This is a genomic window from Arthrobacter sp. 05T420, assembly GCF_056396305.1.
Genome location: NZ_JBFTLG010000027.1, coordinates 1 through 57,218, shown reverse-complemented (window position 1 = coordinate 57,218; position 57,218 = coordinate 1). Strand labels below are relative to the sequence as shown.

Genomic DNA, 57,218 nt, shown 5'->3' with positions numbered 1-57,218 from the left:
CCGGCCGGTGTCCAGGCGGAGCCGTGTTTGAGGCGGTGGTGTTTGGGGCAGGGCTGGCCGAGGTTGGAGATGCCGGTGGTGCCGCCGTCGGCCCAGGCCAGCAGGTGGTCTGCGTCGTTGTCCAGGGAGTGGTTGCTGCAGCCGGGGAAGGGGCATCTGCCGTCGCGGAGCCGGAGCCAGTGCCGCTGGGCTCTCGTGAGACGGTAGCTGGTCCGGCCGATTTCCAGCGGGGCACCGTCCCGGGGGTCGGTCAGGACCCGGTAGAAGGACCCGGCGCCGTCGGTGACCAGGCGGCGGGCCATGGACGGCGGGATCGGCCCGTGGCCGTCCAGGACGGCGGGTTCGTCGGTGGCGCCCAGCAGGGACAGGACCGGGACGGTGATCAGGACCTGCGCCCGCGGCGACGGGACACCCCCGGCCACACCGCCGCAGGCCGTTCCGCAGCCGGCCATGCTGCCATCGGCCGCTCCTCCGGTGCCCCCGTCGGCCATACCGCCATCGGCCGTTCCGCAGGCCGTTCCGCAGCCGGCCATTCCGCCGTCGGCGGTGCCGCCACTGCCGGTGCCGGGGCTGTGGCCGGTGAGCAGCCAGGTGGCGGCGACGTCGGCGCGGAGCTGGGTCAGGGTCCGGGCCTCCTCCGGGCCCTGGAGGGCGCGGGCGGCGGCGGTGGTCCGGTCCCAGATCCCCGCGGCGGTGTCGGCCGGGAGGTGGGCGGAGAGCCAGGCCATGCCGTCCCGGTCCGGGGCGTAGTCGACCCGCCGGTCTGCGGCGCTTTTGCTGTGGCGTTCTTCGATGCTGACCGGGTGGTGGCGTTCGCGCCAGGCGCGGGCCTTGGCCCGGAACCGGGCCGCCACGAGGTCCCCGGCTCCGCAGCCGCGGGCCGGGTTGGGCGCGCCGGGGTCCAGGAAATGCGCTTCCAGGCCGGCCGCTCCGGCGGGATCCAATTCGCTGGTTTCGTCGATGATGATCCGGGCGTGCTGCCAGGAGATCGTCCCGGCCTGCAGGGCGGCCAGGGTCAGCGGCAGCGCCGTGGTCAGTGCCCGGGAATCAGACAGCAGGGCGCCGGCGGTGCGTTCGCTGACAGTCAGCACACACCCGACCTCGGCGACCAGCGCCATCGCCTGCACGGTGCGGTCCTGCGGGGACGGCGCCGGCGGCGCCAGGGCCACGGTCGCCCGCGCGTAGTCGGCGGCCAGCCGCACCTTCAGCGCCGCGGTCCGGGCCTCGAGCCGGGCGACCTCGGCGAGCCCGTCCAGGCACCCATCCGCCATGCTCCCCAACGGATCCGCATTACACAGCGGATCGGCGCCGGGCGCATCGGACCTGCCAACGCCGCCGCCCATTAAAGCAACAAGCTCGGCAGCGGACGCGGCGACGGCCTCCACGGCCTCCCTGCATTCCGCACTCCAGGTTTCCGCACTCCACCCCGCCCGGCTTTCCATACCCCCAGCAAATCACGAGGCACCGACAATAATGATGACTGTGGTGCCGGGTAAGCCATATTTACGGCCTGAGTGTTTTTCTAAAAATGATGCGTCCAACCCGCTCGGCCGAGCATGACAGGGGACGGAAGGCCGCGCTCCAGGTGTTCGCCGAAAACCGGTTCCCTCGGGCCATCTCCCGCCCGCTGAAAAATCGCGCTTCTTCTCGTCCAGCGTCGCTGCCGGCCGCCGTCGTACCGCATACGTCAGGAGGTCAAGAGCGGGACCCCACCGGAGGCTTGACGGCAGTGACGGGGCAGCCCGCTTCGAGGATGACCCTCTGGGCTGTGCTGCCCAGGAACAGTTTGCCCACCGGGGAACGACGCCGGACGCCGATGACGACGAGCTCGACGTCGTCCTCGAACGAGGCGTCAATGAGGACGTCGGCAGGATCGTCGCCGTTACCTGATGGCCGGATTCGCGCTGATACGCCGTTCACGGAAGCCAGTGCCAAGGCCGCCGATTCCTCAGCCGGGGAGATGTCGCTCTGGGCGTCGGCCGCAGGCCACAGTATGTCCAGGCCGGTCCGCCGTCGTGCTGCTTCCGCGATGGCTGCGTGGAGTGCCGCAAGGCCCTCCTTCGTTGAAAGGTACCAAACCGCTACGCTCATTGCCCGTTCTCCCAGCTTCCTTGAGGCTTCCTCATGTGTCTGGACTCATGTGCGTCCGGCCGGGCGCTCAACATACCGGCGTCACCAGCTTCCCGGTGGTCACATACTGCAACAGGTTCGCCAGGGTCAGCTCGGCCATCGCGGCCCGGGTCTCGTGCGTTCCGCTGCCCACGTGGGGGAGAAGGACCACGTTGTTCAGGGCCAGCAGGTCGTGGGGCACCTTGGGTTCGTCGTCGAAGACGTCGAGCCCCGCGCCGGCAAGCTGACCCGTCAGAAGCGCCGCCACCAGTGCCTCTTCGTCCACGACGGAACCCCGCGCCACGTTAATGAGGTAGCCGGAAGGGCCCAGTGCCTCAATCACGGCCGGACCGACCAGCTTGAGTGAATCTGGGCCGCCCGCCGCCGCGATGATCAGGACATCGGACTGCAGGGCCAGATCCACCGGTGAGGCGCAGTACTCGTAGGGCACCTCCGCCACCGGCCGACGGTTGTGGTAGCTGATGGTGCAATCGAAGCCTTCAAGCCTGCGGGCTATCACCTTGCCGATGCGACCCAAGCCGAGGATGCCGACACGCTTGCCGCTGGCTTTCGTGGTCAGGGGAAAGTTCCCGGCGGTGGCCCACTGGCCGGCGCGTACGTACCGGTCCGCCGCGCTGATCCGCCGCAGCACATCCAAGTACAACGCCAGGGCGGTGTCGGCCACGCAGTCGTTGAGGACCTCCGGGGTGTTGCTGACGGCGATGCCCCGTTCCCTGGCTTGGCTGATGTCGGTGGCGTCGTAGCCCACACCGAAGTTCACGACGGCGCGCAAGGCCGGGAGCGCGCGCATGAGTTCCGTGCCCACGCCGACTTTGCCCGAGGTGACGGCCACATCGAAGTCGCCACCTCGACGTTGCAGGAATGCGTCTCGCTCCGCTTGGTCATCCGGAAGCCGTACGGCGCCGTAGTCAAGAACCACGGCGTCCTGTACAGAGGGCATCAGGGGTCCTACTTGAAGGACAGCTACGTTGTTCATACCTGCACCCTAGGTTTCGCAATCGATACGCGTCCAACTTGTAAGTTGCATCGATCAATGCGCCGCGAGCATTGATCCGGGCTATTCCCAGCAATCACGCGGGTCGCGTACCCCCGTGGCGCTCGTCACAGGGCAGATGTTGAGCGGGTTGGAAGGCTACGCAAACAGACGGAGGACCGCTGTCTCTTGTCCGCCTCTTCCGCCGCCACTACTTTGAGTTCGACCCCGGACCTCAGCTCCCAAAGCAGACCTGCATTGATGGCCTGAGGCCGCCCACCCCCGAATTCCGAGGAATCCAATGACGCCTTCTTCTCGTGTACTTTCCCAGGCTGCGGTCCTGAAATGGCCGGCCCTCGCCGCTGGCGCTCTGCTCGTGCTGAGCGGGTGCTCGGTTGCGAACTCCGCTTCCGGCCCTGCTACGGCTGGCGGCAATCTCCGGGTTGTGCTGGCGCAGGAGCCCCCCACGCTGGAGGCCTGCGAATCCAACCTCACCTCCATCGGCGTGGTGGTGCGCTCGAACGTCACGGAACCGCTGATTGAGCGAAATCCCACCACGGGCGCGCTGGAGCCCCTGCTGGCAACGGAGTGGAAAGCAACCTCTGACACTGAATGGACGTTCAAGCTTCGCGAGGGCGTGAAATTCCAGGACGGCACGCCCTTCAACGCGGAAGCTGCCGCCTTCACGATCGACCGGGCCGTCAACTCCAAGCTGGGCTGCAACGTCGAGGGCTACGTATTTGGCGATGCCGACCTGAAGGTCAAGGCAGTGGACGCTACGACGCTGACGGTGGCCTCGCCCAAGCCTGACCCGATTCTGCCGCTCCGCCTTTCGTTCCTGGAAATAGTGCCGACGACGACGAGCACCACCGCGAAGGTCCGGGAACCTGTCGGTACCGGTCCGTACAAGATCGAAAAATGGGACGCCGGCCAGAAGATTACCCTCAGCAGCTGGGACGGGTACTGGGGCAAGAAGCCCGCGTACGCCAAGGCCGAGTACCAGTGGCGTTCTGAAAGTTCAGTGCGGGCCGCCATGGTCACCAGCGGTGAAACGGACGTGGCTCTGGGCCTCAGCCCGGATGACAACGTCGGGGACCTGGCTGTTGACTACCCGAACAACGAAACCGTGGCCCTCCGGCTCGAGGCCACCAAGGCGCCCCTGACTGATATCCGCGTCCGTCAGGCGGTGAACTACGCCATCGACAAGGAAGGAATCGTGAATTCCCTCTACCAGGGCAAGCACAAGGTGGCGGCGCAGCTGGTGCCCGAAGGCATCGTGGGACACAACTCGGCCCTTAAAGCCTGGCCCTTCGATCTGGACAAGGCCAAGTCGCTGGTGGCCGCGGCGAAAGCCGACGGCGTGGACACTTCGGCTCAGATCTCCCTCGTGGTCCGTAACGCACAGTTCCCGAAGGTCACCGAACTCGCGCAGGTCCTGCAGGAGCAGTTGAGCCAGGCAGGCCTGAATGTGAAGCTGAAGATGCTTGAAACCAGCCAGCAGCTGACCTACCAGGTCCGCCCGTTCGCCGAGGACGAGGGCGCCGTCGCGCTCCTGATCCAGCATGGCAACCAGGCCGGCGACGCCGCCTTCACCGTTGACCAGTACATGCTCTCCACTGGTGCGCAGAGCTACTTCGGCACCCCGGAATTTGACGGAAAGATCAAGGCTGCGGACGCGGCGTCGGGGGAGGCGCGCAAGAAGGCGTTCGAAGAGGTCTTTGCGTACCAGAACGACAAACTGGTCCAGTTCGCCCACATCTTCCACCAGACCGGCATTTTGGGCAAGTCAAAATCGGTGAATTACACGCCCAACTCGTCCAGCGGGGACGAACTCCGCGTCTCGGAAATGACCCCGGCGAACTAGTCCGGACGTCAAGGAAAGAGGGACAGCCCATGCTGATCTACTTGAGAAAGCGGATCGTTTCCAGCGCGCTTCCGCTGGTGGTGGTAATCGTTGGTGTTTTCGCGCTCGCCAGGATGACCGGTAACCCGGCGGCACTGTATCTTCCGCTGAACGCCACGCAACAGATGCGGGACGAGTTCACTGCACGCAACGGCCTTGACCAGCCGCTGTTGGTGCAGATGGCGGACTACTTCGGCGGGGTGCTGAGGCTCGACTTCGGGCAATCGCTCAGGACCGGCCAAGATGCCGCCGCCATGGCCCTGCGTGCCTTCCCGGCCACGTTGCAGCTGGCGGCCACCACTATGGTGCTGGCTGTTCTTCTGGCGCTGGTGGTGGGTTGCTGGGCGGCCCTGAAGCCGAGCGGCGTCGCCGACCGCATCTCAAGTTTTGTCTCCATGGCCGCTGCCTCGATACCCGACTTCTGGCTCGCAATCGTTGGCATCTGGGTATTCGCCATCACCCTGGGCTGGCTCCCGACATCCGGTGTGTCGGGGGCCGGCGCCTGGGTTCTGCCCATCGCCACCCTCCTACTCCGGCCCTTCGGAGTCCTGGTCCAGATCGTCCGGGGTTCCATGGTTTCCGCGCTGTCCGAGCCCTACATCAAGCTGGCCCGGAGCCGCGGCGCAGGTGAACTGCGGGTGGTTACGCATCACGCACTGCGCAACGCCGCGGCTCCGGCTTTGACCGTGGCCGGTGACCTGACAGTGGGTTTGGTCAACGGAGCCGTGGTGGTGGAAACCATCTTCGGGTGGCCCGGGATAGGCAAACTCATGATCGATTCCATCCTGCAACGCGACTTCGCTGTCCTGCAGGCAGCCGTGCTGCTGACCGCCGTGGCCATCTTTGCGTTGAACATCCTGATCGACATGGGATACGCGTTGCTGGATGCACGCGTCCGCCCCGTGACGGCAAAAGCTTAGGAGTAGACCATGACGAGTTCATTGACTGAGCCGGCCGCACAGGATCAGCTGCCAGGGACCGAGAATCGGCCCTCCGGAAAGGGGAACGGAAGCCAGGATGGGAACCCCAACCTGTTCCGGCTCCTGCTGAAGGACCGCTTCGCCACGGTGTCTGCCCTGCTTTTGGTCCTCATCGGCCTGACAGCCGTGATCGGCCCCGCCTTGATGGGCGACCTGGCCACCAAGCAGAACCTCCTCTTCGCCAACAAGGCGCCGTTCTCACTGGCCCACGGCTGGGAATACGTTCTGGGGAGCGACTCCCTGGGAAGAAGCATGCTGGCCCGCCTCGTGGTGGCCAGCCGCACCACCTTCTCGGTCGCGGTACCGGCGGTGGCCGTGGCCCTCGTGGTTGGTTCGCTGTGGGGTGTCTGGGCCGGATACCACCGTGGTTGGCGGGAAAACGTGTCGATGCGGATTGCCGACGTCATCATGAGCTTCCCGTCCCTGCTGCTCGCCGTCGTGGTGCTTTACGTGTTCAGTCCCAGCGCCGGGAACATCGTGCTTATCCTCGCCCTGACGCGGATCCCGATCTACCTGCGCACGGCACGGGCCGAGTCCGCGGAGCTTCAAAGCCGGACGTTTGTGGACGCGGCCCGGACCTTTGGGGCCGCGCCAAACGCGATCATTGGACGCCATGTCATTCCCGTGGTTCTGCCGACGCTCCTGACGCTGGCCACACTCGAATTCTGCTATGTGATGCTGGCCGAGTCTTCCCTGAGCTTCCTCGGCATTGGCATCCAGCCGCCGGACGTCAGCTGGGGGCTCATGGTTGCGCAGGGCAGGCAGTACCTGCAGACCGCCTGGTGGCTTTCCATCTTTCCCGGCGTCGCGATTGTGGTCACCACCATTGCCGCGAACGTCCTGGCGGCCTGGCTCCGGATCGCCACAGACCCCGCCCAGCGCTGGCGCCTGGCACTTCCCCGCAAGCGGCTGATTGCCCGCATCCCAGTCAAGGAGGCAAAGCCGTGAAAACTGCTGCCCAAAGCGTGTTCCCCGGCCAGTCCAAGGCGCATGAAGTTGTTCTTAGTGTCAGGGGCCTGGCTGTGGACATCCGCACGCATCGCGGAACCGTCCGGGCCGTCGATGACGTAAGCTTCGAGGCACGCGCGGGGGAGACCCTCGCACTGCTTGGAGAATCCGGGTGCGGGAAGTCCATGACGGCCAAGGCGCTCGCCGGAATCATGGACCCCGTCTGCGACCTTGCCGGCGGGGAGGTGGTCCTCAACGGGACAGACCTGGCGGCCCTGACAGCCAAGGAACGACTGAAATTTGCCGGTCCCGAGCTCGGAATTGTCTTCCAGGACGCGCTGACAGCCCTCAACCCTGTTTATACCGTGGGAACACAGCTCGGTGAGGCTTTCCGGATCCATCGTGGACTGAGTGCCAAGGAAGCCAAGGTCCAGGCAATTGAGTTGATGGAGCGGGTGGGGATTCCCGAACCCGAGTCCCGGGTGAATTCGTATCCGCACCAGTTCTCCGGCGGCATGCGCCAGCGCATCCTGATCGCCATGGCCGTGGCACTGAACCCGCGCCTGCTGATAGCAGACGAGCCCACCACTGCCCTGGACGTCACGGTCCAGGCCCAGATCATGCAGCTTCTGCGCAAGCTCCGCGAAGAGAGCCAGATGGCCGTCGTGCTGATCACCCACGATCTTGCGGTTGTTGCTGAGGAGTCCGACTCGGTGGCGGTGATGTACGCGGGCAACGTGGTGGAGAGGGGACCGGTGTCCGAGGTCTTCAGCGATCCGCGGCACCCCTACACCAAGGGGCTACTCGAGTCGGTGCCCGTCCATGTTGGCCGCGGCGCCCACCTAAAGTCCATCGCCGGAAGCCCACCGGAGCTCCATGACATACCGGCGGGCTGCGTGTACCAGTCACGCTGCCCGTTGGTTCAGGACATCTGCCGGTCCGAGCGCCCGCAGCTGCTGCCCGTGACGGAAAGCCCCGTGAACGGTCGCCCCGTGACCGAAAGCCCCGTTGACCTGCAGGACGACGCCGACGATTACGCCGGCGCCCTGCTGTCAAGGCCCGGCCGGGCTGCGGCCTGCCACTTCAGCAAGGAGATAAACAATGTCTGAGCCGCTTTTGCAGGTTGATGGCTTGTGCAAAACCTTCCACGTCGCCAAGAGCGCCCGCGGCAATACCCGCCTTAAGGCCCTGGATGGCATTAACCTCACGGTCGGGCGAGGGGAAACCCTGGGCCTGGTGGGGGAGTCGGGCTGCGGAAAATCCACGCTTGCCCGGACCCTCATGATGCTGGAGACACCGGACGAAGGGACGGTGACCTTTGAAGGTACGAACCCGTTCGGGCTCCGCGGAAAGGAGCTGCTGAGCTGGCGGCGCAGGGTCCAAATGGTGTTCCAGGACCCTTTTGCCTCGCTGAATGCACGGATGAACGCCGGCGACATTGTTTCCGAGCCCTGGGCGACCCACCGGAGCCTTTACCCGTCCTCGCGGGAGCGTGAAGCCCGCGTACGGGAGCTGCTGCACATGGTCGGGCTGCGGCCCTCGGACGCGCGCAAATCCCCGCAGGAGTTTTCCGGCGGCCAGCGGCAACGGCTCGGCATCGCCCGTGCCCTGGCTCTGAACCCCGACGTCATCATCCTCGATGAGCCGGTTTCCGCGCTGGATCTGTCCGTCCAGGCCCAAATCCTCAACCTGCTCAATGACCTGCAGCAGGAACTCGGGGTCTCCTATATTTTCATCTCCCATGACCTGACCGTCGTCCGGCATGTGGCCGACCGCGTGGCCGTGATGTACCTGGGCAGGATCATCGAGACCGGCGCCACGGAGGAAGTCTTCGACCATCCACGGCACCCCTACACGGCGGCGCTGATGTCCGCCTCGCCGAAGCTCGACGTTACCGGGGCGAAGCGGGACCGAATCGTCCTCCAGGGCGAGCTGCCCTCCCCGCTGGATCCGCCGTCGGGCTGCCGTTTCCGCACCAGATGCTGGAAAGCGCAGGACGTCTGCGCCGAGGTGGCGCCCGAGCCGCGGGTGACGGCCGCCCCCGATGGAGGGCTGCGCCTGGCCGAATGCCACTTTCCACTTGAAACCGTCAAAGGTCTCACAGGCGCCACCGCAACCGTCGGGTGACGGCCACGGAGTATGCGCTCATCGCCGGCGTGGTTTTCCTCGCCGCCTGCCTGCAGGCCTCAACAGGCTTCGGCATGGGGATGCTGGCCGCGCCGGTGGTGGCCATGGTGGATCCGGCCCTGCTGCCGGCCACACTCATTCTTCTTGCACTCCTCGTGACAGTCCTCGTAACCGTCCGTGAACGGCAGCACCTGGATCTCCGCGGCACGGGCTGGGCTCTGGTGGGCCGGATCCCCGGAAGCTTCCTGGGGGCATGGCTGGTGGCCCTGCTGTCCAAGGAGGGCCTGGCCTGGGTGGTGGTCATCGTGGTGGTCACCGGCCTGGTCCTGGCAATCCGGGGGTGGGCGCCCGAACCGGTCAGGATGAACCTGATCGCGGCCGGTGCCGCCTCAGGCATCATGGGCACCGCGACGTCCATCGGCGGACCGCCCATGGCCCTGGTCTGGCAACGCCACCAGGGATCACGGCTGCGAGGCACCATGAGCGCGTTCTTTATGGTGGGCTCGGCAATTTCCCTGGTGGCGCTGGGGGTCGCAGGCGCCGTGACAGGTCAAATATTGACGCTCGCGCTGTGGTTGGTGCCGGCCGTGCTTGGAGGGTATGCGGCCTCCCGGTTCGTGAACCGTTTCCTGAACACCGCCCGGCTGAGGATGCTGGCGCTGGGCTCGTCCGCGCTGGGAAGCCTGCTGTTGATGGGGCAACTCGCCGTCGCTGCCTTGCAGCCCTGACCTCCGCGGTCACTGCAACGAAGTCCCTGCAGCCCGGTGATCTACCTGGCCCTAACCCTCGGTACGAGGTTGACCAGTTCCCGTCCGTGCGCCAGCCGGCCAATATTTGCCGCGATGTCCGCCGCCCGGCGTTCGAACGTGATCCGCGCGTGCCCGGAGTGGTGCGGCGTGAGGACGGTATTGTCGAGCGATCCGAACGGCAGTTCGGCGGGCGGCAGCACGCCGTCGGCGGGGGATCCCCACCACACATCAATGCCTGCTCCTGCGATACGCCGGGACTGGAGGGCGTCGAACAGCGCCTGCTGGTCCACCACGGGACCCCGCGCAACGTTGATCAGGAGCGCGGACGGCTTCATGGTCGCGAACTCCGCTGCCCCGATCATCCCTCGTGTCGAAGAGTCCAGGGGTGCGGTAACAACAACGACGTCTGAACCTGCCAGTAGCTCCGGAAGCTGGTGGTTGCCGCCGATCCAACTCAGAGTGACCCCGTCGGGGGCGCCGGCGGCCGGATTCTTGCGGACGGCGCGAACATCCATGCCTAGCAGGCCGGCCATGCGCGCCGTTTCCGCTCCGATGGAGCCCAGCCCGACCAGTCCCATCGTCATTCCACGCAAGGTCGGGTGGAACGGCACTTCGGGGTCGGTGGCAATGGTCCGCCATCGGCCTTCACGCACCGCGCGGTCGGCCGCGATGACATTGCGGGACAGCATCAGCGTGACCATCAGGATGTGTTCCGCAATGGGCCGCGCGTGATGGAACGTGTTGGCAACAAGGGTTGCTGGCAGCAGTCCCGGAACGAAGATCTTGTCGTACCCAGCGCCGGTGACGTGCACCAGCTTCAGTCTGCTAGCGGCGGCCACCTGCGCGGGACCCAGCGAGGAACAGACGACGACGTCGGCAGTGGCCAGTGCTTCCAGCTGGCGTTCAGGAGACCAAGCCGCCGCCATGGTCCAGTGGTGAGCGCCGCCGTCGTGCCTTAGCTGATCCTCAAAGCGGCTGATGATGGGATCGGTGACCACGATCGACAGGACCTTTTGTGAAGGCACCAAAACGCTCACCAGCGGGGGCTCTGCAGCTCGTAGGAAGGGTGCAGCCGCTGCATGTACCCGGTGTCGTCCCGGCTCCTGAGCCCGCACTCCAGATACTGGCGGTGGAGGCGTTCCAAGGCGTCGCGGTCCAGTTCGATCCCCAGCCCGGGTCCTGCGGGGACGTTGACAGCTCCGTTCTCAAACAAGAAAGTGTCGGCCGCAATGACGTCCTCTTCCGGGTCCTTCCATGGCCAGTGGGTGTCACACGCATAGTCGAGTTTCGGCGTGGCCGCGGCGAGATGGACCATTGCGGCAAGGCTGATCCCCAGATGGGAGTTCGAGTGCATCGACAGCCCCAGCCCGAAGGTCTCGGTGATGCCTGCCAGCGACTGGGAGCAGCGGAGGCCTCCCCAAAAATGATGATCCGAGAGGATCACGTCAACGGCCCCGGCGGCCACTGCCGGCGCAATATCAGCGAAGCTGACGACGCACATGTTCGTGGCCAGCGGCATGCCGACCTCGCGGCGGACTGCCGCCATTCCTTCGATGCCCGGGGTGGGGTCCTCCAGATACTCCAGAATGCCGTCCAGTTCCTTGCCGACGCGGATGGAGGTCTCAACCGTCCAGGCGCCGTTGGGATCTATCCGGAGCGGCATCGCCGGAAACTCCGCGCGGAGGGCCTTGATCGCGGCGACCTCCTCCTCCGGGGGGAAGACGCCTGCTTTCAGCTTGAGGGCGGAGAAACCATACTCTTCCACCATTTTCCGCGCCTGGCTGACGATCCCGACGGGATCCAAGGCTGCGCCCCAGGCGTCGTCCGCCTGGCCGGGATGCCCGGCCCACTTGTAGAACAGGTACCCGCTGAACGGGACGGCGCTGCGGACCGCTCCGCCAAGGAGGTCGCTCACGGGGCGGCCAAGGAGCTTCCCTTGGATATCCAGGGCAGCAACGTCAAACGGCGAGAGGACGCGGTCCGTGGTGCTTGACACGGTAACCATTCCGCTCATTCCGTGGCCACCCCGGATCGTGTCCTTTTGCAGGGCAGCGGCAACGCAGCTGCGGAGTTCGTTGATGTTGAACACGTCTGTGCCGGGAACGGCCTCGGCCGCGAGGTGCAGACGGGCCAAATGGCCGGCGTCACCGTATGTCTCACCCCATCCGCTGACGCCCGCGTCGGTATGGAATTCCACTATCGCCCGGAGCGCAAACGGCTCGTGGACACCGACGGTGTTCAGCAGCGGCGGGTCCTTGAACGCCACCGGCGTGATCGTGACGCCGGTAATCCTCACCTGGTGGAGGTGCTGTGCGTGCTGGCTTTCCTGGTTCACTCCGGTGTGCTCCTTAGGCGTGGGTCAGGCGACCGGCCGATTGACGCTCTGCCTGGCTGACGGTTTCCGCATCTGCTGCTGAACTGAACATAATGGGTGCAAACGATCCAAGTCCAAGCCATAATGAGCACTCATGCATCCATGAAAGGTATTGATGTTCTCCCTGCCGCAGCTTGAATCATTTGTCGCTGTTGCTGAGGAACTGCACTTCGGTGCGGCCGCAGCTCGGCTGAACATGACACAACCACCCTTGAGTCGGCAGATTCAGATGCTCGAGAAACAACTCGGTACCCAGCTCTTTGGCCGGACCAGCAGAAGGGTTGAGCTGACGGCGGCCGGCTTGATGCTGCTGCCCAGGGCCCGGCAAATACTGGACATGTGCATCAAGACCGATTTGGATGTCCGCCGGGTTTCATCCGGCGACGCCGGCGCGATAACCGTCGCGTACACCGCCATCGCTGGTCAGAGTGCGTTGCCCCAGCTGCTGAGGCGTGCCGCCGACATCATGCCCGGTGTCTCGTTTGTCTTGCGGGAACTGGTCTCCACGGATCAGATGGACGGGCTGGTGAAGGGCAGCGTGGACATCGGGTTGCTCCGGCCGATTGTGGCCCGGCCGGGCATTGTGTCAAGGCCCATCATGACCGACCGTCTCGTCGTGGCCATCCCCTCGGGCAGTGCCATTCTGGGCAACCTGCCGGATATGGATGCGCCGCTTCCGCTGGGCTGCCTGGATCGATTGCCGCTGCTGATGTATTCAACCAAGGAGGCGCGCTACTTTCATGACCTCGTCCTGCGGCTGTTTGCCAGCGCAGGTGCCCACGCGAACATCACGCAGTACGCAAGCCAGGTCCCGGCCCTCCTCGCCTTTGTTCAAGCCGGCCTGGGCGTGACGCTGGTGCCCGCCTCGGCTATGGCGTCGTCGCCCCCGGGCGTGGAGTTCCACGAGATCAGCGGCAGCCATGGAATCCGCGAACTCAACCGTGTGGACCTGGAACTCGCGTGGAACGAGCAAACCGCCAATCCGGCCGTGCGGAGGCTGCTGGAGCTTATTGACTCCACGGGCCTGAATCCCGGCGAACGTTTGGACATGCCGCCGGGAGACCTCGCGTAGGCGCCCGCGCAGCTGCCGTTGGGCTGCGAGCTGCTGGATTGAGCCTTACGAGGCCAACCGCTCACGTGCGTTGTGATCAGAACTGCTGGGTTCGAGGCCATGTTTGGGCTGGGTGATCTCTGCCCACACCGCATCGAGGGAGAGGCCGAGGACGTCGGCGATCGCAGCGATGGTCGGGAAGGCAGGAGTCGCTACGCGGCCCGTCTCGATCTTCCGGAGGGTCTCCGGTGAGACGCGCGCATCGAGCGCGATTTCGAGCATCGAACGCTCTGCCCTGGCGCGTCGCAACAGGGCACCGAGGCGCTGTCCGCGCTCGACCTCTGCGGATGTGAGTGGCAACCTAACCATGGCTCCGATTATAGTACCGGGATAATATGGCCGGGATAGTTATTGGATGCGTGAGAAAGGCGCCGCATGATCGAGATCCTGAACCCCACCGAACTGGCCCGAGCAAAAGTGACCGGCACCCTCGTCGCGGACATCTTGCAGACGCTGAAGATCCGTAGCACAGTCGGCACGAACCTCCTGGACATTGACCGGTGGGCCCAGACCATGATTGTCGAGGCTGGCGCGCTGTCCTGTTACGTCGACTACGAGCCATCCTTCGGACGCGGGCCGTTCGGACACTACATCTGCACGGCAGTCAACGACGCCGTGCTTCACGGACTGCCCTACAACTACGCGCTTGCCGACGGCGACCTGCTGACTCTCGACCTCGCCGTCTCCAAGGGAGGAGTTGCCGCAGACTCTGCCATCAGCTTCATCGTGGGCGGCTCCAAGCCCCCGGAGAGCGTCGCGCTGATCAGCGCGACCGAGCGCGCATTGAACGCAGGGATAGCCGCTGCCGGACCCGGGGCTCGTATCGGCGACATCTCCCATGCCATCGGCTCTGTCCTCAGCGAGGCCGGGTACCCGATCAATACCGAGTTCGGGGGTCATGGCATCGGGTCAACGATGCACCAGGACCCGCACATCGCGAACACCGGACGGCCGGGCCGTGGATACAAACTGCGCCCCGGGCTGCTGCTCGCGTTGGAGCCATGGGTCATGGCCGACACCGCTGACCTCATCACCGACGCCGACGGGTGGACACTCCGAAGCGCGACCGGCTGCCGGACAGCCCACAGTGAGCACACGATCGCCATCACCGACGACGGAGCCGAAATCCTCACTTTGCCGACGCAGGCGCACCCGTGAGATTGGAGCCCCACCTGCGCCTATGCTCCCGGCGTCTCATCACGAATCACCGGTGACGAGGACTGTTCCCGATGTCCCCGCCTGCCGCGCGACCCGTCATCGCTTGGAGAGGTACGACAGTGCGGCCACGACATGGGTTTGGACGCCCATGGACAGGGTCGGATCGATCACGGGGGCGAAGAAGGGGGAGTGGTTGGCCGGGATGTCCTGATTCACTGTCCCCTTCGCGGCCGCGGCCGCGTAGGCGTTGGGGTCCGCGCCGCCGAGGAGCCAGAATGTGTAAGGCACGCCGAACGCATCCGGAATGCGGCTGAAATCCTCCGAAGCCGTCTGCCTCTCGGCACTGTGCACGGCGTCGGCCCCAAAATGGGCGGAGAACGCGGCCCGGACCCGCTCTGTCACGGCCGCGTCGTTGCTGGTGAGCGGGAACTGGTCGTAATACTCGAAATCAGGCTCCCGGGGCGACCCGGCGGCAGCGCACTCGCCGTTGACAATCCGCTCAATCGCGGCGAGCACCGTGGCCCGGACCTGGTTGTCGTAAGTGCGGATATTCAGCAGCAGCGTGGCTCGGTCCGGGATGATGTTCGATGTCGCGCCGGCGTTGAGCGCCCCGACGGTGACGACGGCGAAGTCCCCGGGCTTCGTCTCCCGCGAGACGATTGACTGCAACCTGAGCACGATCGAGGAGGCCAGCACCACCGGGTCCACGGACATGTGAGGCATCGAGCCGTGCGCGCCTTTCCCGTACACGGTGATCCTGAGTGAATCTCCGGCCGAAAGGACTGGCCCGGCCGTGGTGGCGACCGTCCCCGCCGGGATCGGCATCACGTGCTGGGCGAGGGCGACGTCGGGCCGTGGCACTTTGGTGACCAGTCCGTCGTCGACCATTGCCTTCGACCCTGCTCCGATTTCTTCGGCAGGTTGGAACAGGGCGATGTAGGTGCCGGACCAGGCTCCCCGGCCGTCCGCCATGAGCTTGGCGGCGCCGAGCAGCGCACTGACGTGCAGGTCGTGACCGCACGCATGCATGATCCCGTCCATTGCCGACGCATAGGACAGCCCCGTGGCCTCGGTGACGGGTAAGGCATCCATGTCGGCGCGCGCAAGAACGGTTGGGCCAGCTCCGTTCGCGAGGACGCCGACGACGCCGGTCCCTCCAATGCGGGTCACTGCAAAGCCGAAGGCAGTGAGTTTGTCTTCGACAATCTTCGAAGTCTCATGCTCCTCAAGGCTCAGTTCGGGATGCCGGTGCAGCTGGGTGTACGTTTCCCGGAGCCAGGCGAGCTCGGTATCGAGCCCCGCCAGGACTGTCTCGGAATTGTTCATGCACATCACGCTTTCGGAGTCCGGGCGCCTCCACGGGCCAGGCGCAACTGACAGTCAGCTTAGTCCTGCTGAGGCATGTTCTGGGTGCCCCTGCGAGTAAGGCGAAGGCTTTAACGAGTATGAACCGTTGTTAAACGGGTAGCCGCCACCGGGGTTGTCGCGGCTAGGGACTCGTTACGATGGGGTCTCCCGGGCCGGTGAATCCGGCCGGATGAATTCGGCGGCACTGCTCAATCACGCCGCAGTCAGGGCTTTTGTCCCGGATGTTTACGACGAATGGCCGCCGCCCTCAAATCCCTCGGCGCACCGACGTCGCTGCCATGGTGGTGACGGCTTGTTTCACTTCAATGATGACTTTGCGAGGAATTCATGTGGCGACCGATATTTCCACGTCTAGTCCTTATCGCCACAATTGTGTGCCTCAGTTTGGTGCCCCTGCCCGCCAAGGCAGCTGGGGGAGTGGCAACGGACAAAGTGGTCAGTGCGCACCAGACGACGCTTTCCCGCACCGTCATTTCGCCAGCCTTTACAACCAGCCAAACCAAGGAACTCCTGGTTGCGTTTGTGACCTCTGATGGAAGTGCCCAAGCCGGTGCCCAGCAGTTCACCTCAGTCACCGGTGGCGGGCTCACCTGGCGCCTGCGTAAGCGGACCAACGTTCAGTTCGGGACAGCAGAAATCTGGCAGGCGGTGTCCATCGGCATCCTCACGAACGCAAGGGTGACCGCAACGCACAGCGGTTCATACCGGGGTTCCATAACGGTCGCCACATTCACGGGCGCGGACACGGCCACCGATGGAGCGGTCGGGGGTGCCAGCGGGCCCACGGGAGCGCCCACCGCTTCGCTTAGCACCACACGCAGCGGCTCCTGGGTCTGGGGTGTGGGAAATGACTGGAGTGCGTCCACACCCCGCACAGTGGGAAGCGGCCAAACCAAGGTCGACGAGTACCTTGCCGGCAGCGGCGGCACCTTCTGGACGCAACGCCAGACTGTGCCCGGCACAACGACGGCGCCATCTACCGTCAGAATCAATGACACCGCTCCCACTACGGACAGGTGGAATATGTCTCTGATCGAGATTCGGCCGGCTCCGGCGGCGCCGGTGTTCACGGCGTCCTCGCCTCCGGCGACGGCCACGGTCGGTACTGCCTACACTTACACCTTTGCCGCAAACGGTAACCCGAGGCCGACCTTCAGGGTGGCCTCCGGTGCCCTGCCGGGCGGGCTGGGCCTGAACACCACCTCCGGGGTCCTGTCCGGGACCCCGACGACGGCCGGGCCGGCGACGTTCACGGTGGCCGCGGCCAACGGGGTCAGCCCGGACGCGGTCACGCCCTCCCGCACGATCACGGTGAACCCGGCCCCGTCGCCCGACGGTACTCAGGCCGCCGTCGTCTTCGGGTGGGGTCCGGTGGTTGCCGGGGACGAGTTTTCCTACACGGGCGCGCCGAATCCGTTGAAGTGGGGCGTCTACAACAGTCCGGGACATGCGGGCAACGGGATCCGGAGTCCGAACGCGTGGTCTGTGGACGGCAGCGTGGTTACGGTCAGCGGCGACTCGGCGGGCACCACCGGCGGCATGTCAGCCAAGTTCGCCCAGCAGCAATACGGACGCTGGGAAGTCCGGATGAAGACCAGCGCCCGGGATCCGAAATACCACCCAGTCCTGATCCTCTGGCCGAACAACAACACGTCCCCCAACTGTGCGGAGATCGATTACGCCGAAGGAACTTCCGATACGTCCAGGATCAAGTTCTTCCTGCACTACGCGTGCAGCGGCTCGAACTTCCAGACCCAGACAGCGCAGCCGATCGATACCACTCAATGGCACAACTACGCGGTCCAGTGGACCCCATCCGGGATCACCGGTTACATCGACGGCGTGCAATGGTTCACCGACACAGACCCGGCCCACCAGCCCACGGTCGGGATGCACCAAACAATCCAGCTGGACTGGTTCCCGGACGGGACCGCTACCCTGCCAAGCCAGATGCAGGTCGACTGGATCCGCGTCTACGGATAGCGCCGGCGGCCCGGCCCGGCCACGGCGCTTCCGAAAGCCCGAGGACGTCCGGCTGCTCGAGTCGTTATCCCGCGACATCCGCCCCGCATTGGGGGCGTGACGCGGGCGCCCGCGCCCAACACACCAGCCAGAAGCGGGAGCTACCTCCTCGTCGCGTCCGGGGAAATCGAGTGCCGAGCCGTTCCCTGAGGCACCGAATCTTTCGCCCCTGAGAGTTGCGGCATCGCGGGGCGGTCGCCCTCACGCAGCCAATCGTTGAAGAAACCGTCGAGCTGCTGACCCGAGGCTCTTTCCATGACGGCCTCGAAGTCTTCCGTCGTCGCCGTCGCGTCGTTGTATCGGGTCAGCCACGACCGGGCGCCCGCGAAGAACGCCGCGTCGCCAATCTTCGCGCGCAGCGCGTGGAGGGCAGCCGCCCCACGGACATAGATCTGGCCCACGAACAGGTTGTCGCGGCCCGGATTAGCGATGTTGAGCGCCCAGCGGTTGTTCGCATCGAGGTACGCCACAGCGTCCCCGAACTGCTCCGACATCGTCGCCGCGCCTTGGTGCTCAGCCCACAGCCACTCGATGTACGTCGCCCAACCCTCGTTCAGCCAGATGTCCTTCCAGTCAGACGGGCTCACCGCGTCACCGAACCACTGGTGCCCGAGTTCGTGCACCACCGTGTATTCGTCTGCGACCTGCGAGTAGACCGGCCGCGTCTGGGTCTCGAGCGCGTAGCCTACCGAGTCGTCGTCGACAATCGCGCCGAACGCCCCAAAGGGGTACCGCCGGAAGAGACCCTCCAGAAACGCGATCATCTTCGGCTGCAGCGCGAGTGATGCCCTCGTCAGCGCCAGGGCCGCGCCCGTCACGCCCGAATCGATCGCGTTGATGATCGGCAGCCCGTGCGGACCCACGTCGTGGGACAAGGCAAAGTCACCGACGGTCGCCGTCGACAGGTAGCTGGCCATCGGGTCCGAGGCCTTCCACTTCCATGTGGTCCACCCGGCCTTGGTCGCCGGGCGGCCGGCGGGCAGCCCGTTCGCCACCGCCGTTTTGCCGGCCGGCACCGTGATGCGGAACGTGTAGGTTGCCTTGTCTTGGGGGTCGTCGTTCACCGGGTACCAGGTTGCAGCGCCTTCGGGTTCGTTGACCACCATCGCGCCGTCTGCGGTGGTGACCCACCCGTAGAGGGCTCCGGTGGTGTCGAGCGCCCGGCCGGTGACCCCGCCGTACTCGACGACGATCGTCGTCGTCTGTCCCGACTTGAGCTTTGGCCGCAGGCCGATCGTGAGTTCCCAGATGCGCTTCGCGTCGTCTTGCACTTGGGACCACTCGGCGTCCCTTCCGTCGTCCTGCCCGCGTAGCCACGCGGCGTCTCCGTTGCCCTGCGACTTCTGGTGCCTGGCGGCCTCGCCGTCGACCTGGACCGACGTGACGCCGAGGCCGCGCAGGTCGAAGTTGAGCGACTGCAGGTTCTGTTTCGCACGGAGGGTGATGGTCGCGACGCCGCTGAGGCGCCCCGTGAGCACTGCGGGATTGGTCGGCGGCGCGTAGCGGAGGGCGAGGTCGTAGTGCAGTACGTCGTACCCGCCGTTGCCGGCAAACGGGAAGTACTCGTCGCCGCTGCCGGGAGCGCCCGCTGAGTAGCGGGGCGCGTCGTGGGTGGGGGCGGCCTGCGCCGTCCCGCTGATTGCGCCAGCACTGGCCACCACCAGCACGACGGCGATCGTTGTGCGTCTCATAAACCGCTGCCCAATCATCGGTTTCCTTCCGCCGTCCGTTCTAAGCTCGCGGATCACCGTGCGGGACTTGAGGTCGATCATCGCCATGCCGCCGAGTTCGTAGGTGGCACCCGTGCCGGCGGCCGCGGTCTGCGGGAGGTTGGTGATCCCGCTGCAGAGCATTCTGGAGCTGGGTACGTACTGGCAGTCCTGGTAATCGACGTTGGTGCCGTCGAAGTCGATGCCGCCCGGGTGGTACATGACTACGCCCAGTCCCTCAGTCTTCTGCTCGCCCTGGCCGCAGTGACAGCGACCTTCGGACTCGTCCGCTCCAACACCGCCGTCACGGCCACTCGATTCGAGTGAGATATCAACCTGCCCTGGAGGCCGCCCAGGTTCAGCCTTCGCAGTCCTTGCAGTAGACCTCGGCGCCAGCCTGCCGGGCGATCTGGGAGCGGTGCCGGACCAGGAAGCAGGAGTAGCAGGTGAATTCGTCGGTGGCCTGCGGAATGACCTGAACCGTCAGCTCTTCGGCGATGAACTCGCCGCCCGGGGCTCCGGCCCCGTCCAGCCCGTCGGCCTCGTCGAGTTCCTGGACGACGCTGCGGGCGTCCGGTGCGTTAGCGGACTGCAGTGCTTCCAGGGAGTTTTCCTGGCTTTCCTTGACGTCCGAGCGGACTTCGTCGTAGTCGGTTGCCACGTGGCTGGTTCTCATTTCTCGAGGGTTGACTAGGCTCACTGCAACGTACGGCAACCCGCAGTTGTTCCGCAGCCGCGGCCAGAATTGACGCCGGACGGCGTTGGCGGGTCACGCCATGAGTGTGGCGCAGGTCATCGCCGCAGTTCAGGCTTAGGATCGACCAAATGATGCCAGGACGAATCGACGCTGCTGACGGGAAGAACGCTCTCAGCGTTGACGCGGGGATCCTCGAAAGTGTCTGGCGCCCCGGTTCTTTTGTCGACGCCGACGACGCCAGGGACGCCATGCTCGCTGTGGAACGCATCAGCGGGGGGACGCCGATGCCGATGCTCTCTGAGATGACCGACGTCGTGTTCAGCGCCGCGGCCCGATACCAGTTCGCACAGAGTAGGGGCGTGGTGGCCATCGCGGTTCTCGGATCCAGCGCAGTCGACAGGGTCATCGCTTCCGCCACGAGCCGGGAGACCAAATACCCGCACGAGTTCTTTACCTCAAGGACCGCCGCAATCACGTGGCTGAAGGAAGTTCTCAGCAGCCGCGGATAGGCAAACGGCGGTGCAGGGTTTGGGAAGGATTCGCGCACGATTCAAGACAGACCGGTCTTTCCCGTTGTAATGTTGCTTCACGGTCGTCCGCCCCGTTCGCTCCACAGTTGTCTCAGGGCTTCAGGGATCGTGGCCGGTTCCGGGCTCTGCCGGAACGGGAAACAAAGGATTAGGCAAATGTCCATTGAGTCCATTGAGTTGTCGTCCCGTCCGAAACGCCCACCGGAGGATCCGCCCGGGGACCCGTGGACGAGGGAACCGGAGGGCAGCAGGGTGCAGGGGATACGCCTGCAGGCCGCCGAGATCATCGCCGCGGTGCTGTCCGATTCCGCGCCGGGACAGGCCCGTGCAAGGGATCAGCTCTGTCGCCTGCTGCAGGCCAACCCGGGGCGGCCGGAAGTTGCGCTGGCGGCACACCTGATCGCTCTCAGGGAGGAACCTGCCCGGGGTCGCCGACCCGATCTGACCCTCGTCCATGGGCAAGCGGCGGAAGCCGAAACGCCCACGCAACCCTCGCGGCCGGGCGCTGGGCGGCCGCCCGGGCCCCGACCGGCTGCCCGCCAACCCCTCTTGCATCATCGTCCCACTGAGCGGGTGCACTATGGCCGCCCGGATCGGGCCGGGGTCGGCGGCTTGTACGGGGATGCCACCTAAACGCAACGAAAACCTAGACGCAACGATTCAGAAGGCGCGTGACGATTTCGCCATGCGTGTTCCGTTTCTGGAGCCAAGGGCTAAAGTGGCCGGGACGTACTCAGACCACGAAGGGGACTTGCCCCATGGCTCGCATTTTCATTACCGGCTCGACCGACGGACTCGGCCTCGCCACCGCCCGGACACTGTTGAACGAAGGCCACGAGGTCCTGCTGCACGCCCGCACCAGGGCACGCGCGGCCGCCGTCGATGACCTCGCTCCGCAAGCAGCCGGCGTCGTCGTCGGGGACCTCAGCAGCGCCGCCGAAACCCTGGACCTTGCCGAACAGGTCAATGCGCACGGGCGAATGGACGCCATCATCCATAACGCCGGCGTCTACCTTTCGCCGGGGCGCGTCGCGACCCCGGAGGGACATTCCCGGACTCTGGCGGTCAATGTTCTCGCCCCTTATCTGCTCACTGCACGGATCGAACGGCCCGGCCGCCTGATCTACGTCAGCAGCGGCATGCACCACGCGGCCAGCGGCAGTCTCCAGGATATCGATTGGACCGAACGTCGCTGGAATGCCAGCGCCGCCTACTCCGAGAGCAAGCTATACGTGACCGCGCTCGCTGCCTCCATCGCCCGGCACTGGCCCGACGTACTCAGCAACGCCGTTGATCCCGGATGGGTTCCCACCAAGATGGGCGGCCCGGGGGCTCCCGATGACCTGGCGATGGGCCATGACACCCAGAGCTGGCTCGCCGTCAGCAATGACCCGGCCGCCCTGGTCTCCGGCAACTACTGGTACCACCGCCGGCCGCGCAAGCCTGCCCCGGAGGTCACCGACACGGCCTTTCAGGACAGGCTTACCGACAAACTCGCCGAACTTGCGGGCTTAGCGCTTTTCTAAAGTACGGACGACCAAGCCAAGCATCAGGCGGCCGTTTAGGTGTCCTGTCGATTCGCTGCGGCACGGCTCCGCGGCAACAGGAATCCGACCGCGACAAGCCAGAGGAGCCCGCCGAACCGCCCGATGGGCAGCAGGAACCGGAGCGGTTCGATCACCATGGACAGGAAGCTCAGCTCGGCCAAGGCGGCGATGACAAGGCCGGCCCAGGCCAGCCAGCGCGGCACGAAGCGCAGGATGAGGGCCGGGACCGCGATCCCGGCTACGAGGAGCCCGAGGCCCACGACGTAGGCGACGCCGCCGGTGATGAACGCGAGAAACGACAGCGCGTGGGTCAGTGTCACGTCGGTGGTGATTTCCGGACGGCTCAGGACCCAGCCCACGGCGGCCGAGAGCATGAGGAAGACCGAGGCTGTGATGCCGCCAAAGAAACCGATCGCGGGCCCGGGGACGCGCACGCCGAGCCGGAGCTGCCGGGCGTAAACAGTGGCCGCGAAGATACCCAGCGGCACCGCTGAGCCGAATTGGAACAAGCTGGCGAGCCGCACCGCATCGGGGTTCCCGTGGAAATATGCCGCGACCTGGTCTGCGGGAGAGAACGGTGAGACAAATGTCTGGCCGCCAGCGAGGATCGCGCTGCTGAGCAGGCCGCCAACCGTGAGTCCCAGGCTCACTGCCGCCAGGATGCCCGGATTGGGGCCGCCCGATCGTGTCCGTGAAGAGGTGTGGTGGGGGGATAGGTCAGTCATGATCGCTTCTTTCCGATAATTACGTCACAACTAAAATGATTCACCTGTTGAATGATTCTGTCAATGGCGTAATATTGGGACATGGACTCACCGGACCCGTCGCGGTCGAAGCGAACTGCTTTCCTGCTGTCCCAGCTCGGGGCGCTGGCATCGGCACGCTTCGCCGAGCACACACGCGAGCTCGGACTGACCCCGAGCGACGCCGGCGTCCTCCGCCTGCTGGGCCGCACGCCCGTGCTGAGCCAGCGGTCCCTGGCCGACCGCCTGGGAGCGGTGCCGAGCCGGGTTGTTCCGCTCATCGATTCGCTGGAAGCGCGAGGCTTGGTGGCCCGCGTCCGCAGCAGCACCGATCGGCGGAACTATGAGCTTCGGCTGACGGACGAGGGCACGAAGGTGCTGGGCAAACTGCGAGGGATCGCCGAACGGCATGAAGCCGAGATCCTGGCCCCGCTCACCAGCGAACAGTCTGCGCAACTGGGCAGCCTGCTGGCCCGGTTGGCCAGCGCCCATGCCCTTGACGCGGACCTCCATGGGGACACGCACCTGGGGTGAAACTGCAGTTGTCTGCACGGATTAATTGTCGGGGAAAGCAGTCCTTTTCAGCCGGCGAGCACTGTGGGATCATCCCGATATGGGCGAAAATACTGAACCGCGGGTGACCTTGCCCTCCGGCCCCGAGCGTCTGAAGGGCACGCATCACCGCGACGTTGATGGCTACTCAAATCCGATCACTCAGCAGCTTCGCATTGTCGGTCAGCGGCGCCGCGAAGCTGAAGAAAAACTCGACCGGCACCTGCTGGAAGCACGCGAGAGGGACTGAGGGCGGCATGGGGCGACGAAAGGCAGGCGCCCACAGGGCGCCTGCCTTCCTTTTTTCGTGTCCGGAACTATTTGGCGGCTACGGCGTAGGGCGAAGCCTCCTCGGACCTAGCCGCGGGCACCGCCGTGGCTTCGGTCTTGCGCTCCTTGAGGAGGTAGACGAGCGCGGCGGCGATTGTTGATGCCGCAGCGAGGGCGAAGAGCCCCGGTATGACGCTGCCGGTCTGTTCCTTGATGATGCCGAATCCGAAGGGGGCCACGAAGCCACCGAGGTTGCCCAGCGAGTTGATGATGGCGATGGCCGGCGCCAGGATGACGGGGTGCAGGCCAGACTGGGGGATAGTCCAGAACAACGGTGACGCGCTCTTGAAGCCCATGGCGGCGACGGCCAGGAATACGAGGGCCAGTACTGGAGTGGCGACCGCGGCTGCGAAGGTGCCGACGGCGGCGACCAGGAGCGCGACCACCAGCAGGGGCCGCTTGGATTTGGCTTTGTCCTGCCACTTGGCGGCGAAGTACATGGCGATCACGGCGCAGACCCAGGGGATGGCGGAGAGGAAGCCGACACTCAGGTCCGTGGTCCCGGGGATCTGCTTGACGATGCTGGGCAGCCAGAACGTGTTGGCGTAGATGGAGAGCTGCACGGAGAAGTAAATGCCGCAGAGCAGCAGAATCTGCGGGTTCAGGAGCATCTTCCAGCGGTTGACCTTTCCGCTGGGATTTCCGCCTGATGCGCGGACGTGCTGGGCGTCCTCATCCGCAATCGCCGCGGTGAGAGCAAACTTTTCGCCCGCCGTCAGCCATTTCGCATCCTGGATTTTGGCGTCAAGAACGAAAAATACGGCGATACCGACCACTATGGAAAGCAATCCTTCGAAGCCGAACAGCCACTGCCAGCCGCGGAGCCCCAGGACGTCGTGGAGGCTGAGCAGCAGTCCGGCCATCGGGCCGGAGAGCGCGGCGGCGACCGAGGATCCGGCGATGAAGATCGCCGTTGCCTTGCCCCGATGCCCGGCGGGCACCCAGCGGGCGAAGTAGAAGATGACGGCGGGGAAGAACCCTGCTTCCGCGGCGCCGAGGAGGAACCGCAGGGCGTAGAACATGGTCTCGTTCTGCACGAACACCATCAGAAAGGAGACGATTCCCCAGCTCACCATAATCCGTGCCAGCCAGACCTTGGCGCCATACTTCTCCATCATCACGTTGCTGGGCAGTTCGAAGATCGCGTAGGCGATGAAGAACAGCCCGGCCCCGAACCCGTATGCGGCAGCGCCGATCCCGACATCCGCCTGCAGGTGTTCCTGGGCGTAGCCGATGTTGGACCGGTTGAGCTGGTTGCACACCAACATGACGAGCATGATGGGCAGCACCCGCTTGAAGAACTTTTTCGTGGCAAGAGCCACGTCCGTGACAGCGTTGTCTACAGACCGCATGGAGATTTCCTTTGAATTGGCGACGCAGGTCGGCCGGGACAGGGGGTTGTTTGTGGCCCTCGCCACAGCGATTCTGACCTCAGGCGTTGCCGGGAGCGACGGCGCGCAGCCGCCGTCGTGAGTTCGCCAGATGACTCCGCATTGCCGCGGACGACGACGGTCCGTCGCCCTCCGCGATGGCGGCGACGATTGATTGGTGCTCCTGCACCACCTGATCGAAGTGCTCGGGCGCATCGTGCTCCCCGCCGCCCACGAGCCGGGCGCGGGGCATCGCAATCATGGTCTGCCCCAGGGAGGCGAGGCAGTCGGAGTAGAAGGGGTTACCGGAGGCTGCGGCAATGGCCCTGTGAAACTCGTAGTCAGCCTTCATGGCGTGTGCTGGGTGCGCCGCGCTGTCCGTAAAGTCTTCAAATGCCTTCCGCACGGCAGTCAGCTGCCGGTCTGTGTGGTTCCTGGCGGCGAGGGCTGCGGCCTCGGACTCCACCGCGATGCGGAATTCCAGCTGCCACAGGCGCTCCTCCAGGGTGGCCACCGGGCGGCTCCCGGCGGACTGCTGCGGCCCGCCCGGTGGCGGGGTCAGCGCAAAGCTGCCCCGCCCACGTTCGGTTTCCACCAGTCCCTCCGCCTGCAGCCTGGTCAGGGCCGAGCGGACCACGGTGCGGCTGACGCCGAATTCGCTGATCAGGGTGTTCTCGCTGGGCAGCTTCGCACCCGGCGCAATGACGCCGTCGACGATGCGGCGGCGAAGATCGCTGGCGAGGTCCGCAGTCAGGTTCCGGCTCATGGCTTCAAGGTTACTTGCCGAATTCCACAGACTCTGTTGTCCAGGCGCGCGCCTGCTCGCTGAGGGAGATGCCGAGCCCGGGGCGGTCCGGGACCAGCATGCGGCCGTTCTTTGTTTCGAGGCGCTCGTTGAACAGCGGATCGAGCCAGTCGAAATGCTCCACCCACGGTTCGCGCGGGTAGGCGGCGGCGAGGTGGAGGTGGATTTCCATGGCGAAGTGCGGGGCGAGGCCGAGTCCGCGCTCGTCGGTCAGGGCGGCGAGGCGTAGGAACTGGGTAATGCCCCCGACGCGCGGGGCGTCGGGCTGGATGATGTCACAGCCGTTGGCGCTGATCAGTCCCTTGTGCTCCGCGACCGAGGCCAGCATCTCACCGGTGGCGATGGGCGTGTCCAGGGCGCGGGCGAGCTCCGCGTGGCCCTCGAAGTCGTAGGCGTCGAGCGGTTCCTCGATCCAGACGAGGTTGAATTCCTCCAGTCGCCGGCCCATCCGCAGGGCGGTGGCGCGGTCCCACTGCTGGTTGGCGTCCACCATGAGGGGCACGTCCCAGCCGATGTGCTCGCGGATGCCGGCGACGCGGCGCAGGTCCTCGGCGGTGTCCGGAAGGCCGACCTTGATCTTGATGCCGCCGATGCCTTCCTCCAGCAGGACGGTGGCGCGTGCCTTGACCTCATCCAGGGATGCGTTCAGGAAGCCGCCCGAGGTGTTGTAGGTCTGGACGGAGTCGCGGTAGGAGCCCAGGAACTTGGCCAGCGGCAGGCCGGCGCGCTTGGCCTTCAGGTCGTAGAGTGCGATGTCGATTGCGGCCAGCGCCTGGGTGGCCACTCCCGAGCGGCCGACGGAGGCCCCGGCCCACAGCAGCTTGGTGTAGAGCTTGCCGATGTCGTTGGGGTCCTCGCCGATGATGCCCTCGGCAACTTCCTTGGCGTGCGCGTACTGGGCCGGTCCGCCGGCGCGCTTGGAGTAGCTGAAGCCGATTCCGCTGTGGCCTTGTTCGGTCGTGATCTCGGCGAAAAGGAATACAACCTCGGTCATCGGCTTCTGGCGTCCGGTGAATACTTTCGCGTCGCTGATCGGAACGGCGAGCGGAAGCCTGGCCGTGGACAGCTTTACGTGGCGGATGAGATCAACGCTGGTCATGGTTCTCCCTGGAGTTCCTGCGAGGCAGCTCCGCCCCGCTCAACTTAGGTTACAAGTTAGTTACTTGTATAACAAGTGTTGCGTTCCTCTTTCGAAAGACATTCTGGGCTGTGGGCAGCGCCCCCATGATCACGATGGTCAGCAGATGCTGCCCCTCAAGGCCGACGACGAAGCGGCCCAGGGTCCAGACGACCACAGGCATGGAGACTCAGCAGGGAATAGAGCAGCCCCACTGCCGCTGCGGAGAGCAGCGCCAGCGAGGCGTCCGTTCCCAGCGCGGCCCGGATATCGCTTCCGGCCACCACCGTGAACAGCAGTGCCGGGTTGGTGACGTAAAAGGCGGTGCAGGTCAGGGCACCCTGGACCTACGGTCCGAGGACCCGGAACCGGGCCGCGAGATATCCGACGGCGATGACGGAGCCGACAATTGACTTGCCTGCCCCGCGGCCCGGGATTTCTTCAGCGAACCATCCTCATCGAACAAGGCAGGGCCGCTTGGGGTCAAAGGACCAGCCGTCGACGTAGTACTGCATGCCTATGCTGTCATCGCGGGCGTCCAAGCCGTGTTCCAGGTACAGCTGGTGTGCCTTGTTCAGGGCGTCGCGGTCCAGCTCGATGCCGAGGCCGGGAGCGTCCGGAACCTTGATCGCGCCGTCCTTGATCTGCAGCGGGTCCTTGGTGAGCCCCTGGCCGTCCTGCCAGATCCAGTGCGTGTCCAGCGCCGTGATCTCGCCCGGGGCCGCCGCACCGGTGTGGGTGAACATGGCGAGCGAGATGTCGAAGTGGTTGTTCGAGTGCGATCCCCAGGTCAGGCCGAATTCGGCGCACATCTGCGCCACCCGGACGGAGCCGTGCATGGTCCAGAAGTGCGGGTCCGCCAAGGGAATGTCGACGGCGTTGCTGCGGATGGCGTGGGACATTTCGCGCCAGTCCGTGGCGATCATGTTCGTGGCGGTTTTCAGCCCGGTGGCTCGGCGGAATTCGGCCATGACCTCGCGTCCGGAGAAGCGGCCTTCCGCGCCGCAGGGGTCTTCGGCATACGCCACCACGCCCTGCATGCGTTTGCCCAGGCGGGTGGCCTCCTCCAGGAGCCAGGCGCCGTTGGGATCAAGGGTGATTCGGGCCTCCGGGAAGCGCTTGGCCAGGGCCGTCACCACATCCACCTCGGCGTCACCGGAGAGCACGCCGCCCTTGAGCTTGAAGTCGCTGAAGCCGTACCGTTCCTGGGCTGCTTCGGCCAGGGCCACCACGGCCTCGGGCGTCATGGCTTCCTGCCGGCGGAGCTTTTCCCACCGGTCTGCGGGCGCGTCTTCCACCAGGTACGGCAAATCCGTCCGGCCGGGGTCGCCGATGAAGAACAGATAGCCGAGCATGGGCACCGAGCTGCGCTGCTGGCCGTCGCCGAGCAATTCCGCGACCGGAACCCCGAGGAACTGTCCGTGCAGGTCAAGGAGGGCGGATTCGACGGCGGTGACGGCATGGACGGTGGTGCGCAGGTCAAACGTCTGCAGGCCGCGGCCGCCGGCGTCGCGGTCGGCGAACTTCGCCGCGACGTCCCGCAGCAGGGAGCGGTAGCGGGCCACGGGCTTGCCGGCCAGGAAGGCGCCGGCCTCCTCGATGGTGGCGCGGATCTTCTCCCCGCCCGGCACTTCGCCGAGGCCGGTGCGGCCGTCAGAATCCGTGATGATCACGATGTTGCGGGTAAAGAACGGGCCGTGCGCGCCGCTGAGGTTCATCAGCATGCTGTCGTGCCCGGCGACCGGGACCACTTCAACGTGGGCAATGGTGGGCTGCGTGCTCACGCGTTGGCCTCCGCTTTCTCTGTTGCTGCCTCTTCTGCCGCGGCGGCTTCGACGACGCCGTCGATCCGGCGGTTGAGGTGCCAGGGGTTGGGGTCCTGCAGCGGCACCGGGAGCAGCTCCTGGGGCAGGTTCTGGTAGGCGACGGGCCGCAGGAAGCGGTTGATCGCCAACGTGCCCACGGAAGTGGTCCGGGTGTCCGATGTGGCGGGGAACGGGCCGCCGTGCACCATGGCGTGGCCTACTTCAACGCCGGTCGGCCAGCCGTTGACGATGATCCGGCCGACCTTCTGTTCCAGTACCGGGATGAGCGGTGCCGCCGCCCGGTAGTCCGCTTCGGTCAGCTGCAGGGAGGCGGTCAGCTGGCCTTCGAGCCGGTTGGCGGCGTCCACGAGTTCCTCGGTGGTTGAGTAGCGGATCACCAGGCTGGCGGCGCCGAAGATTTCCTGGTGCAGCACGGGGTTGGACACGAACTCGGCGACGGATGTGCCGAAGATGGCGGGAGCGGGGGCGTTCTTCGTTGCCCCTTCGGCGCCTTGCCCGATGACGCTGACGTTCCCGGCGGAGCCCAGGGCCCCGGCGCCTGCGTTCCAGGACCCGGCGATGCCAGCGGTCAGCATGGTCTGCCCGGCGCAGGAGGACACGGCCCGGCCGACGGCGGCAGCCAGTTTATCCCCTGCCTCACCGGCCGGGGCGAACAGCAGGCCGGGGGAGGTGCACAGCTGGCCGGAGCTGCCGGTGACGGCGGTGACGTACTGCTGCGCCAGCGCATCAATTTCTCCGGCGGTGCCGGCGAGGGCGCCGGGGAAGACAAAGACCGGGTTGAGCGAGGACATTTCCGCATAAACCGGAATGGGTTCCGGCCGGGCGGCGGCGGTGCGCATCAGGGCGATGCCGGCGGACTGCGAACCGGTGAAGCCGACGGCCTTGATGGCCGGATCGGCGACGAGGGCCTGGCCGATGCTGGCCCCGGGGCCGTAGATCAGCGAGAAGACGCCGGGGTGCAGGCCCAGGTCCTTGACGGCCTTGACGATGGCCTGGCCGACGAGCTCGCCCGTGCCGGGGTGGGCGTTGTGGGCCTTGAAGACCACGGGACAGCCGGCGGCGAGGGCGGAGGCGGTGTCTCCTCCCGCCGTCGAGAACGCGAGCGGGAAGTTGCTGGCGCCGAAGACGGCTACCGGGCCCAGCGGGATCTGCCGCTGGCGGATGTCGGCGCGGGGGAGCGGCGTGCGCTCCGGCAGGGCCGGATCGATGCGGACCCCGCGGAAGTCGCCCTGGCGGACGACTCCGGCGAAGAGCCGGAGCTGGCCGGTGGTGCGGGCACGTTCGCCGTGGAGTCTTGCGGCCGGCAGCCCAGTCTCCTGGCCCGCGCGGGTGACGAGTTCCTCACCGATCGCCTCGATGTTCTCGGCAATGGCCTCGAGGAACCGGGCGTGGGTTTCCGGATCGAGCGTGCTGAAGGATGGGTAGGCCGCCGCTGCCGCTGAGGTGGCGTCGTTCAGTTGCTCCTCGGTGAGCAGCGTGTAGCCGGGCTCGAGCTGGGCATTGGTGGCGGGATTGAAGGCGTGGGCCGTCTTGCCGTCCCCGGCGACGGCCTGGCCTGCGATGAGTGAGCGTCCGGTGAGTGTCACGGTGCGTCCTCCTAGGAAACGGTAGCGATGAGGGACTTGAGGTCTGCGAGGTCCTGGGGTGCCAGGTTCTGCAACGGCGGACGGACTCCGCCGGCGGAGCGGCCGATCGCGTCGAGGCCGCCCTTGACGATCGAGACCGAGTAGCCTTTCACCCGGTCGCGGATGTCCAGGTACGGGATCACGAACTCGTTGAGCTTCTTGTTGACGGCGATCCGGTCCTGGTTGCGGACGTCCTGGTAGAAGTCCAGGGCAAACTGGGGCACGAAGTTGTACATGGCGCTGGAGTAGGTGCTCATGCCCAGCTGCAGCAACGGGAGCGCGAAGGTCTCCGCCGTCGGGAGGCCGCCGAGGTAGAACAGGCGGTCGCCGAGCTTGGCGTACACGCGGGCATCGTGCTCGAGGTCGCCCACGCCGTCCTTGAAGCCGATCAGGTTCTCGTGGCGGTCGGCCAGCGTGGCGACGGTGGTGTCCTTGTAGATCGCGTTGGCACGGTTGTAGATGATGACGCCGAGGGAGGTGGACCGGCAGATGGCGCTGACGTGTTCGATCAGGCCGCCCTGGTCCGCTTCGGTCAGGTAAGGCGGGAGCAGCAGGATGCCTTCGGCGCCGGCGGCTTCCGCGGCGCGGGCGTTCTCGACGGCCTGGGCAGTCGAGCCGCCGGCGGAGGCGAGAACCGGGACGACGCCGCCGACTTCCTCGACGGCGGCCCGGACCACACGCTCGGATTCGGCCGGGGTCAGCGAAAAGCCTTCTCCGGTTCCGCCTGCCGCGAAGAGTCCGGCCACCGGGAAGCTGGCCTGCCAGGCGAGGTGCTTGCGGTAGTTTTCCTCATCAAACTGCAGCTGGGCATCGAACGAGGTGACGGGGAAAGAGAGCAGGCCGTCCTTGAGGACGTTCGCCAGTTCCTGGGGTGTGTACTTTGCCACGATGTGGTCCTCCGGGTGAGCGCCGTGATGGGCGGGTGGGGTGTTGGTTCCATTTCAGCCTAAGCAGTGGATCTATGTCTGTCTAAGCCTATTTCTGTATGGGTTGATACCCTTTATGCATTGCTGTGATGCGGGGTCAGCAGGCGAGTATCCGCAAACGTGTCCGTCGTGACAGTCCAAGAGCGTGCTTGTTCACTGATGCTGTATCCCAGGCCAGTCAAGTAATTCGGGCATTCACCATCGCGGGGATTCCAATTCGTAGTCAGGATGAAGGCTCTGCATGTAGCCGGTGTCGTCACGGTTGAGCATGCCGGACTGCAGGTACTGCTCATGGAGCCGTGCCAGGGCATCGCGGTCCAGCTCGACGCCGAGCCCCGGCGCGGTGGGAACACCCACGGCCCCGTTGCGGAACACCAGGGGTCCCGGCACGATGACGTCCTCGTCGGGTCCCTTCCACGGCCAGTGGGTGTCGCACGCATAGTCAAGGTTGGGGGTGGCCGCAGCGAGGTGGACCATGGCGGCCAGGCTGATGCCCAGGTGCGAGTTGGAGTGCATGGACAGCCCCAAACCGAAGGTCTCGGTGATGCCCGCCAAAGCCTGGGAGCGCCGAAGGCCGCCCCAGAAGTGGTGGTCAGAAAGGATCACGTCCACGGCTCCGACGTCGACGGATCCAGGCACGTCGCCAAAACTGACCACACACATGTTCGTCGCGAGCGGCATGGACACGTTGCGTCGCACTTCAGCCATGCCGTCGAGACCCGGCGTGGGGTCCTCTAGATACTCCAGCACCCCGTCGAGGTCCTTGCCCAGACGGATGGAGGTCTCCACGGTCCAGGCGGCATTGGGATCGATCCGCAGTGGGAGGTCCGGGAACGCGTCCCGGAGTGCTTTGATGGCGGCCACTTCTTCCTCTGGCGGAAATACGCCCGCCTTGAGCTTGAGGGCTGTGAAGCCGTAGTCGTCCACCATCCGGCGGGCCTGCCGGACGATGCCTTCCGGATCCAGCGCCGCTCCCCAGGAGTCTTCCTCGTGGCCGGGGTGCCCGGCCCATTTGTAGAAAAGGTAGCCACTGAAGGGGATTTCGGCCCGCACCGCGCCACCGAGCAAGTCGCTCACGGGACGCCCGAGGATTTTTCCCTGGATGTCCAGCGATGCCACGTCGAACGGGGAAAGCACCCGGTCCGGTGTGCTGGAGCCGGTAACCATGCCGGACATCCCGTGGCCGCCCACCGTGGTGTCGGCGCTCAAGGCCGTGATGACCCGGCGCCGCATGTCATTGATGTTGAAGACGTCCGCCCCGGCCAGGGCCCCCGCGGCCAGCCGCAGGCGTTCCAGGTGCGGGGCGTCCCCGTAGGTTTCGCCGAGGCCCGAGATTCCGGTGTCGGTGGTGACTTCCACGATGGCCCTCAGCGCAAACGGCTCGTGCACGCCGACTGCGTTGAGAAGGGGAGGATCCTTGAATGCCACCGGAGTGATGGTGATGTCCTTGAACCGGTGGGGTCCGGCGGGGCTGACTGGCTGGTTCACGGCTCTGATACTCCTGGCGTGGCGGTCCGCGGCCCGGTGTGGGCTGCTGGAGGGGGGACTGGGGCGGGCTTTAGGACTTTTCGCCGGCTTTCACGGCCAGGACCGGCCGGTCGGCCTGCAGGAGGATCCGCTGGGAGTGGCTCCCGAGGATGAACTTCCCCACCTGCGACCTCCGGCGGAGTCCGATGACGATCAGGGAAGCATCGATCTCGTCGGAGATGTCGATGAACTCATCAGTGAGGTCGTCCGTGTGGCCCGGCTGGCGGATCGACGCCGTTACCCCGGCATCGTGGGCCCGCTTCAGCAGTGCGGCAACCTGGTCAGCGGAGGCGAGGGCGGCGTCTACCGGCGCGCCCTTGCGCGGCGAATTGAGAATGACGATGTTTTCGCTGCGCAGCTTGCCCTCGGCGATTCCCGTATCGAGTGCTGCCTCGCCTTCCGGGGTGGGCACGTAGCCGATCAAGATAGTCATACCGTTTCCTTTTCCTTTTCCGTGTGCGGTGCCGTGGTCTGTGACCGGTTGGCCCGTGCTTTCTTGACTGCTTTCTGCAGCAGGGGCAGGAGTACCACCAGCAGGAACAGGAGCAGGAGAACACCCGAGATGGGGCGCGTGACGAAGCCTGCCGGATCGCCGCCGAACAGGAGCAGGGAGCGCCGCAGGTTCTCCTCGAGCAATGATCCGAGAACAAAGGCCAGCACCAGCGGGCCCGGCTCAAAGCCGAACTTCTTCATGAGGTAGCCGAGGACGCCGAAGGCGATGACCAGCCAGATATCGAAAATGCTGTTGTTGATGGTGTACACACCGATCAGGGTGATGAGCACCGTGATCGGTGCCAGGATTGCGGCCCGGATCCGGAGGATTTTCACGAAGACGCCGACCAGCGGAATGCTCATGATCAGCAGCAGGATGTTTCCGATGTACATCGAGTTGACGACGCCCCAGAACAGCTCCGGATTGTCCGCCACGAGCTGCGGTCCGGGGGTGACGCCCTGGATCAGCAGCGCACCAAAGATGATCGCCATGGTGGCGTTGGCCGGAATGCCCAGGGTCAGGAGCGGGATGAAGGACGACGTAGCCGCGGCGTTGTTCGCACTTTCCGGTGCCGCGACACCCTCCACTGCCCCGCGGCCGAACCGCTCGGGGTTCTTGGCGCGTTTCTTCTCCATGGCGTAGGCCGCCAGGGAGGCGATGGTGGCACCGCCGCCGGGCAGGATTCCCAGGAAGAATCCCAGCAGCGAGCCCCGGCCGATAGCCCCGGACGATTCCTTGAGGTCCTTTCGCGAGGGCCAAACGTTGGCCACTTTGGCGGGTGCCTGCACCTTGTTGTGGCGTTCCTCGAGGTTGTACAGGATTTCGCCGAGCCCAAAGATGCCCATGGCGATTGGAACGAAGTCCAGGCCGTCCGAGAGGGACAGGCTGCCGAAGGTGAACCGCGATTCCCCCGTGAAGCCGTCGCGGCCCACGGTTGCCAGCAGCAGCCCGAGGGAAGCGGCGATGATCGATTTGATTTTGCTGCCGTTGCTCACGGTAGCGACCAACAGGATGCCCAGCATGGCGAGGGCGGTGTACTCCGGCGGCCCGAAGCTGAGGGCGAAGCCGGCGACGATTGGTGCCAGGAGCGTCAGCCCGATGATGGATACGGTTCCTCCGAAGAAGGATCCGATGGCCGCTATCCCGAGCGCCGTTCCCGCCCGGCCCTGCCGGGCCAGCGCGTAGCCGTCAAAGACGGTGACCACGGAGGACGCTTCGCCTGGCAGCCTGAGCAGGACCGAAGTGATGGTGCCGCCATACTGCGCGCCGTAAAAGATGCCGGACAGCATGATGATGGCAGTCACGGGTTCCACGCCGTAGGTCAAGGGCAGGAGGATGGCGATGGTGGCCGCCGGGCCAAGGCCGGGGAGAACGCCGATGAGCATCCCGATGACGACGCCGATGAGGCAATACAGCAGGTTCGTGGGTTCCAGCACGACGCCGAATCCGTTGAGGACTGGTCCGAAAATGTCCATGATTTTCCCTAGAAAAGGTGGGGGATGGGCACGCTGAGTGCCACGACGAAGATCAGGTAGAAGGCGGCGGTGACGATTGCGCTCAGGAGGGTCGACATCCGCCACGTCTCCTTGCCAAGGAACCTGAGCCAGAAGAACGTGAGGAGCAACGTGGGGATCTCAAAACCGGTCAGGCCGATGACGAGGGCGAACCCGATCAGGGTCCCCACGCCGGCAGCGACCTGCCAGCTGGAAGAAGAAAACGCCTCGGCGTCCAGGGTCTTGCGCCCGAAGAGCAGAAGTGCCACGGACAGAACCGCCATCACCAGGCTGATGATGAGGGGCCACATACCGGCTTCCGGGCGTTCCGGGGTGCCGATGCCCATGGACAGCGACAGTGCAACGCCGGCAACACCGAGCAATGCCGTCACGACACCCGCCGCCACATTGGCGAGAGGCCCGGCAGCCGGGGGCCGTTCCTCGTCCCATTCAGCTGCCAGTTGTTCGGCCGTCAGCGGCTCGACAGGATCGGCTTCGGCTGCTGAGTACCCGGTGCCGGAGGCTGCGTGCGCGGTGGAGGCGACCGGGGGAGCCTCCTGCTGGGAGCTTGACGTCACTTCCCGCCGCCCAGGTTCACGTCGTACTTCTGTGCAAGTTCCTTGAACTTCGCCGCATCCGCTGCCCAGTCCTTCGCGACCTGTGCTCCGTCGTTTTCCGCTGCAGTAAACAGGTTTTGCTTGTTGAATGCCTTGTACGCGTCGGAGGCGAAGGCGGTCTTGAAGGCTGCCCGCAGTTTCTCGAGCACCGGCTCCGGCGTGCCCTTCGGCGCCGCGACGGCCCTGAACTGCGAAACCGGAACGTCGTAGCCCGCTTCGATGGCCGTCGGAGTGTTGGCCAGGTACTGGTTCCGTTCCTTCGAGAAGACAACCACCGGGTTGAGCTTGCCCGCCTTGATCTGCGGCATCGCTTCGGCCAGCTGGATGGTGGCAACATCGACCTGGTTTCCCAAGAGAGCGGTCATGGCGGGAGCGCCGCCGTCGAACGGCACATCGGTGCCTTCGATTCCGGCCTGCTTGAACAGCAGGGCCTGGGCGAGCTGGCTGCCTGTGCCGACGCCGGTGGTGGCAAAGTTGAACTTCTTCCCCGCCTTGGTGAGCTGCTCCATTGTCTTCATCCCGGAACTGGCATTTGTGACCAGAACGTAGTCGTCCTGGGAAATCCCGGTGATGACCTCGTAGTCCTCGATCTTGACAGTTTCATCGGCCGACACGGCCAGCGGGGTGATGGCGAAGAGCGAGGCATTAAGGATGACGAGCGTCTGGCCATCCGCCTTGGCGCCGCCGACTTCCTTGGTGGCGAGTGCGCCGTTGGCGCCCGGCTTGTTGACCACCGGGATCGGTGCGCCCAGGCCCGAGCTGGCGTTCTCCGCCAGGGCGCGGCCGATCAGGTCCGTGCTGCCTCCGGGGGCCGCCCCGATGGTCAGCGTCACGGGACCCGACGGGAACTTGCTGCCGTCCGCCGGGGCGCTGTTGCCTGCAACGTTGCCGCCACAAGCGGTCAGGGCCAGGGCGAGTGCGAGGCCGGTTCCCGCGCCGAGAACAGAGCGTCGGCTGAAGGTGGACTTGATCATGAAGATTCTCCCTTGAATGTTCGCTGCGAGGATGGAGCCGTTCTCGGTGAGTTCCGTCACGTCGGCGGCTCCCACTGAACATTAGGGTGGTCAGTGATGCGTGTCCAAGACGATTAAGGCATGGCGTGATACTGTTTCGGCATTATGTATTCCCTGGACCAACTACGTGGCTTCGTCGCCGTCGCTGAGGAACTCCACTTTGGCCGCGCTGCCGTGCGGCTCAATATGACCCAGCCACCCCTGAGCCGGCAGATTCAAAAGCTCGAAAAGTCAATCGGCGTGCAGCTGTTTGAGCGTGACAACCGGGGCGTCGCGCTGACGGCCGCCGGCTCGGCTTTCCTCACGGATGCGGTCAAGCTGCTGGAACTCGCCGAAGCCGCGCCAAGCATGGCCCGGAGAATATCCCAGGGCTCGGCCGGCTTCGTCCGCATCGGCTTTACGGCGGCATCGACGTTCGGGCTGCTCGGTGCCCTGCTCAATGAGATCTCGAGCGCGCTTCCGGATGTCGATATCGACCTGCGCGAGATGGTGACCAAGGACCAGACAGCCGCCCTGATCAACGGCGAGATTGACCTCGGGCTAGCCCGCCCGCCCTTTGATGAGGACCTTTTCGATTCGCGCCTGCTCTATCGGGAGCCGATCATGGTGGCGGTCCCCGCAGGGCACCGTTTCACCCGCCTGGACCGGCTCGTGAGCGTCGAGGACCTGCACGGCGAAGACCTGATCATGCACTCGCCCACCCAGGCGCGCTACTTCTATGACCTGGTGATCAGCCTGGTCTCATCCCACCCCACGTTTGTCCACACGGTCAGCCAGATTTTGACCATGATCTTCCTGGTCGCGGCCGGGCGGGGAATAGCCCTGGTCCCACAATCCTCAACGGCCCTCGGCATCGAGGGCGTGGAATACATCGAACTGGGTGGTTTCGAGACCGATCCGGTCGAACTGCATGCCATCTGGAGGCGGGAAGCCCGTAATCCGGCGCTGCGCCGCGTGCTGGATCTGATCAGCGGGGCGGCCGACTAACCAGGTTGCTGGTACCGGTGGCCGGCGTCGACGGCGGCTGCCACCAAGCGGTCGAAGCTGGCGGTCCCGTTCTCCGGAGGGACCACCGTGAAGACGGCGACCCATTTCTCCGGCGCATTCCTCTCCAGCGTTGAAGCCCGGGCCACATGCAGGTTCAATCCGGGCAAGCCGCTGACAAGGAGCGGAAGCTGCTCGCCGCTCTTGGTCATGTGCCGGAATTGCTTGACCGACAGTTGGTCGCCAGGGCTGCTGGTGACCTCGGCGAGGGTGTCATTCACCCGCTTGGTCAGCCCCTTCATGAAGCGCCTCTGGGCCGAGACTGTGCGCACCGTGAGGAGCGCGGCGAAGAGGAAGATAAACAAAACCATGGCACCGAAACTCCTGAGGAAGGGCAGGAAGATCATCAGGAACAGGCACAGGACCAATCCGAAAATGCTGGAAATGATGAACTTGAACACGGGGTTTTCGCCAGGTTTCTTTGACCAGCGAACAAGAGCGACAGTGTCCTTGCGGGGCTGATCGCGCCGTGAAATTTCCATGATTAGTACCCCTTCACTTCCATGAGCGCTTCGGCCAGGATGATTGCCTCGCGTGCTTCCTTGAGATCGGTGAGCAGCCCTGTATCGGGAATGGCGCCGGTGGCAACGGTGGTGCCGGCGAGTTCCGAAAAGATGCTGCTGAGCTCTTGGCGGTCCTGTGAGAGCATCCGGGACGACGTCAGTTTGATTCTGCTCAGCTCAAGCTCCAGCAGTGCCTTGTCGATGGCCTCGCGCCGGACTTGCATGATGGCCAGTTTTTCGGTGACGCGCTCGACACGGCCGCGCAGCATCGATTCCATCTTTCCTGCCACGATGTGGAGCTCGCAAAGCGCGGTGTAGGACTGCGGGGACCCGGAGTGCGCGGCGAGCTGTTCACTGACGTAATGGCGCCGTCGTTCCCATTTCCGGACGGCGGATTCATATGGTCCCAACAGCAACGAGACCGCTGCCATCGCCTTGTCCAGCGAGCCGGCCCGGGTGTTCAGGCTGGTGGTGGCGGCGTCCAGCCGCGACAGGAAGGCGTCGTAGTTGTCCTGCTGCTGGGCGCTATCGGTAGTCACGAGCCACCCGCGTGCGGTGTCGCGAATCCCCTCGCCGGAATTTGCCCCCGTCTCTCATGGCAAGAGGATAGAGGCTCCGGGCCCGATGGTATAGCCCGGTGGCGTAGGGGCGGATTCGGATCCAGAGCGTCCTGGGACAAGGTCAACGACACCGCGCACGATAGAACCGGGGGTAGCACGGTGTCCGGGGCGCGGGCTGCTTCCGGGTCATGGACTCCGGCGGTTTCGGGAAGGCAGCGGCGGGGTAGTAACCGGCTACCTTCAGCATGTAGTTCGCCCACTGCGGGCCGGCGAGCATGTACCCGTCGATGGCCTTGTAGAACTTGCCGTTGACGGTGATGTTCTGACCGGGCCGCTTCTGGCCGTGGAGGGTGTCGCCGAAGAAGGAGGCCGTGGCGAGGCCGGACGTGTAGCCCACTACCCAGGTGGCGCCGTTGGTATTGGAGGTGCCCGTCTTGGCAGCGGTCGGAAACTTGTCCTGGACCTTGGGCTTGATGTAAACGCCTGACCCGCGCTTGAGCACATCCTGCAGCACGGAGTTGACACCGCGGGCGACCTCGGGCTTGATCGCACCGTGACAGGCGCTGGTCTCGGCCGGCAGCTTCTGTCCCGCTGCGTCGGTTACTGCCGTGATCGCTATGGGTGTGCAGTATTTGCCGTCGTTGGCGAAGGTGGCAAAGGCGTTGGCCAGATGGAGCGGGGCCACGCCGATGGCGCCGAGCAGGTTGCCCAGTTGGTGCATGTTGACCTGGGCGTTGTCCACGCCGCTGTGGATCCCTGCGGCGTCCACCATTTTTTGGATGCCGCAGAAGTCCAGCTGGGCGGCCTCGGCGAAGGTGGCGGTGTTGATGGAGTTGTACAGCCCGTAGTTCACGGGCATGCGGCGGTAGTATCCCAGGTCATTGTTCTGCAGGTCGTCCGCGGCGCCGAGGGCTTTCTGCGCCGTGCTGTAGGCACCGAGCACCCTGCCGCAGCTTGACCTCCACCGGAATCCGAGGGGATAGGACCGCCGGGAGGCGTCCACCATGGCGGTCAGGGATTTGCCCTCGTTGAGCCACTCGGCGAACGTGAACGGTTTCATGGTGGAACCAGGCTGGAAGCCGCCAGCTCCGTTGAGGTCGTTACCGTTGGCATCCTTGGAATCGACGTTGAAGTTCAACTGCGTATCGAATTTTCCGGGCGCCGGGAGAAAGACGGTGTTTTGCGCCATCGCCAGGATCCTGCCCGTTCCGGGCGCGATCGAGACCATCGCGGCCCCCCATTTGTCCGGGTTCGCCCCGGCTGTGGCATCCACCTGCGCCTGCGCGGCCAATTGGAGCCGGCTGTCCAGGGTGGTTCTGATGGTCAGGCCGCCGCGGAACAGCTTCCTCTCACGCTCGGCCATACCCGCGCCGTAGGCCGGGTTGTTGAGGATGAGGTGGGAAACGTAGTCGCAGAAGTACGGTGCCATTTCGGCGCCGGCGCATCCCTGCATCCCGGGGGTGATCTTCAGGCCCACCGGGGCGGCGACGGCGGCATCATGTTGCGCCTTCGAGATAGCGCCGTCCTTGAGCATTCTGCCGAGCACCTGGTTTCGTCGCTGGACGGCGTTTTCCGGATGGAGGGCGGGATTGTAGAAGCTGGGGCTGTTCACGAGACCTGCCAGCAGGGCAGCTTGCGGCAGCGTGAGGTCCTTGGCCGTGGTGTTGAAGAAATATCGGGCCGCGGCTTCAATGCCGTAGGCATCCCGGGCAAAGAACACGATGTTCAAGTACCCCTCAAGGATCTGGTCCTTGGTGAACCTCTTCTCCAATTCGACGGCGAGCTTCATCTCGCGAATCTTGTCGGCCATGCTCTTCTGCCCGTTGAGGACAATCTGATCGCCCCTGTCCGCAGAGACCAGGGATTCATTGAGCACGTTGGTGACGTACTGCTGCGTCAGTGTGGAGGCGCCCTGCCTCCCGCCGCTGGTCAGGTTGGACACCAGCGCCCGGACAATCCCTTGGGGATCAATGCCGGCGTGCTCGTAGAAGCGGCGGTCCTCGATCGCGACGATCGCGTCCTTGACGTACGGGGACATCTGGTCGAGCCTGACCTTCACGCGGTTTTCCGCGAAGAAGGTTGCGATCGTTTTCCCGTCGGCGCTGAGCACCCTGGTCGACTCCGACGGCGGATCAACGGTCAGCTCCGACGGGAGGCCGTTGAACAATTTGATCGAATCGCTGACGGCGACGCCGGTCGCGGCCACGGTGGGCACCAAGAGGCTGGCGGCCAGCACGCCGCAGACCGCGCTCGCTGTCAAGAACCCGAACAACCTCCACAGGGTCGGGGCTAGCAGGGAGCGGGGGCGGTTCCTCGGCGCCATGTTCGCTGAACGGGCTAGGTCAAGGAGTCGATGGCGACGGTGATTGCCAGGATGAGCGGGACGTCCTCGCCTTCAGCGACTTCGACGCCGTAGGACTCACGCACGCGGAACCATTTCTTGGAGATCGTGGCGACCGTGTGGCCGTCGCGCTCTATCTCGTATTCATGGTCGACGATGTTGCCGTGCGCCTTCATGTCGGCGCCGTCTTTCACATCGATGGCGAAGCGATCGCGGAGTCCGACCAGCGCCTTGTGGACCGTCGCGGCGGTGTCGCCGCCGCGCTCGATGGAGACCTTGTCCCGGATTGAGAGCTTGCGCTCCTGGATGTGCGCCACCTCGTTTCCCGAGGCGTCCTCCAATGCGAACGTGTCCCGGACACGAACTGCCTTGCCATTGACCTTGTAGGCGCGTCTGCCCTGGTCGTCTTCGATCCAGAAGTCATCGCCAATCGACAGCAATTTCTCGCGCATCTGAAACCGCTGGGCTGCGGGTTCGTCATGGCGGCGGCGTAATAGTCCCATGCCCTGACCATAGGCCCGTCCCGCAGGCCGGCGCCTCACCCGAACCGGATGGTCCGGGTGAGGGGCCAGGGAAGCGCCAAGCGGTCAGCTGGCAGGGATCACCAGGCCCTTGAATTTGGTCTGGATGAAATCCTTCATGTCCTGCGAGGTCAGGATCTTGTAGAGCTTCTGCACCCGCGGGTCATCCTTCATTTCGGCCTTCACTGCCAGGACGTTGTAGTAGGCGCTGTCCTTGCCCTCGACCAGCAGCTGCTTGTCGGCGCTCAGGCCGGCAGGTAGGGCAAATGCCAGTGTCACGATTGCCGCGTCCTTGTCGTTGAGGGCCTGCGGCAGGCTGGCGTTTTCGATCTCCGTGAACTGGAGGTTCTTTGGGTTGGCCTTGATGTCCTTGAGCGTGATCGGGTTTTCACTGACGTCAATCAGTCCCTTGGACGCCAGCAGCTTCAGGGCCCGGGCCTCGTTGGTGGGGTCGTTGGGGATGGCGACCGAGGCGCCGTCGGGAAGGGCCGCAAGGTTGGCCACGCCATTGGAGTACAGGGCCATGGGCGGCAGATACACCTTGCCCACGCTGACGAGGCTCTTGCCGGAAGCCTTGTTGTAGGTCTCCATGAAGGTGGTGTTCTGGAACAGGTTGGCGTCGATGTCGCCGTCGCTCACAGCCGCGTTGGGCGTGTTGTAGTCGCTGAACTCCTTGTACTCCACGGTGAGGCCCTGTTTGGGGGCGAGTTCCCGCTGGACTTGCTTCAACATGTCCCCGGCGGGAACCGCGAGGGCACCGACCTTGATGGTCTCGGCGGCCCCGCCTTGGCTGGCGGAACCCGCGCCGCAGGCGGATAGGGCGAGGATGGCGGCCGCGCCGGTCGCGGCAGCCTTCAGGATTTGTGCACGGAACATTTGGGACTCTTTCGCAGAAGGGGATGGGGCATTGGGGTGGGGTTTGCGGTCTTAGCTGGGTTTGCTGTTTTAGCTGGGGGTGCGGTGCGGGCGGTGGCTACCGGTGGGACAGGCGCCGCGCCGCGAAGTTGCCCAGGGACTGGAAGACCTGCACCAGCAGGACCAGGAGGATGACAACTCCGAACATGTATTCCGGGCTGTAGCGCTGGTATCCGTAGCGGAATGCGACGTCCCCGAGGCCGCCGCCGCCCACCGCGCCCACCATGGCGGAGTAGCCGATGAGTCCGACCACGGTGGTGGACAGCCCGAGCGCCAGGGCCGGGACTGCCTCGGCAACCATGACCTTGGTCAGGATGGTCCACCGGCTGGCGCCCAGCGACTGGGCGGCTTCGACGAGTCCCACAGGCACTTCGCGGATGCCTATCTCCACCAGCCGGGCGAAGAAAGGAATACCGGCGATGGTCAACGGGACAATCGCGGCGGTCGGTCCGATGAAGGATCCAACCAGCAGGCGGGTAAACGGAATGAGCAGGATCATGAGGATGATGAAGGGGACGGACCTGCCAATGTTCACCACGACGTCGAGCACGCGGTTGACAGCGAACCCGAGCGCCCGGCTGCCGAAGAGCTTCGCCAGCAGGCCACCGGATTCGGTGGTCACGAGCAGGACTCCGGCGGCCAGGCCGAAAAGAATCGTAAACAGCAGGCTGAGGCCAACGGTGTAAAACGTCTCTCCCGCGCCTTTGAGGATCGTGTCCAGCAGGTCCGACCAAAAGTACGGGTCGTTACGGTCGATCACTTGACTACCTCCACGAAGAGTCCTTGGGAACGGAGATCGGCCACGGCGGCGGCCACGGTCCGCTCATCACCGGGCAGCTCGAGCCGGGTGCGGCCCGTCTGGAGTCCGCGGACGGTTTCAACTGCGGCACCCAGGATTCCGACGTCGATGCCATGCTTGCGCGCCAGCTGGGCGATCACGGGCCGGTCGGTTTTGACTCCGCTAAAGGTGATGTCAATGATGGCGCTGGGCGTCTCCGGGATCTCTCCCATGGGGAACAGCGCCTGGCCCAGCAGGGATTTTTCTGTCGTCAGCAGCCGATCCACGGGTCCCTGCTCAAGGATCCGTCCCCCGCTCATGACGGCGGCGGAGTCGCAAATCCGCTTCACGACATCCATTTCGTGCGTGATGAGCAGCACTGTCAGCCCAAGGTCCCTGCTCAGTTTCCGAATGAGATCAAGAATCTGCCGGGTCGTCTCCGGATCCAGTGCTGAGGTCGCCTCGTCGCTGAGCAGTACTGTGGGGTTGGAAGCCAGCGCACGGGCAATGCCGACGCGCTGCTTCTGTCCGCCAGACAACTGTGCGGGGTAGGCGGAGGCCTTGCCGTGCAGGCCCACGAGTTCGAGGATCTCGAGAGCCCGGGAGCGCCGGGCTGCGCGCCCGGCGCCTGTGATCTCCAACGACAGTTCCACATTCGCCTGCACGGTCCTGCTGCTGAGCAGGTTGAAGTGTTGGAAGATCATGCCAATGTTGTGCCGTGCTTCTCGCAGGGCTGCGCCGGACAGTGTGGTCATCTCGCGGCCATCGACCTTCACGCTCCCAGAATCCGGAAGTTCCAAGGAATTGATGGTGCGGATCAGCGTGCTCTTACCGGCGCCGCTCTGCCCAACGACGCCGAAGATCTCGCCGCGGGCGACGGACAGCGTGACGTCGTCGAGGGCCCGGACCGCGGTCGGCCCGGAGCCGTAGCTCTTTGAGACCTGGCTGACGGAAATCATGGATGGTGCTCCCTGTGGTGGCTGGAATCGTCACGGAAGCGTTCCGCAAAATTGGGTGCGGACTTTCGTCCGCACCCTTTCCTTAAATTCTGCCAATAAGGCGCTGGCGGCACAAAATCCGAATTTTCACTCTAGAAAAACGAGCTCCTGGGCCAAGATAATTCATCCGTTCCGAGGGGATCGGCTCGGAAGCGGCCGCCGCGTCCGGAAGTGCCTGGCGAATCGGGAACTCCACCGGCACCCATCGCGTCATGAGGGATTCATCACATTGCTGGCCGCTCTGCGCCGCAGGGGCCTCAGCTGGTGCCGGGTTGGCTCCAGCGTTGCTCGATCCGGCCAAATTTCCAGACGGCGAGCGCGATCAGCCAGATGACCACGAAGAGACCGACAATGATGTATCCGACGTTTTCCAGCTCCAGCGAGCCGATTGTGGCCGCCGGCCCTGAATTGATTCCCAGCTTGTCCGCCACGAGCCCGAGCAGCACGATGACGCCGACCACCAGTGCCACTACAACCGAGAGCACCGTGACTGTCAGGTTGTAGAACACCTTGCGGACCGGCTTGAGGAATGCCCACCCGTACGCCCTGGACATGAACACGCCATCGGCGGTGTCGAAGATGCTCATTCCGGCGGCGAACAGCACGGGTAGGACCAGGATGGCGTACCAGGGCAAGGAGAAGGCCGCGGAACCCGCTGCGAGGAGGAGCAGGGCAATCTGGGACGCGGTGTCGAATCCCAGGCCCATCAGCAGGCCGACCGGATAGACGTGCCATGGCTTGGCGATCCTGCGGATTGTTCCGCCAAGCCGTCGGGCCAGGAAGCCCCGGTTGTTGAGCTGATGCTCAAGCTCGGCCTCGTTCAGTTCGCCGGTGCGCATCCCGCGGAAGACCCGGACGATGCCAATCACGGAGACGAGGTTCACCAGCCCGATCAGGATAAGGAATGTCCCAGCGACGGCGCTTCCCACCAGCCCCAGTGTCTGTATGAGAGCTGAGTCCTCGTTCTGCACGCTGCCGGCCATCGATCTCACGCCGAGGGCCAGGAGCAGCGCCGCGCCGAACACGACGGTCGAGTGGCCCAGCGAGAACCAGAAGCCCACCCCCAGAGCGGTCTGCCCCTCACCGACCAGCTTGCGGGTGGCGTTGTCGATGACGGCGATGTGGTCGGCGTCGAACGCGTGCCGCACTCCCAACAGAAAGGCCGTAACGCCCAGCCCCACCCCGTACACACCGGAGCGGCCCAGGGCGAAGTTCTGCGGAGCCACGGCCAGCGTCAGCACGCTCCAGCCGACCACATTGAGCAGGATGACGAAGCCGGTGATGCCCGCGAGATGGAACTTGTCCCGGCGTTCCCAGCGACTGCTTGTCGGTCGCTCCGGCTGCGCTGCAGGCAACAGGTTGCTCATAGTTCGTAAGGGTAGGCGCGGGGGTCGCCGCTGCCAAGACCTCGTGGACTGTGCCGGCCGGTTGCCGCAGGCTTTACCTTCGCTTGCGCCGAAGAGGCCGAAACGCTCGGCCCTATCCGCGGCTGCGGCTGCCATGCAAGCATGGGGCTCACCGATCATGAACAGCACTTCGATCATGAACAAGCACCGATCATGAACAGCGAGGGGACTCGATGAAATCCAATGAACTGCTGCTGGACGCCTTCGGCCGGATCCATGAGACGGTGGCCGACGCCCTGGCAGGGGTCGACGATGCCACGTTGCTCCGACGGCCCGCAGGCACGGGGAACTCGATGGCCTGGCTCATCTGGCACCTCGGCCGGGTCGAGGACGTGCAACTGGCGTCGGCCGCCGGCCTGGACCAGGTCTGGACCTCGCAGGGGTTTGCGGCCCGCTTCGACCTGCCCCTGTCCAAGCGGGACACCGGCTACAGCCATACGAGCGCACAGGTCGACGCGGTGCAGGCACCGCCGGAGCTGTTGCTCGAGTACTACGACGCTGTTCACCGGCAGACAGTGGAATTCCTGAAGACCCTCGGCGACAACGACTTCGACCGAATCGTCGATACCCGCTGGGACCCGCCCGTCACGCTCGGGGTACGGCTGGTTAGCACGATTGCCGATTGCCTCCAGCACGTGGGGCAGGCGGCCTACGCGAGGGGCCTGAACCCGGCGCCCGGGCACGGTTAGGACGGTCCCTGACATGGACGCCGCCGATATCCGCCAGCTCTTCCCCGGGCTCAAGGACACCATCTATCTCAACACCGCGACCATGAATGTCGGCTCCGCCCCCGCGAGGGAGGCCTACGAACTGGCGGCCGGGCGCTGGTCTGCCGGCCGGTTCGACTGGTTGGAAGCCGAGCGGGCAGGGGAGGACGCCCGTGCCATGTTCGCGGAGATCGTCGGCGCCACGGCCGGGGAGATCGCAATCGTTCCGGCCGTGAGCTCAGCCGCCGGGATCGTGGCCGCCAACCTGCCACCCGCCAAGCACGGAGAGAACGTGGTAGTCGCACAGAACGAATTCGTCTCGAACTACTATCCCTGGCTCCTGCTCCGGGAGCGCGGCTACGAGGTCCGCGCCGTGGCGCCGGGCGGCGACGGCGTGACGGCCGAGGCGTTTGGGCAGGCGGCCGACGGCGGCACGCGCCTGATCGCGGTAAGCGCCGTTCATTCGGCCAACGGTTACCGGACCGACCTGGCCGCGCTCGCCCGGGTCGCTGCCCGCTCCGGCGCCTGGTTCTTCGTCGACGCCTGCCAGGCGGCGGGCGCGGTGCCGCTGGACGTGGTGCGCGACGGCGTGGATTTCCTGGCCGCAGCGAGCCACAAGTTCCTGCTCGGCTCCCGGGGCATGGGCTACCTCTATGTCCGGAGCGGGCTGCTGGACCGCGTCCGGCCCATCGGCCCGGGCTGGAAGGCCGCCCGCAATCCGGCCGAAAGCTTCTACGGTCCGGCCATGGACCTCTCACCCACGGCCTCGAAGCTGGATGCCTCGCTGGCGTGGTTTCCCGCCCTGGCCGAGCAGGCGGCCCTCGGCATCTTCCGCCGGTTCGGCATCAATGCCTTGCTCGAACGCAACGCCCGGCTCGCGCTTCATCTGCAGGCCGCCCTGGCGGCGGAAGGCTCCGACTTCCGGCCCTTCACCGCGCAGCACCGCTCGACCATCGTCTCCGTTGCCGTGAGAGACACCGAGGCGGTGGTGGCGCGGTTCCGCCAGGCCAACGTGGTGGCGTCGGTCCGCGAGGGCAGGATCCGGCTGGCCGTACATTTCTACAACGTGGAAGAAGAGCTCGACCGAGTTGCCCAGTTGATCGGACGCGGCTGAGCGGGCACCGGACATGCCTCTCACGGCGCTGGGTGGTGAGGCGCCCGTCCTACTTCTTGTCGCTGCTGTAGGTAAGGCCGATCTGGCGCCTGATTTCGTCCAAGGCCTCCATGACCTGAACGCTCTGCCGTGGTGGCAGGATGTCGTTTGCAGTGGCACGTGCAGCAATGAGCCGCTCCATTTCCCGCGCCTGGTATTGCATTCCGCGGCCAGCGACCGGCTCTTCGAAGCGCTCGACGACGTTGCCGTCGGCGTCGTACCGGGTGAAGGCTGTGTGCTCGTACCAGACTGACGGGATCTCGATTCGGCCTTCGGTGCCGATGATCGAGGCCTGGTTCGGACCCGCGGTGTCGAGGGCGCAGTGCAGCACGGCCTGCTGCCCGTCCCCGTACTCGAAAATCATGGCGGTCTGCCGGTCAACACCGGTTTCAGTCATGCTGGCTGCTGCCCGGATGCCGGCGGGCGCTCCGAAGACGTCGAAGGCGAAGGACACGGGGTAAATGCCCAGGTCCAGGAGCGCGCCGCCGCCCAGTGCGGGGTCGTTGAGGCGGTGCGTCGGATCCTTGGGCAGATTTTGGTTGTGGTCCGCGATTACTGTCCGGACGTCGCCCAGGGCGCCGGATCGAATCAGTTCACGGATGCGGACCATGTGCGGAAGATAGCGGGTCCACATGGCCTCCAGGGCGATCAGTCCCTTCGACTCGGCGAGCTCCACAATCTCCCGGGCCTGCCAGGCGTTCATGGCGAAGGGCTTTTCAATCAGCACGTGTTTGCCGGCGGTCAGGGCCAACAGCGCATTTTCGTGGTGGAACGGGTGCGGCGTCGAAATGTAGACAATATCCACGTCCGGGTCGGCCACGAGGTCCTCGTAGCTGCCATGGGACGAGGGGATCTGAAACCGGGCCGCGAACTCCGCAGCCGACGCCAGGTTTCGGGAGCCCACGGCCTGGACCACTGAGCCGTCGCCAATCAGGTCCGGCGTTTGCAGCCCGGCGATGAACCCCGTGCCGAGGATGCCCCACCTCGGGACGGGTTGGGCAATATCTGCGGACTCGGGGGCGGCGTAATCTGACATGCGGTGGGTTCCCTTCGGGCTGTGGTCACGAAAGCGTCCGGCGGCTTCTAGTTGCGTCGGCAGCTTCCCAGGACGTGTTCGTATCCTAAGCCCGGAATCCGTGGCTCACGGTGTGAGGGGGCCCCGAAGCACGCGCAGGGCAGCGTCGGCATCGCCTTCAATGAGGGCGACATCCTCCAGGCTGGACCGGCCCCACAAGCCCAGGTACATGGCGGGCACCGGGGCGGAGATCGATGCCACGGCCGGACCAGGGCCCAGCGTCCAGCCCGCGGCCCCGGGCACCTGGAAGGTCACGGCCCTGTCCGGGGGCGGCATCCGGCCCAGTCGCAGCTGGCGCGGCGCGAACATCGCCAGGACCTCGTCGACGCCGTCGAGCATGAAGTCGTCCCCCAGGACGGGGATGTCAGAGCCAAGCGCCTGACAGGCGTCGATGAGGTGGATGGAGTGTTCGTGGGCCTGGCGCCGAAGCCAGAACCCGGCGGTGTGCGGCGGCGGGCCGAAATCCCAACACGGTTTCTCTGGGTCAACTGCCGTCATCGTCTCGAGGAAGGGTTCCGTGCCCTCGAGGAACCAGGCCGCGGCGCCCTCGGCCGGCGGTGCCGGTTCATTGACGAAGGCGCCCCCGCGGACCACGGCGGCGGCCCACCGCTCGATTGATCCGAGATGCCCGAATAGCTGCTCGAGCGTCCAGTCCGGGCATGCCGGCACGGTACGGGCAAGCCGGTCCTCAGACTGCCGGGCGAGCGTGCCAAGATGGTCCAGAAAGCCGGCCAGCTCGGCCAGGTATCGATCGGGCGACATGGGATGAGCCTAACGCGACGAAGCAAAGATTCCGGCGCGCCGCGGCCTCCTCCTTGCGGGCCGGGCTTGTGCGCCTAAACTGCGTCGCATGCGTCCCACACGAGTGTCGCGGCAATGAGCGGATATCCGGCGTCGGCGCCGTTGACTGAGCGGTTTGCGGCCCAGTCCGTGATCGAGGAGCTGCTGGCAGTCCAGGAGCTCGTTCCGCCGCGTTCGCTGCTCAGGCGGGTGTTCGGTGCCAGTCCGTTGAGCGACGCCAGCTGGCCCTGGTACCGCGGTGCGCTGGGCGAGATCGCCGTCGGCAGGGTCCTGGCAAAGCTCGGACCCGAATGGTTGGTACTGCATGCCGTCCCCGTGGGCTCCGGCTGGGCGGACATCGATCATGTGTTGGTCGGTCCCGCCGGCGTCTTTACCCTCAACACCAAGAACCATGCGGGCCAAAATATCTGGGTAGCAGGGCAAACCCTGATGGTCTCAGGAAAGAAACTCCGCCACCTCAATAACTCCGCGCACGAGGGCGCCCGGGCCTCGAAACTGCTCAGCACCGCAGTTGGCGCCGCCGTCGACGTCACGGCGGTCGTGGTGATCGTGGAACCCAAGCGGCTGACGATCAAGGAGAAGCCGCGCGAGGTGATTGTGCTGAGCGATCGGCAGGTCCTGGGGTTTCTGCAGCGGCGCAAAGCTGTGCTGGACGCGGAAGAGGTCCAACGCGTCGCTGCCGCTGCCGTCAATGCCCGGACCTGGCACACGAAGCCCGCTTTCCCAGGCAAACCGGATGAGCTCAAGACGAACTTCGCCGCCCTCCGGAGGTTGGTTGATCAGGCACGACGGCGCCGGGTTGCGTGGGTGCTTGGTGTTCCCGCCGCGGGCTTTTTGGTGTTGGCCACGGCAGGTCCGCTGGGTGCGGCAATCCTGCACGCAGTGATGAACCGGTAGGGGAGACCCCTCCAGCGAAAGGCGCGCGCCGCCGTCGCGAAAAAGGCTCGGGCCGGGACGCTGAGACGTTCCCGCACGCCCGCCTGATCCCGATGGGGAACGGCCTTGCCAGCCCGGCAGTTCCCCATGCCCGCGCGTTCCCTTGGCTGAGCGGTCCCCTTAGTTGCGCGCTTCCTGTACCCGCGCATTCCCTTGGCTGCGCGCTTCCCCTAGCTCAAGGTGTGGCCGCTGCCTCGCGCCTGAAAATGATGTGCTGCCGCGCCAGAACGAAGTGCGCCTCGGCCCGACATTTCCGGCGAAGCAGGTAGCTAATTGCAAAACCCAAGTAGCCGCCAAGTAGCCACCTGAAGAAAACCCGAATCGCCCTCGAGAAGTCGAGTAGCATCCACTCGCGCGCTCCCCAAGCCCCCGCTTTTAGGCTCCGAAGTACTGGGTTAATAAAGTCAATGTAGTGGTCAGAAACGGGTCTCAACCATGGGTGATCAGACAGATATTTGGGTGTCGTCCGGGCATTTAAGCGGCCGTCAACGCGGTGGACGAAGGGGAGGGCCGCCGCAGCGCCCAAAGCATCGAGCGGCCCCAATTCGCGCAACGTGGTCCCGGCAACGCCCGTGGTCCCGGGGTGCCTGGGCGTCCCTGTTGTCAGCATCGCTCGCATTTGCCGGGCTGGTACTGAGCGGGCCCGCCGTCGCGGACGTGGGGACCATCGCCTACGATTCGCTGCGGTCTGGTTGGGACAAGGACGAGCCCGGGCTCTCGCCATCGGCGGTCGCCTCCTCTAACTTCGGCAGGCTATTCTCCGCGAAAGTGGATGGACAGGTGTACGCCCAACCGCTCGTGGTCGGCAGTACCGTGATTGCCGCGACGGAAAACAACGCGGTCTACGGGCTGGACAGCGCCACCGGCGCTGCAAAGTGGACTCGCAAACTCGGGCCAGCGTGGCCGGCGTCGACGGTGGGTTGCGGCGACCTCACACCCAACATCGGAGTCACGTCCACTCCCGTCTACGACCCGGTGACGAAGAGCGTCTACCTGCTTGCAAAGACGAATGACGGCGCAAATGCCAAGCTCCCGCACTGGTACATGCATGCCCTGGACGTGGTGACCGGTGCGGAGAAGCCCGGGTTCCCCGTCGTCATCCAGGGCGCGCCGACAAATGACCCCACCCGGCCGTTCAACCCGATGACAGCGATGCAGCGTCCCGGGTTGCTGCTTCTGAACGGGGTCGTATATGCAGGATTTGCCAGCCACTGCGACTACGCGCCGTTCGTCGGCTACGTCGTCGGCGTATCGACCGCCGGCCGGCAGACGACGATGTGGGCGACCGAATCGGGCAACGCCAACGCGGAGGGAGGTATCTGGCAATCCGGCGGAGGACTGGTGTCCGATGGTCCCGGTCAGATCCTGCTCACCACGGGGAACGGCATTTCCCCCAAACCAGGTCCGGGAACGAAGCCGCCCTCTACCCTGGCAGAGGCGGTGGTCCGGCTCCGGGTCGGCAGTGACGGCAAGCTGGCCCCCACCGATTTCTTCAGCCCAGCCAACAACGCGAAGTTGAACCTCAACGACGCCGATCTGGGAGCCGGGGCGCCCGTGGCGATCCCGGACGGCTACGGCACCGCTGCACACCCGCACCTGCTGGCCCAAATCGGCAAGGACGGCACCATGTATCTGCTGGACCGGGACAACCTGGGCGGCATGGCGCAGGGGCCGGGCGGGACCGACGCCGTCCTGGACAAAGCCGGTCCATACAACGGAGTGTGGGGGAAGCCGGCGTTTCTCGGGACCAGCACCGGTGGATACGTCTACGTCGTCGAGAGCAACGGGTTCCTTCGCGCGTTCAAGCTCGTGCCGGGCGCTGCGGGAGGGGTCAGCCTCGCCGCCGTCGGGACGTCCACCGGCACGTTCGGATTCAGCTCGGGTACGCCGGTGGTGACGTCCTCCGGTATGGACGGGTCCTCGGCCTTGGTTTGGGTGGTCTACGTCAGCGGAGGTACGGGGGCGGGTGCGGAACTGCGCGCTTACCGTGCACTACCGGACAACACAGGGAACCTCAAGGAGGTGTTTAGCGCCCCATTGGGTACCGGGGCCAAGTTCTCCTCGGTGGCCACCGACCGGGGCCGGGTATACGTCGGCACCAGGGACGGGCAGGTCATAGGCTTCGGCGCCCCGACGACCTCAGCGGTAGGGGCAACGAACACCGACCTGGGCGCAGCCCCAGTGGGTTCTACTCGCACGGGGACCGTGACGATCACGGCGTCGCGGGCGGTGACGGTCAACACCGTCACGGCCAGTGCCCCGTTCGATCTTGGAGCGACGCTGACGTTGCCTCGGGCGCTGGCGAAAGGCGGCAGCATGACGCTCCCCGTGACGTTCTCGCCAGCGGTTCCGGGCCAGGCAGACGGCACGCTCACGGTCAAAACGGCCGACGGCGAGACCAACCTTCTCGGCGTCCACGGTGTCGGTACCAAGGACGGGCTGGGCGCGACGCCGGCGGTGGTGCAGTTCACCGACGTGCCAACAAAAACGGTCAGCCGGGGAACGGTAAATATCGTCAACACGGGCACCACCGTCGCCAAGATCACTGGAGTTACCTTGCCGGCTAACGCACAACTCAGCGTCGACCCCGCCACGGTGCCGGTCGTGGGGCGGACGGTCCAGCCACTGGCGTCGCTTGCCGTGTCCATTTTGTTCAGTCCGACGTCGGCGGGTCCGGTCACCGATTCTCTCGTCGTCGCCAGTGACCGCGGGAGCGTGACCGTAAAGGTGGCCGCGACCGCCGTCTCCGGCGCGGCGCACCTGCAAATGCCGGGCGCGCTGGACTTTGGTGATGTCCCCGTTGGGACCTCAGTGACCCGGGCCTTCCAGATCACGAACACCGGAAACGTCCCAATGACCATCACCAAGGCGAAGGCGCCGCAGGGGGTCTTCTCCACAGACAGTCCCATCGCCGAGGGGTTGAAGATACCCGCAGGCGAGTCTGCCTATCAGTCCGTGACGTTTACTCCGACGAAAGTGGGTCAGGCCGGAACGCTCGACACTTTCTACCTGATCACTGCTGACGACGGCCAGGGCGCGCTCAAGACAATGCTCACGGGGAAGGGCACGGACGACCCGATAGCTGCCTACGCGTGGAAGGTTGGCGCCGGCGACCCGCGGTCGAAACTCGGCCGGTCGCTGGCCTTGGAGTATGACGTGGCAGGCGGGAAGTGCCAGGACTATGTCAGGGGGGTGATCTGCTGGTCACCGACTACCGGGGCGCATGCGCTCCTGGGCGCGATCTACGGCCGTTATAAGGCCGCCGGCGGTGCAGCCGGTGCGCTCGGCTTCCCGACCACCGACGAGAAGGCTACCAAGGATGGGGTGGGGCGGTACGTCCATTTCTCCGGTTCGGGAGGGTCCTCAATTTATTGGACGCCGACGACCGGGGCGCACGATATCCAAGGCGAAATCCGTGCCAAATGGGCGTCGCTAGGTTGGGAGGCAGGACCGCTGGGCTATCCGATCACCGACACGAAGGGCTCGCCGGACGGGATTGGGAAGTTCAACCATTTCTCGGGTGTGGTTGGGCACTCGATCTACTGGTCGCCGAAGACGGGGGCGCACTGGATCAGCGGTGCGATCCGGACCAAGTGGGGGTCCCTGGGCTGGGAGACGGGACCGCTGGGCTATCCGACCACCGACGAGAAGTCCTCGCCGGACAAGATAGGGAAGTTCAACCACTTCTCGGGTGCGGTCGGGCACTCGATCTACTGGTCGCCGAAGACGGGGGCGCACTGGATCGCCGGTGCGATCCGGACCAGTTGGGGTTCCCTGGGCTGGGAGACGGGACCGCTGGGCTATCCGACAACCGACGAGATGACCCCGCCGGACGGGGTGGGGCGGTACAACCACTTCTCGGGCGCGGTTGGGCACTCGATCTACTGGTCGCCGAAGACGGGGGCGCACTGGATCGCCGGTGCGATCCGGTCCAGGTGGATAGCGCTTGGCTGGGAGAGAAGCCGCCTGGGCTATCCGGCCCGGGACGAGTACTCGGTTTCCGTGGGCCGGGCATCGGACTTCCAGGGTGGCCGCTTGACCTATAACTCGACCACCAGGCAGGTCACCGGATAGCGTTTGCCGACGCCACTAGGGTCCGGAGCTCCCGGACCCTAGTGGCGTTTCGACTCGGTTGCGCTGGACCTCATCGGTCTGGTCGGTTCCTGGACTTGATCGCGCTGGACCTCATTGGTCTGGTGGGTTCCTGGACTTGATCGCGCTGGACCTCATTGGTCTGGTGGGTTCCTGGACTTGATCGCGCTGGACCTCATTGGTCTGGTGGGTTCCTGGACTTGATCGGCATGCTAGCGGGCGAGTGCGGCGAGGGCTGATGATGGAAGCAGGCGGATTTCCGCCAGCATTGCGATTCATCATCGCGCCGGTGCATGAGATCGCGCACAAGCTCCGCCGCGCCGAGGAGTGATCTGATGAGCCAAGTTATCCAACGCCTGCTTGCTGCATTCAATGACCACGACCTTGAGGCAGCCGCCGCGTTGTTTCATGAGTCGTACAACAGCGTGCAACCGGCCCACCCGGCCAGGGCATTTGTGGGGCGGGCGCAGATGCACGCCAACTGGGCGGCGATATTCGCTGGCATTCCCGATTTTCACGCAGAAATGCTTCGCTCCGTGGATGACGGTAACACCGCGTGGAGCGAATGGTCCTGGGGCGGCACCCGCACCGACGGGCAGCCCTTCGACATGCGCGGCGTGACCATCTTCGAGGTGGAGGACGGCCTCATAACGGGCGGAACGCTGTTCATGGAAGAGCTTGAACGGCAGGACGTGGGCATCGCAGAGGCCGTTCAGACACTGACGGGCCACCTACCGGAGCAGTCCCCGGGCGCAGCGGACTGAGTTGCTTGGGGTTTAGGCGGCCGGAGGAAGGCTGGGCGCGCGTCGACGCATTTTGGCTTGGTACCGGAGTTGGCGTTGGCGCCGTTGCCGGGAGCCCGGCTGGTCTGTGGCTGTTGAGCCGAGCGGTGTCCCCGGGAGGGGTGGTGCGGTGGAGTGGTAGGTGTGGCCGGTGGGGGTGGTGAGTTCGATGGTGTGCCTGTTACTGCTGCGCCCGGGCCCGGCTGCTGGACCGGGTGCTGGTCGGGGTCCAGAGTCCGCGAGTTGTGGGTGCGCGGGGTTTACGGGACGGGCTCGCCAGCCGGGGGTGTCTTTGGTGTGGTTGCAGGCTTCGCAGAGGCCGGCGCCGTTGGTCTGGGTGGTGGGGCCGCCGTGGTGCCAGGGGATGATGTGGTCCAGGTGCCGGATCGGGGCGTCGCAGTAGGGCGTGCGGCAGGTGTCGTCCCGGGTCTGGATGAGGCGGCGGAGCCGGTGCGGGAAGATCCGGGCCCGGGAGTCCATGGCGACGAGCTCGCCGGTGCGCGGGTGGGTGTAGAGCCGTCGGAGCCAGACGGTGAAAGCGTTCGCGTCGGCGTCGGCGTCGGCGTCGGCGTCGGCGTCGGCGTCGGCGTCGGCATCGGCACCGGATGCGTCACTGGGTCTCTTGGGGCGGCCGGGTCCCGGGGGTCCGCCGGCTGTGCCGCCTGGTTCGGGGGGACCGGTGGTTGACTCGCCGGATTCCTGTGGGCCGTTTTGTCCGGATGAACTGATGCCGGCTGTGCCGTCCTTGGCGTTGGTGGCGTTGGTGGCGTTGATGAGGGCGCGGGCCCAGCCGGCGGGGACGGTGCCGTAGCCGGGGATCCGAGCCGGTTCACTGTCGGCCTGGAAGAGGGTGCGGTCGGTCATGACGACCTGGATTTCGACCCCGGTGATCCCGCCCGGCGTGCCGGTGCAGCGCTCGACGAGGGTGTCGGCCATGGCCTGGCCGCGGGAACGGGGGTCCCCGGCGGCCCGGAGGGTGTCGGCGTGCCGGCTCAGGGCGGTGTAGATCCCGACGCCGGCGGTGACCGGGAGCAGGGCGGTGAGGTAGCACATGGTGTCCGGGGCCGGGCGGAGGCTGACATGCCGCTCGGACATGGCGTGTGCGGCGCGGTCGGTGACGGTGCGCGGGTCCAGCCGGTACGCGGCGGCCCGGGCGGTGGCGACCAGCCGCCGGTCCCCGGCCCCGGCGAGGGTCCCGGTGTCGGGTGCGAGGTGTTCGTCGACGGCGGCCCGGTCCGCGGCGGTCAGGCACGCGGTTTCGCGCACGAGCAAGGTGGCGCGCCATTCGTTCAGCTGCCCGGACTGCAGCGCGGCGAGGGTGTGCGGCATCTCGGTCACGAGGGCTTTGGCCAGGCCCAGGAGCCGGCCGCCTTTGGCGGGGGATTCGTGCCGGGCGAGGGCGATCTGCGCGCCGATCCCGGCGCCGAGCTGCTCGGCGGGGATCCCGGCGGCGGCCTGGGCGCGGCGCTGGGACAGATCCAGTGCGACGGCGTGCCGTGCCTGTCGGGCTGCCATGGCGGATTTCAGGTCTTCGAGTTCCCGGATCTCATCGATCAGGGCAGCGGCGCTGTCAGGGGCCGGGAGGCCGGTCAGGAGCGTGGCCAAGTCCGCGACCGTCGCAGTCGTTGCCGGTGCCGAATCTGCCGGAACCACATCGGGCCCCTGAGTGCCTTCCATGAATCAAGTGTCCCTGCGGGCTATGACATTTATGGCCGTCCGCAGCCGCTCGACCGCTTCGGAGACCAGCGGGGAAATTCCGGGTTCGGCCGTAACTCCCGGAACGCTGCCCAAGATAACGTCGAGCCGAAGGAGCATCAGCAAGGTGTCGATCGCAGACTTCAAC

Annotated in this window: 51 protein-coding genes; 19 read left to right on the top strand and 32 right to left on the bottom strand. The window is 65.5% G+C overall.

Annotation, left to right across the window (positions count from 1 at the left end; all coding sequences use genetic code 11):
- The 3 genes from AC1DEM_RS20865 to AC1DEM_RS20855 all read right to left on the bottom strand — a co-directional run.
- Positions 1 to 1,442: HNH endonuclease signature motif containing protein (locus tag AC1DEM_RS20865; protein ID WP_476886191.1), on the bottom strand; the 1,442-nt coding region annotated here is incomplete at its 3' end.
- Positions 1,443 to 1,695: 253 nt separating this feature from the next.
- The gene (locus AC1DEM_RS20860) at positions 1,696 to 2,091 is read right to left on the bottom strand and encodes a universal stress protein (RefSeq protein ID WP_476886190.1); all 396 of its coding nucleotides are present in this window, start codon (positions 2,089 to 2,091) and stop codon (positions 1,696 to 1,698) included.
- A 67-nt stretch (positions 2,092 to 2,158) separates the two neighbouring features.
- Positions 2,159 to 3,070: a 2-hydroxyacid dehydrogenase gene (locus AC1DEM_RS20855; protein WP_476886189.1), complete on the bottom strand. Its 912-nt coding sequence runs from the start codon at positions 3,068 to 3,070 to the stop codon at positions 2,159 to 2,161.
- A 334-nt stretch (positions 3,071 to 3,404) separates the two neighbouring features.
- Between AC1DEM_RS20855 and AC1DEM_RS20850 the strand changes: the two genes are divergently transcribed.
- Genes AC1DEM_RS20850 through AC1DEM_RS20825 form a run of 6 tightly spaced genes read left to right on the top strand, consistent with a single transcriptional unit; the run spans position 3,405 to position 9,789 of the window.
- Positions 3,405 to 4,967, top strand: coding sequence for an ABC transporter substrate-binding protein (locus tag AC1DEM_RS20850; RefSeq protein WP_476886188.1), 1,563 nt, complete (start codon positions 3,405 to 3,407; stop codon positions 4,965 to 4,967).
- Positions 4,968 to 4,996: 29 nt separating this feature from the next.
- The gene (locus tag AC1DEM_RS20845) at positions 4,997 to 5,926 is read left to right on the top strand and encodes an ABC transporter permease (RefSeq protein ID WP_476886187.1); all 930 of its coding nucleotides are present in this window, start codon (positions 4,997 to 4,999) and stop codon (positions 5,924 to 5,926) included.
- 9 nt (positions 5,927 to 5,935) lie between these two features.
- Complete coding sequence (locus AC1DEM_RS20840) at positions 5,936 to 6,934, top strand: ABC transporter permease (protein ID WP_476886186.1); 999 nt, start codon at positions 5,936 to 5,938, stop codon at positions 6,932 to 6,934.
- Positions 6,931 to 8,043 carry an ABC transporter ATP-binding protein gene (locus AC1DEM_RS20835; RefSeq protein ID WP_476886185.1) on the top strand — a complete coding sequence of 371 codons (1,113 nt, stop codon included), beginning with the start codon at positions 6,931 to 6,933 and terminating at the stop codon, positions 8,041 to 8,043. Before AC1DEM_RS20840 ends, AC1DEM_RS20835 begins: the two co-directional genes overlap by 4 nt.
- Positions 8,036 to 9,061 carry an ABC transporter ATP-binding protein gene (locus AC1DEM_RS20830; protein ID WP_476886184.1) on the top strand — a complete coding sequence of 342 codons (1,026 nt, stop codon included), beginning with the start codon at positions 8,036 to 8,038 and terminating at the stop codon, positions 9,059 to 9,061. The genes AC1DEM_RS20835 and AC1DEM_RS20830 overlap by 8 nt, the downstream gene beginning before the upstream one ends.
- The gene (locus AC1DEM_RS20825; RefSeq protein WP_476886183.1) at positions 9,058 to 9,789 is read left to right on the top strand and encodes a sulfite exporter TauE/SafE family protein; all 732 of its coding nucleotides are present in this window, start codon (positions 9,058 to 9,060) and stop codon (positions 9,787 to 9,789) included. Before AC1DEM_RS20830 ends, AC1DEM_RS20825 begins: the two co-directional genes overlap by 4 nt.
- 41 nt (positions 9,790 to 9,830) lie before the next feature.
- On the opposite strand, the gene AC1DEM_RS20820 is transcribed toward AC1DEM_RS20825, so the two are convergent.
- Complete coding sequence (locus AC1DEM_RS20820; protein WP_476886182.1) at positions 9,831 to 10,847, bottom strand: 2-hydroxyacid dehydrogenase; 1,017 nt, start codon at positions 10,845 to 10,847, stop codon at positions 9,831 to 9,833.
- Positions 10,844 to 12,145, bottom strand: a complete 1,302-nt coding sequence (locus AC1DEM_RS20815) for a glucarate dehydratase family protein (RefSeq protein WP_476886181.1) — start codon at positions 12,143 to 12,145, stop codon at positions 10,844 to 10,846. Before AC1DEM_RS20815 ends, AC1DEM_RS20820 begins: the two co-directional genes overlap by 4 nt.
- Positions 12,146 to 12,299: 154 nt before the next feature.
- On the opposite strand from AC1DEM_RS20815, the gene AC1DEM_RS20810 reads away from it, so the two are divergent.
- A complete protein-coding gene (locus tag AC1DEM_RS20810) occupies positions 12,300 to 13,256 on the top strand; it encodes a LysR family transcriptional regulator (RefSeq protein ID WP_476886180.1) in 957 nt (318 codons plus the stop codon).
- Positions 13,257 to 13,301: 45 nt separating this feature from the next.
- Here AC1DEM_RS20810 and AC1DEM_RS20805 read toward each other — a convergent pair whose 3' ends face one another.
- Entirely contained in the window at positions 13,302 to 13,604 is a 303-nt protein-coding gene (locus AC1DEM_RS20805; RefSeq protein ID WP_476886179.1) for a helix-turn-helix domain-containing protein, read from the bottom strand.
- Between the two features lie 66 nt (positions 13,605 to 13,670).
- Between AC1DEM_RS20805 and map the strand changes: the two genes are divergently transcribed.
- Complete coding sequence (gene map / locus AC1DEM_RS20800) at positions 13,671 to 14,453, top strand: type I methionyl aminopeptidase (protein ID WP_476886178.1); 783 nt, start codon at positions 13,671 to 13,673, stop codon at positions 14,451 to 14,453.
- A gap of 96 nt (positions 14,454 to 14,549) precedes the next feature.
- Here map and AC1DEM_RS20795 read toward each other — a convergent pair whose 3' ends face one another.
- A complete protein-coding gene (locus AC1DEM_RS20795; RefSeq protein WP_476886177.1) occupies positions 14,550 to 15,779 on the bottom strand; it encodes an amidohydrolase in 1,230 nt (409 codons plus the stop codon).
- A gap of 459 nt (positions 15,780 to 16,238) precedes the next feature.
- On the opposite strand from AC1DEM_RS20795, the gene AC1DEM_RS20790 reads away from it, so the two are divergent.
- The gene (locus AC1DEM_RS20790; protein ID WP_476886176.1) at positions 16,239 to 17,804 is read left to right on the top strand and encodes a family 16 glycosylhydrolase; all 1,566 of its coding nucleotides are present in this window, start codon (positions 16,239 to 16,241) and stop codon (positions 17,802 to 17,804) included.
- Positions 17,805 to 17,944: 140 nt separating this feature from the next.
- Here the strand turns inward: AC1DEM_RS20790 and AC1DEM_RS20785 are convergent, their stop codons facing one another.
- On the bottom strand, positions 17,945 to 19,774 hold the full coding sequence (locus tag AC1DEM_RS20785) for a M1 family metallopeptidase (RefSeq protein WP_476886175.1): 1,830 nt from the start codon (positions 19,772 to 19,774) through the stop codon (positions 17,945 to 17,947).
- A 136-nt stretch (positions 19,775 to 19,910) separates the two neighbouring features.
- Positions 19,911 to 20,213, bottom strand: a complete 303-nt coding sequence (locus tag AC1DEM_RS20780) for a DUF4193 domain-containing protein (protein WP_476886192.1) — start codon at positions 20,211 to 20,213, stop codon at positions 19,911 to 19,913.
- 164 nt (positions 20,214 to 20,377) lie between these two features.
- Here AC1DEM_RS20780 and AC1DEM_RS20775 point away from each other — a divergent pair, with 164 nt between their 5' ends.
- Positions 20,378 to 20,758 carry a DUF7793 family protein gene (locus AC1DEM_RS20775; protein WP_476886174.1) on the top strand — a complete coding sequence of 127 codons (381 nt, stop codon included), beginning with the start codon at positions 20,378 to 20,380 and terminating at the stop codon, positions 20,756 to 20,758.
- Positions 20,759 to 21,537: 779 nt separating this feature from the next.
- The gene (locus AC1DEM_RS20770) at positions 21,538 to 22,305 is read left to right on the top strand and encodes an SDR family NAD(P)-dependent oxidoreductase (protein WP_476886173.1); all 768 of its coding nucleotides are present in this window, start codon (positions 21,538 to 21,540) and stop codon (positions 22,303 to 22,305) included.
- 35 nt (positions 22,306 to 22,340) lie between these two features.
- Here the strand turns inward: AC1DEM_RS20770 and AC1DEM_RS20765 are convergent, their stop codons facing one another.
- Positions 22,341 to 23,051 (bottom strand): hypothetical protein, encoded by a 711-nt coding sequence (locus AC1DEM_RS20765; protein ID WP_476886172.1) that lies wholly within the window; start codon positions 23,049 to 23,051, stop codon positions 22,341 to 22,343.
- 81 nt (positions 23,052 to 23,132) lie between these two features.
- On the opposite strand from AC1DEM_RS20765, the gene AC1DEM_RS20760 reads away from it, so the two are divergent.
- Together AC1DEM_RS20760 and AC1DEM_RS20755 are read left to right on the top strand one after the other, a co-directional pair.
- Positions 23,133 to 23,603, top strand: coding sequence for a MarR family winged helix-turn-helix transcriptional regulator (locus AC1DEM_RS20760; protein WP_476886171.1), 471 nt, complete (start codon positions 23,133 to 23,135; stop codon positions 23,601 to 23,603).
- A gap of 79 nt (positions 23,604 to 23,682) precedes the next feature.
- Entirely contained in the window at positions 23,683 to 23,871 is a 189-nt protein-coding gene (locus AC1DEM_RS20755; protein WP_476886170.1) for a hypothetical protein, read from the top strand.
- Positions 23,872 to 23,938: 67 nt separating this feature from the next.
- On the opposite strand, the gene AC1DEM_RS20750 is transcribed toward AC1DEM_RS20755, so the two are convergent.
- From AC1DEM_RS20750 to AC1DEM_RS20700, 11 genes are all read right to left on the bottom strand, one after another.
- Positions 23,939 to 25,303, bottom strand: coding sequence for an MFS transporter (locus AC1DEM_RS20750; protein WP_476886169.1), 1,365 nt, complete (start codon positions 25,301 to 25,303; stop codon positions 23,939 to 23,941).
- A gap of 79 nt (positions 25,304 to 25,382) precedes the next feature.
- Positions 25,383 to 26,087, bottom strand: a complete 705-nt coding sequence (locus AC1DEM_RS20745) for a FadR/GntR family transcriptional regulator (RefSeq protein ID WP_476886168.1) — start codon at positions 26,085 to 26,087, stop codon at positions 25,383 to 25,385.
- 10 nt (positions 26,088 to 26,097) lie between these two features.
- Complete coding sequence (locus tag AC1DEM_RS20740; protein ID WP_476886167.1) at positions 26,098 to 27,225, bottom strand: L-talarate/galactarate dehydratase; 1,128 nt, start codon at positions 27,223 to 27,225, stop codon at positions 26,098 to 26,100.
- A 473-nt stretch (positions 27,226 to 27,698) separates the two neighbouring features.
- A complete protein-coding gene (locus tag AC1DEM_RS20735; protein WP_476886166.1) occupies positions 27,699 to 29,027 on the bottom strand; it encodes an enolase C-terminal domain-like protein in 1,329 nt (442 codons plus the stop codon).
- Entirely contained in the window at positions 29,024 to 30,655 is a 1,632-nt protein-coding gene (locus AC1DEM_RS20730; RefSeq protein WP_476886165.1) for an aldehyde dehydrogenase (NADP(+)), read from the bottom strand. The genes AC1DEM_RS20735 and AC1DEM_RS20730 overlap by 4 nt, the downstream gene beginning before the upstream one ends.
- 11 nt (positions 30,656 to 30,666) lie before the next feature.
- Positions 30,667 to 31,581, bottom strand: a complete 915-nt coding sequence (gene kdgD, locus AC1DEM_RS20725; RefSeq protein WP_476886164.1) for a 5-dehydro-4-deoxyglucarate dehydratase — start codon at positions 31,579 to 31,581, stop codon at positions 30,667 to 30,669.
- 234 nt (positions 31,582 to 31,815) lie between these two features.
- Entirely contained in the window at positions 31,816 to 33,108 is a 1,293-nt protein-coding gene (locus tag AC1DEM_RS20720) for a glucarate dehydratase family protein (RefSeq protein ID WP_476886163.1), read from the bottom strand.
- Positions 33,109 to 33,178: 70 nt separating this feature from the next.
- Positions 33,179 to 33,580 carry a universal stress protein gene (locus AC1DEM_RS20715; RefSeq protein WP_476886162.1) on the bottom strand — a complete coding sequence of 134 codons (402 nt, stop codon included), beginning with the start codon at positions 33,578 to 33,580 and terminating at the stop codon, positions 33,179 to 33,181.
- Complete coding sequence (locus tag AC1DEM_RS20710) at positions 33,577 to 35,115, bottom strand: tripartite tricarboxylate transporter permease (protein ID WP_377984834.1); 1,539 nt, start codon at positions 35,113 to 35,115, stop codon at positions 33,577 to 33,579. The genes AC1DEM_RS20715 and AC1DEM_RS20710 overlap by 4 nt, the downstream gene beginning before the upstream one ends.
- 8 nt (positions 35,116 to 35,123) lie before the next feature.
- Positions 35,124 to 35,711: a tripartite tricarboxylate transporter TctB family protein gene (locus AC1DEM_RS20705; protein ID WP_476886161.1), complete on the bottom strand. Its 588-nt coding sequence runs from the start codon at positions 35,709 to 35,711 to the stop codon at positions 35,124 to 35,126.
- Entirely contained in the window at positions 35,708 to 36,784 is a 1,077-nt protein-coding gene (locus tag AC1DEM_RS20700) for a tripartite tricarboxylate transporter substrate binding protein (protein ID WP_476886160.1), read from the bottom strand. The genes AC1DEM_RS20705 and AC1DEM_RS20700 overlap by 4 nt, the downstream gene beginning before the upstream one ends.
- A gap of 84 nt (positions 36,785 to 36,868) precedes the next feature.
- On the opposite strand from AC1DEM_RS20700, the gene AC1DEM_RS20695 reads away from it, so the two are divergent.
- Positions 36,869 to 37,750, top strand: coding sequence for a LysR family transcriptional regulator (locus tag AC1DEM_RS20695; RefSeq protein ID WP_476886159.1), 882 nt, complete (start codon positions 36,869 to 36,871; stop codon positions 37,748 to 37,750).
- Here AC1DEM_RS20695 and AC1DEM_RS20690 read toward each other — a convergent pair.
- The 8 genes from AC1DEM_RS20690 to nicT form a co-directional block, all read right to left on the bottom strand.
- Positions 37,747 to 38,289: a hypothetical protein gene (locus AC1DEM_RS20690; RefSeq protein ID WP_476886158.1), complete on the bottom strand. Its 543-nt coding sequence runs from the start codon at positions 38,287 to 38,289 to the stop codon at positions 37,747 to 37,749. The two genes, AC1DEM_RS20695 and AC1DEM_RS20690, sit on opposite strands and share 4 nt — an antisense overlap.
- 2 nt (positions 38,290 to 38,291) lie before the next feature.
- The gene (locus AC1DEM_RS20685) at positions 38,292 to 38,849 is read right to left on the bottom strand and encodes a hypothetical protein (protein WP_476886157.1); all 558 of its coding nucleotides are present in this window, start codon (positions 38,847 to 38,849) and stop codon (positions 38,292 to 38,294) included.
- Between the two features lie 142 nt (positions 38,850 to 38,991).
- Entirely contained in the window at positions 38,992 to 41,193 is a 2,202-nt protein-coding gene (locus tag AC1DEM_RS20680; RefSeq protein WP_476886156.1) for a transglycosylase domain-containing protein, read from the bottom strand.
- Between the two features lie 14 nt (positions 41,194 to 41,207).
- Positions 41,208 to 41,714 (bottom strand): LURP-one-related/scramblase family protein, encoded by a 507-nt coding sequence (locus AC1DEM_RS20675; protein WP_476886155.1) that lies wholly within the window; start codon positions 41,712 to 41,714, stop codon positions 41,208 to 41,210.
- 84 nt (positions 41,715 to 41,798) lie between these two features.
- Positions 41,799 to 42,608, bottom strand: coding sequence for a MetQ/NlpA family ABC transporter substrate-binding protein (locus tag AC1DEM_RS20670; RefSeq protein ID WP_476886154.1), 810 nt, complete (start codon positions 42,606 to 42,608; stop codon positions 41,799 to 41,801).
- Positions 42,609 to 42,705: 97 nt separating this feature from the next.
- Positions 42,706 to 43,407, bottom strand: coding sequence for a methionine ABC transporter permease (locus tag AC1DEM_RS20665; RefSeq protein WP_476886153.1), 702 nt, complete (start codon positions 43,405 to 43,407; stop codon positions 42,706 to 42,708).
- Positions 43,404 to 44,384, bottom strand: a complete 981-nt coding sequence (locus AC1DEM_RS20660; RefSeq protein ID WP_476886152.1) for a methionine ABC transporter ATP-binding protein — start codon at positions 44,382 to 44,384, stop codon at positions 43,404 to 43,406. The genes AC1DEM_RS20665 and AC1DEM_RS20660 overlap by 4 nt, the downstream gene beginning before the upstream one ends.
- Before the next feature lie 296 nt (positions 44,385 to 44,680).
- Positions 44,681 to 45,790, bottom strand: a complete 1,110-nt coding sequence (nicT, locus tag AC1DEM_RS20655) for a Nickel transporter NicT (protein ID WP_476886151.1) — start codon at positions 45,788 to 45,790, stop codon at positions 44,681 to 44,683.
- 212 nt (positions 45,791 to 46,002) lie between these two features.
- Between nicT and AC1DEM_RS20650 the strand changes: the two genes are divergently transcribed.
- Positions 46,003 to 46,518, top strand: coding sequence for a mycothiol transferase (locus AC1DEM_RS20650; protein WP_476886150.1), 516 nt, complete (start codon positions 46,003 to 46,005; stop codon positions 46,516 to 46,518).
- A gap of 13 nt (positions 46,519 to 46,531) precedes the next feature.
- A complete protein-coding gene (locus tag AC1DEM_RS20645; protein WP_476886149.1) occupies positions 46,532 to 47,650 on the top strand; it encodes an aminotransferase class V-fold PLP-dependent enzyme in 1,119 nt (372 codons plus the stop codon).
- A gap of 49 nt (positions 47,651 to 47,699) precedes the next feature.
- On the opposite strand, the gene AC1DEM_RS20640 is transcribed toward AC1DEM_RS20645, so the two are convergent.
- Positions 47,700 to 48,725: a Gfo/Idh/MocA family protein gene (locus AC1DEM_RS20640; protein WP_476886148.1), complete on the bottom strand. Its 1,026-nt coding sequence runs from the start codon at positions 48,723 to 48,725 to the stop codon at positions 47,700 to 47,702.
- Between the two features lie 105 nt (positions 48,726 to 48,830).
- On the bottom strand, positions 48,831 to 49,526 hold the full coding sequence (locus tag AC1DEM_RS20635; RefSeq protein ID WP_476886147.1) for a maleylpyruvate isomerase family mycothiol-dependent enzyme: 696 nt from the start codon (positions 49,524 to 49,526) through the stop codon (positions 48,831 to 48,833).
- Positions 49,527 to 49,640: 114 nt separating this feature from the next.
- On the opposite strand from AC1DEM_RS20635, the gene AC1DEM_RS20630 reads away from it, so the two are divergent.
- From AC1DEM_RS20630 to AC1DEM_RS20620, 3 genes are all read left to right on the top strand, one after another.
- The gene (locus AC1DEM_RS20630) at positions 49,641 to 50,462 is read left to right on the top strand and encodes a nuclease-related domain-containing protein (RefSeq protein WP_476886146.1); all 822 of its coding nucleotides are present in this window, start codon (positions 49,641 to 49,643) and stop codon (positions 50,460 to 50,462) included.
- Positions 50,463 to 51,101: 639 nt separating this feature from the next.
- A complete protein-coding gene (locus AC1DEM_RS20625; RefSeq protein WP_476886145.1) occupies positions 51,102 to 54,575 on the top strand; it encodes an Ig-like domain-containing protein in 3,474 nt (1,157 codons plus the stop codon).
- Positions 54,576 to 54,928: 353 nt separating this feature from the next.
- Positions 54,929 to 55,357 (top strand): nuclear transport factor 2 family protein, encoded by a 429-nt coding sequence (locus AC1DEM_RS20620; protein WP_476886144.1) that lies wholly within the window; start codon positions 54,929 to 54,931, stop codon positions 55,355 to 55,357.
- Positions 55,358 to 55,369: 12 nt separating this feature from the next.
- Here the strand turns inward: AC1DEM_RS20620 and AC1DEM_RS20615 are convergent, their stop codons facing one another.
- Positions 55,370 to 57,052: an HNH endonuclease gene (locus AC1DEM_RS20615; RefSeq protein ID WP_476886143.1), complete on the bottom strand. Its 1,683-nt coding sequence runs from the start codon at positions 57,050 to 57,052 to the stop codon at positions 55,370 to 55,372.
- Positions 57,053 to 57,218 lie beyond the last annotated feature (166 nt).

Bases quoted from the DNA above. Each gene is read 5' to 3' on its own strand.
- AC1DEM_RS20670 (WP_476886154.1), bottom strand. From the start codon at position 42,608: ATGTTCCGTGCACAAATCCTGAAGGCTGCCGCGACCGGCGCGGCCGCC.
- AC1DEM_RS20855 (WP_476886189.1), bottom strand. From the start codon at position 3,070: ATGCCCTCTGTACAGGACGCCGTGGTTCTTGACTACGGCGCCGTACGG.
- AC1DEM_RS20755 (WP_476886170.1), top strand. From the start codon at position 23,683: ATGGGCGAAAATACTGAACCGCGGGTGACCTTGCCCTCCGGCCCCGAG.
- AC1DEM_RS20715 (WP_476886162.1), bottom strand. From the start codon at position 33,580: ATGACTATCTTGATCGGCTACGTGCCCACCCCGGAAGGCGAGGCAGCA.
- AC1DEM_RS20840 (WP_476886186.1), top strand. From the start codon at position 5,936: ATGACGAGTTCATTGACTGAGCCGGCCGCACAGGATCAGCTGCCAGGG.
- AC1DEM_RS20805 (WP_476886179.1), bottom strand. From the start codon at position 13,604: ATGGTTAGGTTGCCACTCACATCCGCAGAGGTCGAGCGCGGACAGCGC.
- AC1DEM_RS20635 (WP_476886147.1), bottom strand. From the start codon at position 49,526: ATGTCGCCCGATCGATACCTGGCCGAGCTGGCCGGCTTTCTGGACCAT.
- AC1DEM_RS20660 (WP_476886152.1), bottom strand. From the start codon at position 44,384: ATGATTTCCGTCAGCCAGGTCTCAAAGAGCTACGGCTCCGGGCCGACC.
- AC1DEM_RS20640 (WP_476886148.1), bottom strand. From the start codon at position 48,725: ATGTCAGATTACGCCGCCCCCGAGTCCGCAGATATTGCCCAACCCGTC.
- AC1DEM_RS20650 (WP_476886150.1), top strand. From the start codon at position 46,003: ATGAAATCCAATGAACTGCTGCTGGACGCCTTCGGCCGGATCCATGAG.
- AC1DEM_RS20775 (WP_476886174.1), top strand. From the start codon at position 20,378: ATGATGCCAGGACGAATCGACGCTGCTGACGGGAAGAACGCTCTCAGC.
- AC1DEM_RS20710 (WP_377984834.1), bottom strand. From the start codon at position 35,115: ATGGACATTTTCGGACCAGTCCTCAACGGATTCGGCGTCGTGCTGGAA.
- AC1DEM_RS20760 (WP_476886171.1), top strand. From the start codon at position 23,133: ATGGACTCACCGGACCCGTCGCGGTCGAAGCGAACTGCTTTCCTGCTG.
- AC1DEM_RS20695 (WP_476886159.1), top strand. From the start codon at position 36,869: ATGTATTCCCTGGACCAACTACGTGGCTTCGTCGCCGTCGCTGAGGAA.
- AC1DEM_RS20810 (WP_476886180.1), top strand. From the start codon at position 12,300: ATGTTCTCCCTGCCGCAGCTTGAATCATTTGTCGCTGTTGCTGAGGAA.
- AC1DEM_RS20850 (WP_476886188.1), top strand. From the start codon at position 3,405: ATGACGCCTTCTTCTCGTGTACTTTCCCAGGCTGCGGTCCTGAAATGG.
- AC1DEM_RS20830 (WP_476886184.1), top strand. From the start codon at position 8,036: ATGTCTGAGCCGCTTTTGCAGGTTGATGGCTTGTGCAAAACCTTCCAC.
- AC1DEM_RS20745 (WP_476886168.1), bottom strand. From the start codon at position 26,087: ATGAGCCGGAACCTGACTGCGGACCTCGCCAGCGATCTTCGCCGCCGC.
- map (WP_476886178.1), top strand. From the start codon at position 13,671: ATGATCGAGATCCTGAACCCCACCGAACTGGCCCGAGCAAAAGTGACC.
- AC1DEM_RS20630 (WP_476886146.1), top strand. From the start codon at position 49,641: ATGAGCGGATATCCGGCGTCGGCGCCGTTGACTGAGCGGTTTGCGGCC.
- AC1DEM_RS20765 (WP_476886172.1), bottom strand. From the start codon at position 23,051: ATGACTGACCTATCCCCCCACCACACCTCTTCACGGACACGATCGGGC.
- AC1DEM_RS20615 (WP_476886143.1), bottom strand. From the start codon at position 57,052: ATGGAAGGCACTCAGGGGCCCGATGTGGTTCCGGCAGATTCGGCACCG.
- AC1DEM_RS20690 (WP_476886158.1), bottom strand. From the start codon at position 38,289: ATGGAAATTTCACGGCGCGATCAGCCCCGCAAGGACACTGTCGCTCTT.
- nicT (WP_476886151.1), bottom strand. From the start codon at position 45,790: ATGAGCAACCTGTTGCCTGCAGCGCAGCCGGAGCGACCGACAAGCAGT.
- AC1DEM_RS20750 (WP_476886169.1), bottom strand. From the start codon at position 25,303: ATGCGGTCTGTAGACAACGCTGTCACGGACGTGGCTCTTGCCACGAAA.
- AC1DEM_RS20680 (WP_476886156.1), bottom strand. From the start codon at position 41,193: ATGGCGCCGAGGAACCGCCCCCGCTCCCTGCTAGCCCCGACCCTGTGG.
- AC1DEM_RS20795 (WP_476886177.1), bottom strand. From the start codon at position 15,779: ATGAACAATTCCGAGACAGTCCTGGCGGGGCTCGATACCGAGCTCGCC.
- AC1DEM_RS20845 (WP_476886187.1), top strand. From the start codon at position 4,997: ATGCTGATCTACTTGAGAAAGCGGATCGTTTCCAGCGCGCTTCCGCTG.
- AC1DEM_RS20620 (WP_476886144.1), top strand. From the start codon at position 54,929: ATGAGCCAAGTTATCCAACGCCTGCTTGCTGCATTCAATGACCACGAC.
- AC1DEM_RS20770 (WP_476886173.1), top strand. From the start codon at position 21,538: ATGGCTCGCATTTTCATTACCGGCTCGACCGACGGACTCGGCCTCGCC.
- AC1DEM_RS20740 (WP_476886167.1), bottom strand. From the start codon at position 27,225: ATGACCAGCGTTGATCTCATCCGCCACGTAAAGCTGTCCACGGCCAGG.
- AC1DEM_RS20675 (WP_476886155.1), bottom strand. From the start codon at position 41,714: ATGGGACTATTACGCCGCCGCCATGACGAACCCGCAGCCCAGCGGTTT.
- AC1DEM_RS20785 (WP_476886175.1), bottom strand. From the start codon at position 19,774: ATGTACCACCCGGGCGGCATCGACTTCGACGGCACCAACGTCGATTAC.
- AC1DEM_RS20645 (WP_476886149.1), top strand. From the start codon at position 46,532: ATGGACGCCGCCGATATCCGCCAGCTCTTCCCCGGGCTCAAGGACACC.
- AC1DEM_RS20860 (WP_476886190.1), bottom strand. From the start codon at position 2,091: ATGAGCGTAGCGGTTTGGTACCTTTCAACGAAGGAGGGCCTTGCGGCA.